Genomic DNA, 55838 nt, shown 5'->3' on the forward strand with positions numbered 1-55838 from the left:
TCGGCGATCAGCCGGGCCACGTGCTCGGCGTAGGCGTCGTGGTCGACGGAGAGGTCCTCCCGGAAGGGGAGGGTGGTGGCGACCATGATCCCGCGCCAGGGGCGGTCGGTGTTCCAGGTGGTGGTGGTCATGGCGATGACCTTTCTGTAGCGTGTGACATTTTATGGAAGGGTGAAGAAGAGGGGCCCGTGCGGGCCCCTCCCCTCAGGGGGCCCGGGGGTGCGGATCGTCCGGTTCCCCGTCGAGCGCGGCGAGCGCCGAGAGCCGGACCGGCACGGCGAACGGGCGGCGCTCGGCGGGCGGTTCGGGAGCGCCGCCGTGCGCGGCGAGACAGGAGACGGCCGTCCCGCACATTCGCCCCTGGCACCAGCCCATGCCGGCCCGGGTGAGCAGCTTGGCGGTTCTCGCGTCCCGCGCGCCGAGCTCGGTCACCGCCTCGCGGATCCGCCCGGCGGTGACCTCCTCGCAGCGGCACACGTCCGTGTCGTCGGTGAGCCAGTCCTGCCAGCCGGGGCCCGGGGCGTGCGCGGCGGACATCACCTCGGCGAAGGCGCGCAACCGGTCCCGGCGGCGCCGCAGTCCGGCGATCCGGTCCCCGTCGGCGCGGCGTCCGAGGAGTCGCGCGGCGACGGCGTGGGCGGCCAGCTCGCCCTCCGTACGGGCGAGTTCGGCGCCGCCCACTCCCCCGGTCTCGCCCGCCGCCCACAGGCCGCGCTCCGAGGTCTCCTGGAGGTCGTCCAGGGCGAGGCCCAGGGTTCCGTCGGGGAGCCGACGGGTGGCGCAGCCGAGGGCCGTGGCCAGTTCGATCTGCGGGACGAGACCGTGACCGACGGCCAAGGCGTCACAGGCGATCCGGCGGCCCGTGCCCGGCACGGGGCGCCAGTCGGCGTCGAGGCGGGTGACGGTGACGGCCTCCACCCGGTCGGTGCCGTGCACTTCGGTGACGGCGCTGCGCAGCCGGACGCGGACGCGGTGCCGGAGCAGCGCGGTCCCGTGCGACAGGGCTTCGGCCGCCTTCGCCGGGTTGGCGAGGAGGGCCAGGGGGCTGCGGACGTACCGGAGGTAGCCGGCGGCCTCGACCACGGCCGGCACCCGGGCGCCCGCGGCGGCGAGGGAGGAGGCGACGGCGAGGAGCAGGGGGCCGCTGCCGGCCACGACGACGCGGCGGCCCGGCAGCACGAGGCCGGACTTGAGCATGGCCTGTGCCCCGCCCGCGCCCACGACGCCGGGCAGGGTCCAGCCGGGCAAGGGGAGTTGACGTTCGTACGCCCCGGTGGCGAGCAACAGCGTCCGGGCCCGGATCCGTGCGGGTCGCCCGGCGGTCCCGTCGGCTCCGGTGACGGCGTGCGCGGTCCAGGACCCGTCGTCCTCCCGCACCGTGGACCACACGTGGTGCCCGGCGAGGTGGGTGACGGAGCTTCCGGCGAGGCGTCGGCGGAGGTCGGTGAAGGCGGACCAGTCGTGGTGCAGGGCCTCGGGGCGCCGGGCTCCGAGGGTGGGGGCCGGGTGCCGGTGGAACTGTCCGCCGGTCTGGGCGGAGGCGTCGAGGAGGGCGACGGCGAGCCCGAGTTCGGAGGCCGTGACGGCGGCGGCGAGGCCGGCGGAGCCCGCGCCCACGACGGCGAGGTCGTACGGCTCGCGCCGCGCCTCCGGCGCGGACGGTTCCGGCGCGGACGGTTCCGGCGCGGACGGTTCCGGCGCGGACGGTTCCGGCTCAGACGGCGAGGCGGTCATGGCCGTGTCCCTCCTGGGTGGTGATCGCGTCGCCGGGGCGGGCCGGGACCAGGCAGGCGCGCCGGTTGGGTTCGCCGTTGACGGTGGCGAGGCAGTCGTAGCACTGGCCGATGCCGCAGAAGGCGCCGCGCGGTCGGCCGCCGTCGCGGGTGGTGCGCCAGGCCAGGATGCCGGCGCCCCAGAGGGCGGCGGCGAGGGTCTGGCCGGGCAGGGCGGTGACGCGACGGCCGTCGAAGGTGATCTCGAACGGCGGATCGGGCTGCGCGCCGACGAGGTCGGCGGGGGTGCGGGCCACGGGCCCTCCTCTCGTGACGGTGGGTGCGCGCGCCTCAGGGCGCGGGGGGTGCGGGGGGTTCGGTGTCGGCGAAGCGTTCGGGCCGGAACGGGTGGATGTCGAGGGGTGGTTCGTCGCCGGTGAGGCAGGCGGCGACGATCCGTCCCGTCACGGGGGCGAGTCCGATGCCCGCCCCTTCGTGGCCGCAGGCGTGGAGGAGGCCGGGGACGCGCGGGTCGGGTCCGATGGCGGGCAGGTGGTCCGGCAGGTACGGACGGAAACCGAGGTAGGTGCGGATGGCCCGTACGCCGCCGAGGACGGGGAACAGCGCGGTGGCTCCGGCGGCGAGCCGGCGCAGGACCTCGGTGGAGAGCGTCCGGTCGAAGCCGACGCGTTCCCTGCTGGCGCCGATCAGGACCGGGCCCGCCGGGGTCCCCTCGACGACCGCGGAGGTCTGGAGCGCGGCGGAGCCGCTGGCGACGTCCGCGACGTAGTCGGCGGCGTACACCTTGTGGCGCACCACGCGCGGAAGCGGCTCGGTGACGAGGACGAAGCCCCTGCGGGGCAGCACGGGCAGGTGGACGCCCGCGAGCCGGGCGAGGGCGCCGCCCCAGGTCCCGGCGGCGTTGACCACGTACGGGGCGTGGATCTCGCCCGCGGTGGTCCGTACGCCGCGGATCTCCCCGGCCGGGCCGGTGAGGAGGCCGGTGACCTCCTCCCCCAGGCGCGGCCGGATCCGCCCGCCTCCCGTGCGCAGCAGCCGGGCCGCCGCGTGGGCGGGCATCACCTGGGCGTCCTGGGGATAGTGGAAGCCGCCCGCCAGGGTGGGCGCGAGGTGGGGCTCCAGGTCGTGGAGCCGGTCCCCGGGGACCTCCCGGCCGGTGACGCCCGCCTTCTCCTGGCGGGCCGCGAAGGCGCGCAGGGCGCGCATCCCGGGCTCGTCCGAGGCGACGACGAGGCCGCCCTTCGCCTCGTACTCGACCTGGGGCGGGAGCAGTTCGGCCAGCTCCCGCCACAACCCGGCGGAGATCAGTGCGAGTTCGAGCTCGGGCCCCGGCTCCTTGTCGGAGACCAGGAGGTTTCCCTCACCGGCTCCCGTCGTGCCGCCGGCGACGGGGCCCCGGTCGACGACGGTGACGGAGAGGCCGGCACGGGCGGCGTAGTGGGCGCAGGCCGCGCCGACGACGCCGGCGCCGACGACGATGACATCCGGGGCGTTTCTCGTGGGCACGGCAGTAATATTTCACATGGCACACGGGATGCCAAGACCCCTGGGGAGCCCGATCCTTGACGACCGCTCACGTCCCTCGTCCGGCGTCGACCTCCTCCTCGGCCGTCAGGTGACCGGGCTGCTCCGGGAAACCGGGCGCACCGTGGGCGTGCGCGCCTCGACGCCCGGGGGCGAGCGGCAGATCCCGGCCCGTCCGGCGGTCGGCGCCGACGGCGAGGAAAGGACTCGGCCGTGGCGGAGTCCGCCGGGGTGCCCACCCGGCGGCACGAGAACGCGCGCTTCGGCCACTTCGGCCACTTCGCGCACTTCCGCGGCCTTCCGCGGCCTTCCGCGGCCTTCCGCGGCCTTCCGCGGCCTTCCGCGGCGCGACGGGATCAGCCACGCCCGGTTCCTGGTGCCCGACATGGCCTGCGCGTTCCCGAACGACGACGGGATCACGGTCGTCGCGGTGCTCCCGGACGAGAAGCGGCTCCCGGACTTCCGGAAGGACCCGGAGGGAAGCTTCCTCGACCTCGTCCGGGCCCTGCCCGACGCGCCGCCCGTCGACTCCGCCGAGCACGCCACGAAGATCACCGGCACGGCCGACCGCCCCCGCACACCCGCACACCCGCACACCCGCACACCCGCACACCCGCAGGCCGACGGCACCGGGGCTCGCCCCGGTGCCGTCGGGGTCATGAACCCCCGCGGGCGGCGCGGTACAGGGCACCGGCGACGGCGAGGTCCTCCCAGGCCATGCCCACGCTCTTGAAGAACCGCGGGCGCCCGGAGGGAGCGCGGCCGTGCACGGCCTCGTGGTCCTTCCCGGCCTCCCGGCCGTTCACCAGGTCGGCGAGGGTGCCCGCGATGTGGTCCTCGCCGATCGCTCCCCGGGCCATCGGGACGAGGAGGTCCCCCGCCTCGCGGAGCGCCGCCGAGCGCGCCTCGACGTACACCGCGGAGCGGGTCACGAGCGCGGTGTCCGTCTCCCGGGCCGTCGGCTCGTGCGAACCGACGGCGACGACGGTGGCGCCCGGAGCCACCCGGGCGCCGTCGAAGAGGGGATCCCTGGCCGTGGTGCAGCAGACGACGAGATCGGCCCCGTCCACGTCGTCGGGCGTCCCGGTGCGCGCGGACACGTCGAGCGTCCGCGCGTATCCGGCGAGGGCCCGCGCGCCGATCGGATCGCGCCCGACGACGACCACCTCGGCGAGTTCGCGCGCCGCGAGGACGGCCTCCAGGTGACCGTACGCCTGGGGGCCGGCCCCGAAGAGGACGAGGCGCAGCGGCCGGTCGTCCGGTGTCAGACGGCGTACGGCCAGCGCGGAGACGGCCGGGGTGCGCAGCTCGGTGAGGGCCGCGCCGTCGAGGAGGGCGAGGGGCCGGAGGTCCGCGCCGTCGAGGAGCAGGTAGGAGCCGGTGATGCGGGGCAGGCCGCGGGCCGGGTTGCCGGGGGCCACGCCCGCGATCTTCACGCCCGCGTACGCCCCGGAGGCGGCGGGCATGAGCAGGAGCTCGCCGGCGGGGACGGGGACGGCGGTGCGGGGCGGGGCGGTCTCGGGGTCGAATCCGGAGCGCAGGACCTCGGCGAGGACGTCGGCGGCCGCCGCCGGGGTCAGGAGGCGGGCCGTGGCGGGGGCGTCGATCAGGAGCAGATCGGTCATGGCGGTGGTCACGGACACGGTACTCGTCGGGGTCACAGCAGGAATCCCGTTCCCAGGTCGTCGTGCGGGTCGAGGACGAAGGTGTGGGTGCCGGTGCGGTGGGTGGCCCCGGTGACCTCGGTGATGCCGCCGGGCAGCAGCCGGCCGGTGAAGACGGTGCCGGCCACGGACTCGTGCGTGAGGACGTCGCCGGGCCCGAGGCGCCCGTCCTCGCCGAGCAGGGCGAGCCGGGCGGAGGTGCCCGATCCGCAGGGCGAGCGGTCGACCTGGCCGTCGGCGAAGACGGTGACGTTGCGCTGGCGCGGCCCGTCGGGGGTGTCGGGCAGTTCGTCGTACAGGACGACGCCGTACACGTCGTGTTCGGGGAGCGCGGCGCGGATCTCCCGTCCGGCCCGGACGAGCGCGGGCAGGGAGGCCCTGCCGGTGTCGAGGCCGAGGGCGTGCGCGGGGACCGAGGCGTAGCGGGCGCCGGAGTCGGCGAGGTCGACCTCGACGGTGCCGGAGGCGGTGGCCACCGGGACCTTGCGGGCGAGGACGCGCGTCGGGACGTTGCGGAAGGTGACGGCGGTGGTGCGGCCGCCCGCGCGGTGCACGGTCGCGGTGACGCGCCCGGAGGGCACGTCGACGCGTACGGGCACGTCGCCGTCGTCGGGCGCGGGAACGCGGCCGGTGTCGACGGCCCAGGCGCCGAGGGCCATCGTGCCGTGGCCGCAGGCGGTGGAGTAGCCGTCCTTGTGCCAGAACAGCACGCCGAAGTGGGCGCCGTCGTCGTCGGGCGGGACGACGAACCCGCCGTACATGCCGGAGTGTCCGCGGGGTTCCCGGACCAGGAGGCGGCGCAGCTCGTCGAGCGGTCCGGGGCGGAGCGCGAGGGCGCGGCGCTCGGCGACGGTGTCACCGGGGATCGGGGGGAGGTCCTCGTCGACGATCCTGAAGGGCTCGCCGGCGGTGTGGTAGTCGGTGGTGCGGACCGGGCGCGGGGCGGTGCTCACGGAGTGCGGCCTCCAGGGGGAGTCGGGGTGCCGGGCCGGCCCTCCCCGGGGAGGGCCGGCCCGGGCGGTGGGTGGGGGTCAGCTGCGGAGGGGGCCCTCGCAGCTGTAGCTCGACGTGCCCGCGACCTTGGTGGACCAGATCTCGACGGTTCCGAAGCTGCAGTTCATGTCGGCCAGGTTGTTCGAGGCGGCGCCGGCCCGGTCGAGGAGGAAGTAGTCGACGGTCTCGGACATGTCCTTGAAGTTCTGGTCCTCGCTCGCCCAGTTCGACAGGTTCGCGGTGATCCGGCCGGTGCAGAGGAAGCGGCGCTTGCCGGGCTCGCCGTTCTCCACGCAGTCGGGGGTGTTGTACGTGGCGGTGGCGAAGGACGCCTTCACGGACGCGAGGTCCGCGTCGCGCAGCTGGGCGTTGGGCGTGTACGTGGTGTCGGGCACGTACAGCTGGTCGACCTTGGCGATCTGCGCGTCGAGGAAGCGGTCGTAGTCGCGCTGGAGGTTCGCGTCGGACCCCAGCCGGTTGCGCCAGGCGTCGTACCCCGCCACGTCGTTCGCCCGCAGGCGGGTGTACATCTCGCGGAGCAGCGAGGGCTTCTCGGTCCAGAGGAACTCGAAGAACGTGCCCGCGTAGTTGTAGAAGCGGAAGCCGTCGCCGTCGTAGGTGGCGTTGAGGATCTGGCGCAGGTTCATCCGGGGGCCGCCGCCGGCGGTGTCGTTGATGACGCCGCGGACGAGGGACTTGCGGACGGCGATGCCGTTGTCGCGGGTGGCTCCGTCGAAGAACTCGGCCGTGCCCTCGTCCATGGCGGTGGTGCGGTCGCCCTGGTACCAGGGGCCCTCGCCGAAGGAGCCGGGGACGGCCCAGCGGCCGTTGAGGTAGTGGGTGTACTCGTGGCGGAAGAGCTCTTCCAGCGTCAGCGAGGAGTCCTGGGGGACGCGCCGCTGGTACGTGTAGAAGGTGGCGCCGCGCTCGATGTAGACGCCGCCGTTGTTGGTGCCCATGCCGGTGAGGATGGGGTGGTAGTTCTCGTAGTCGGCGCGGGAGGCGTAGAGGACGATGTTGAGGGTCGTGTTGGTGTCGCCCGCGAGCGGCTGCTCGGTGCCGAGGACGCGGTGGTACTGCGCCTTGACCTGCTTGCTCGCGTAGTAGAGCTGGTCGACGGTGGCCCGGTCGAGGGCGGTGCGGACCTTGAGCGCGCCGTTGTCGTAGGTGTACGTGTACGGGAAGAGCTGCTTCTCGATGTCCTCCTTGCACACGCCGTACGGCGTGCAGGCCTCGTAGGTGTTGAGCCAGGAGACGACCTTCGCCCACGGCTCGCTGCCGCGGCCGAAGGTGCCGACGACGGTGGTGAGGGTGGCGCCGAGGTCGGCGACGACGCCGTCCCTGAGGCCGTCGATCTGGCCGAAGCGGCCGTACTCGCTCAGGGCGTCGCGGGCGACCCAGGCGTTGGCGGTGCCCTTCAGGTGGCCGTAGCCCGCGAAGGCCTTGAAGGTGGCGCGGTAGGCCGGGTCGGCGGCGACGGCCGCGTGGAAGGCGCCGTCCTGGTTGCCGGGGTAGACGCCGAGGTAGTTGACGGAGAGGCCGGCGAGCGCGGCACCCGCCCAGGCCGGGTCGAGGTTGGTGGCGGGGTGCGCGGGGTCCATGGTGGCCAGGACCCGCTCGACGAGGCCGAGTTGGTGCTGGCGGAGGCCGGGGGCACTGGCCGCGTAGAGCGCTTCGCGGAGGGTGTTCGCGTTGCTCTTGGTGGCGTCGAAGGTGCGTGCGGCGGCGGCGAAGTCGGCGACGGCCCGGCGGACCGCGTCGACCGTGGGCGCGTCGGTGGTGTCGATCTCGTCGCGCGAGTAGTCGTGGTAGGCGACGGCGTGCAGGTAGGTGAACATCTCCTCCAGGTGGGAGGTGTTCCGTCCGTCGTGCGAGGCGGAGAGGCTCGATATGCGGCGGGCGACGGCCTGGACGTGGGCGTCGGACATCACGGGGGCGAGCCGGGCGTCCCAGGTCCATATGAGGCCGCGGAGACAGCCGTCGGCGGTGACCGCCGGGTCGGCGAGGAAGTCGGCGAACCGCTCCGGGGCGAGGCCGGTGATCCCGTCGAGGGTGCAGGGGACGCCGGCGGCGGTGGTGCCGGGGACGGCCGCGGCGAGCGACCGCGCGGTGGCGGCCGGTGCCCGGCCGGGGACGCGGCCCGTGGCGTGGCCGCCGGGGGCGGGCGCGGGCCCGAAGGTGGTGCGCGGGGCGGAGGCCCGGCGCTCGACCTCGTCGAAGGGGTTGGTTCCCGGCCGCGCCTGCGGGCCCGGCGCGCCGAGCGCGGGGGCCTGGGCGGCGGGCTGGTCGTCCGCGCCGGTCGCGGAGGCACCGGCCTGGCCGGCGGAGGCGAGGAGGGTGACCGCGATGGCGGAGGCGAGCAGGGAAGAGCGCACGCGTCGGTGGAGGGACAACAGGACTCCTGTTGGTGAGGGGGGTTGGTTCGGGGATGTGCGGGCGAACTGGTCCGGTTCGCACGGCGTATGACGGACGTTCATCGAACCGTGTGCGCTGTAACATAGTAATGTGAAATTGCACTGACAAGAGGTGCGACGGCATCAGTTCCCCGCCGGGGCCGGAGAAACCGCGCACGGGGCTGTCCGTCCACCCCTCCAGCCCCCACCACGCTCCTGACTACTCATGCGTGACCCGGGTGGGGGAAAAGCACGTCGCGACTCCGCGGCCGGATCGCCGTCCCGCTGTTCGCCGCCGTCGCGTCCCTGGCCGGCGCCGCCGACGCCGGGGCCGGCTGTCTCGACCACAACGCGCTCCTGGGAGACGACGCGGTCTCCCCGGGGGTCCGCGCGTTCCTCCGCTCGAAGGGTGGACTTCAGGCCGTGGCCCGTTCGACGGCGGGCTCGGGGGCCCGTTCGCCGGGCCGGGCGGAAGCGGGCAGGGGAAGGAACGGGGGTCAGAAGCGGGCGAGGCCGGCCGTCGGGGCCTCGTGCGGCGGCCCGGCCAGGTGGTCGATCGCGCAGTGGGTGACGTCGAGTCCGACGGTGAGCAGGGTGCCCCACTGCTCGTGCGGCGGCTTGTGCGCGTCGGGCCGCATGCAGACGACGGAGTCGGCCCCGTCGTCGCCGCAGAAGGCCCGTGCCCGTTCGGCGGGCGGGAGCCCCGGCATCGCGGCCCGCACCCGGCGCAGGTGGGCGAGGCGCTCCGTCGTCATCGAGTCGGCCGGTCCGGTGTCCGCCGCCGCGAGGCCGGCGTCGAGGAAGTGGTTGGTGTGCAGCAGCCAGCCGTCCTCGGCCGCCGGGACCACCGCGAGGCCGGCGGGAGAGAGTTCCAGGCTCGCGGCGGTGGAGCCGGCGGTGACCACGGTCAGCGAGGTGGAGGCGCTGACGCGGGCCGTCGAGGCGATCTCGACGGCCCGGTCGAGGGTGTCCGCCTCGTCGAGGACGCGGCGGGCGACCGCATGCACGGGCACGCCGCCGCCGCTCGCGGAGTCGGACGCGTGGAACAGGATGTTGAAGTGCACGCCGAGACCGGCGCTGTTCACGCCGATCTTGCCGGCGGCGCCGAACTCGGTGAAGAGCTTCACCGTGCGGCCCGCGCTCGGCGTCAGTTCGTGCAGCAGCGCCTCCGGGACGAGCAGGTCGTGCCAGTCCCAGGTCTGCAGGGTCTGCGGCGCGGCCCCCGCGGGCGCGAACACCGCGGTCGAGCACTCGCCCTTCCCGGGCGTCGGGCAGCAAGCGAGGATCTCGGTGCGGGCCCCGACGGCGGCCACCGCCCAGCGCTCGACGCCGGCCGCGTCGGCACAGGCGTCCGACTCCTCGGCGAGGTTCGGCGCCCAGGCCCGGAGCGCCTCGTGGCTGCGGGTGGCGAGGGCGCGGACCCGGTCGGCGGGCAGGCCGAGGACGGCGAAGTGCTCCCGGTAGAGCTCCGCGACGCGCCGGACCTGGATACCGAACCGGGTCCCGAGCAGGGTCCCGCGCTCACGGGGGTCGGTCGTCCTGGTGGTGAGGGTGTGCAGTTCCACGGGGGTTCCTTCGAGGCTGACGGGCCGCGCCGATGGGGCGGCGGCCATCAAGCTAGGAACGTAAAACGTTTTATGCAATGCTCGGGGACTCTTCCCTCCCGTCCTCCCAGGACGTTCCAGGACAGGCGGCGCACGATGACACGGGCCCGGGGCATCACGATCAGGGACGTGGCGCGCGAGGCGGGGGTGTCCATCACCGCCGTTTCGCACGCCCTCAACGACAAGGGCACCCTCAGCACGGCCACACGCGCGCACATCCGCGCCGTCGCCGAGCAGATGGGGTACGAGGCCGACGCCCTGGCGCGCGGGCTGCGCCGCTCCCCGATGGGCGCCGTCGGTCTGGTGCTGCGCTCCCTCGACGCCCTCGGCGACTACGCGCCGGCGGGCGTGGACGTCTTCGAGCGGTTCGTGGGCGCGGCCGCCTCACAGGCCCTGGCCCGCGGCCTCAGCCTCATGCTGGTGCCGGACCTGACGAGGCCCCCGGTCCCGCCGCTCGCCTTCTCGCTGGACGGCTACATCGTCACCGACCCGCACGTGGACGACCCGGTCATCGCGCGCCTGGAGGAGCGCGGCATCCCGTACGTGACCTACGGACGCCCGCCCGGACGCCCGGAGTTCACCCACTGGGCCGCGGAGGACGACCGCGCCTCCGCCCGTCTGGTCCTGACCCACCTGGAGAGTGCGGGCGCCCGCTCCGTCGCCCTCGTGCGGGGCACCGACCCGAACGCCTGGAACCTGGGACACCAGGACACCTACCTCGGCTGGTGCGAGGAGCACGGCAGCACGCCACGGCTGTACGAGCTCCCGGAGCGCGCGGGGGTCGAGGGCGGCGCGGCCCTCGCCGGCCGGCTCGTCGACGAGGGGGTGCCGGACGCCGTCTTCTGTCTCACCGGGCGGCACGCGGCCGGGGTGCAGCAGGGGCTCGTGGCACGCGGTGTGCGGGTCCCCGAGCGGACCATGGTCGTCACCGGCTCCGACTCCGAGCACGCCCGCACCAGCCGCCCCGCCATCTCCGCGCTCGAGCTCGACCCGGTCGCCGGCTCGGCGGCCCTCCTCGACATCCTCCAGTCCCTCATCGCCGGCCGCCCCGCCGACTCCCCCCGCCTCACCCGGGCCCGCTTCCGTCCGAGGGGGTCGACCCGGCGGTAGGTCAGCGGGAAGGGAGCGGTCGGCGTCCCGGGGCGGCACGCGCGGCGGCGAGCAGCTCCTCCCTGTCGACGAGCTTCACGCGGGGGCGTCCCTGGTGCCGGCCCGCCGCCCGCTCGCTCTCGTCGATCGCCCGCCAGCCGTCGAGGCCGACGGCCCCCGGGTGCCCGCCGGACGCCGGGTCCCCGCCGGTGGGAGCGGTGAGCAGGCCTGCTTCGAGGTCGTCGAGGAGCGCGGAGACGGTCTCCTGGGCACAGGACTTGTTGGTCCCGATGAAACCCTGGGGGCCACGCTTGATCCAGCCGGCCACGTACACGCCGGGCCGGACCCTGCCCCCCTCGTGGGGCACCGTGCCGGTCGACTCGTCGAACGGGAGGCCGGGGACGGGCCGGGCGCGGTAGCCGATCGCGCGCAGGACGAGCGAGGCCTCGACGCTCTCCACGGCCCCGGCCGTCTCGACGGTGAGGCCGGTCACCCGGTCGTCGCCGAGGATCCGGGTCGGGCGGGTCCGGAAGCGCAGGACGATGCGGCGGCGGCCCGCCACGGGGGTCCGGGCGGCCAGCTCGGCGAGCACGGCGGTCTTGGGCGTGGCGTCCGGGGGCACGTCGGCCGGCCACCCCTGGACGAGGACGTCGACGCCGTCGAGCGCGGCGAGGGCGAGCAGTTCCGGCAGGGTGAACGCGGCCTCGGCCGGTCCGCGGCGCCCGAGCACGACGACCTCGCGGACGCGGCTCGTCCGCAGCGCGGCGAGCGCCCGGTCGGAGATGTCGGTGCGGGCCAGGGCGTCGGGGTCGGCGGTGAGGACGCGGGCCACGTCGAGGGCCACATTGCCGTTGCCGATGACGACGGCCCGTTCGCCGTCCAGGGCGTAGGGGGTGGCGCTGTGGTCGGGGTGGCCGTTGTACCAGGCCACGAAATCGGTGGCGGAGGCGCTGCCGGGGAGGTCCTCTCCGACGATGCCGAGCCGTCGGTCGGTGGCCGCGCCGACGGCGTAGATCACGGCGTGGTGGTCGCGGACCAGGTCCTCGTGGTGCAGGTCGCGGCCGATCTCGGTGCCGAGCCGGTACGAGAAGCCGGGCTGGCCCTCGACGGCGCGGAACAGCCGGGCGACCCGCTGGGTGTCCTGGTGGTCGGGGGCCACCCCCGCGCGGGCGAGACCGTACGGGGTGGGCAGCCGGTCGTGGACGGTGACGGTGACGCCCGGGTACCGGAGCAGCTCGTCGGCGGCGAACAGCCCGGCCGGTCCGGCGCCGACGACGGCGACCCGCAACCCGGCCGTGGAGGTGCGGCGCCGGGCGGGCACGAGGGCCATGGGCGTGCGGTCCTCGTGCGGATGGGCGTCGTAGTAGGCCCGGTTGAGTTCGAGGAACGGCAGCTCCGCCTCGGTGAGGCCGGTGTGCGGCTTGAGCGCGTCCACCGGGCAGGCCGTCGTGCAGGCGCCGCAGTCGACGCAGGTGCGGGGGTCGACGTACAGCATCTCGGTCTGCCCGAAGCCCGGTTCGCCGGGGGCGGGGTGGATGCAGTTGACCGGGCAGGCCAGGACGCAGGAGGCGTCCGCGCAGCACGACCGGGTGACGACGTAGGTCATGGGGAGTGGTTCTCCGTTCGCGGGTCCGCGGCGTGCGGATCAGGCGGCGTGCGGGGCGGGTTCGCCGCGGTGGCGGGAGGGGCGGCCGTCGATGCGCAGCGCCTTCCACACGCGCCGGGAGGCCCTGTTCATCAGGCCGATGTCCTCGGCGAGCATCCGTACGTCGGAGAAGAGGTCGCGGAGCATCTTCTCGCCGTCGGGCGACTTCCAGAAGATGTCCTTGATCACCCAGTGGGGCACGCCTATCGTCTCGGCGGTCTTCCGGTCGGGAACCATGATGACGTCGCCGAGCACCCGCATGATCACGGGGAAGGCCACCGAGAGCGCGCCCCTGCGCGCCCGGCCGTAGCCGGGGACCTTGACGCGCAGGAACTCGTGGGCGAAGGAGATGTGCCGGGCCTCCTCGGCGACGTGGATCTGCATGAGCCGGCGCATCAGCGGGTGGATGTCCTCGCCGCCGCGCAGGATGGCCTTCTGGAGGTGGTCGATGGGCTCCTCCCCGGCGAGGACGCCGGTGAAGAAGGACTCGGGGACCAGCGAGCCGGCCAGGGGCAGGAAGCGGCTGAGGACGCGGAAGGAGCGTCGCCCGCCGGGCACGTCGGCGCCCGCGCGGTTCACGAACTCCTGGAACATCTGGGTGTGGTGGCACTCCTCCGTGACCTCGTGGGTGAGGTAGCGGAACTCCGGGTTCTGGTTGCGCAGGGCGAAGAGGTAGTCCATCACCCCGCGGATCAGGACGTTCTCGAACTGCATGCCGACCTTGACGATGTTGGCGTACCGCCACAGTCCGATGCGCGTGCGGACCTCCAACGGCTGCTCCTGGTACCAGGGGTGGCCGCCCAGGGGGTCGGCCGCGGGGAGCACCCAGCGGGGGTCCGTCGGGTCGATGGCGAAGTCGGGGTGGTCCCAGTCGATGTCGGCGAACGCGTCGAAGTGGATGCGCACCGAGGCCTCGGACAGGGTCCGGAGCCTCTCGTGGTAGCTCTGCACGCTGGTCATGGTCGTCCTCGGTCTCTCGCGGTCGGCTGTCCGGAGGCGCTTTTCTGAGGGGGTTCCGGAGGGCTTTCGAGGGCCTTCCGAGGGTTTTTCCGAGGGTGTCCGGGAGGGGCGTCAGACCGCGGGGGTCCGGTCCTCCCGCTCGGCGGGGCGTCCGTCGGGGACCGCGCGGTCGAAGCGGAGCGCGGGGTCCTCGATCGGGGACCGCCGCAGCGCGCGGCGGTCGCGGTAGTAGTCGTTCCGGATCCGCCACGGGTCACGGGTGCCCTGTCGGGGCATGATCGCGTCGCCGCGGGCGATGTACCCGGAGGTCAGCGACTCGCCCATGACGGAGACGGAGGAGCGGTCGGCCTCGGTGGCGACGGGGGTGACGGCGGTGAGGCCGTGCCGGTCCATGTGGGCGACGAGCCGGCTGATGTAGGCGGAGGCGAGGTCGGCCTTGAGCGTCCAGGAGGCGTTGGTGTAGCCGATGATCATCGCCAGGTTGGGGACGCCGTCCAGCATCACGCCCTTGTGGAGGAGGTGGTCGCGGGTGACGACGGGCCTTCCGTCGACGGCGAGTTCCATGCCGCCGGCGAGCTGCATGCGCAGGCCGGTGGCCGTGACGACGATGTCGGCGGGGATCTCCTCGCCGGACCCGACCTTGACCCCGGTCTCGGTGAACGTCTCGATGTGGTCGGTGACGACGGACGCCCGGCCGCTCCTGAGCGTCGTGAAGAGGTCGCCGCCGGGCACGACGCACAGCCGCTGGTCCCAGGGCTTGTACGAGGGGGTGAAGTGGCGCATGTCCACGCTCTTGCCGAGCCGCGCCCGCACGGCGCCGAGGAGCACCTTGCGCATGAGGCGGGGGGCCTTGCGGCACAGGACGTACAGGGCGCGCTGCATCGCGATGTTCCGGGTGCGTCCGACCCGGTGGACGAGCGCGGCGGGGACGCGCAGCCGGCGCAGGAGGACGGAGAGGGGGTCGTCCGCGGGGAGCGCCAGGACGTACGTGGGCGAGCGCTGGACCATGGTGACGTGGGCGGCTTCGGGGGCCATCGCGGGGACGAGGGTGATGGCGGTGGCACCGCTGCCGATGACCACGACGCGCTTGCCCGTGTGGTCGAGGTCCTCGGGCCAGTGCTGCGGGTGCACGAGGGTGCCGCGGAAGCGCTCCTCGCCGGGGAACTCGGGGCGGTGGCCCGCGTCGTAGTCGTAGTAGCCGGTGGCGCCGACGAGGAAGCGGGCGGTCAGGACGCGGGTCTCACCGGTGGCCTCGTCGAGGGTCTCGACGGTCCAGCGGCCTTCGGCGCTCGACCAGTCCGCCCGGACGGCCCGGTGGCCGAAGCGGATGCGGTCGACGACGCCGTGCTCCTCGGCGGTGGTCCTGATGTAGCGGCGGATGTCCGGGCCCGCGGCGAGGACCTTGGTGCCGTGCCAGGCGCGGAAGCCGTAGCCGAAGGTGTACATGTCCGAGTCCGAGCGGATGCCCGGATAGCGGAACAGGTCCCAGGTGCCGCCGATCCCGGCGCGCCGTTCGGCGATCGTGTACGTGATCCCGGGGTTCCCGGCGAGCAGGTGGCAGGCGGCACTGATGCCGGACAGCCCCGCGCCGACGATCAGCACGTCGACGTGCTGGTTCTCCATGTCCGTCCCCTCCCCTGCCGGTCGCACCGGCGGGCGTTCTTCCTCAGGCCCCGGAATTTACCTGTGTCACCGCGTCCAGGATACCGGCGGTAACGTGACCTGCGCCACCCCTCTCCCCCGACCTCGTCCCCACCGCCGGGTACGATCCACGCCGTGGCCGAGGACAGACACACACGCAACGACGGGCGACCCGACGGCCGTGACACCCGCTGGACCGGCCACCGCGCCGAGCGCCGGGACCAGGTCCTCACCGCGGCCCTCGCCGTCATCGGGCGCGAGGGGACGACGGTCAGCGTGGCGGCGATCGGCGCCGAGGCCGGCATGCCCCGCTCCGTCGTCTACCGGATCTTCCGCAGCCGCGAGGACCTCGACGAACAGATCCGCGCGCGCATCACCGCCGACCTGATGACCGCCCTGTCCCCCGCGCTCGACCCCCGGGGCACGATCCGGGAGGCGATCGAGCTCGCCGCGGCCACCTACGTGGGCTGGGTGGCGCTCCACCCCCACCTCCACCGCTTCCTCGGCACCGGCTCGCCGGGGCAGCCCGCCGCAGGCTCGCGCGCGGTCGCGGGCACCCGCACCGCCGTCGCCCTCCACCTCGCCCGCCTCCTGGACACGTACGCCGAGCGGTTCCTCGACGGGGGGACGGCGCCCCAGGGCTTCAACCTCAACCTGGCGTTCGGCATGGTCGGCCTGGTGGACGGCGTGGTGAACCAGTGGGCCGCCCACCCCGAGTCGCGGAGTTCCCTCGACGACCTGACCCACTTCCTGAGCGACGCCCTCTGGGGCCTGCTGGCGGGCGTCACCCCGCGCCTGGGCATCAAGCTCGACCCCGACCAGCCGATCGGACCGGCCCCGGAACCGCCGGAGCCGGGGCCCCCGCACGGCACGGCGGACGACCGCCGCTGACCCCTCCGCCTCCCCCGGCCCCCGGCCGACCGGCCACCGCGCCTCTACGATGCCGGAGATCAACGCCGCCGCACGACGCGGCCGCATGCGGGGGACGGGACGTGGACCGGTACGACGTGCCCGTCGGGCCCGCGGCCGTGAACGGGCCGCGCCACCGCTTCCGCAACCCCGCCGGGCCCGTCCTCGTCGCCCGGTGCCCGATCGCCGCCTCGGCCCTCGCCGAGGCGTACGCCGTCCCCACCGGTCCCGCCGCCCGGCTCGCGGACGGGAACGCCGCGCTCCCGCCTCCGCGCGGGCGCCCCGTCGTGCGAGTGCCGTCGGCGGGGGCGGGGACGTGACGGGCGCCCCGGCCCGGGGCGTGCCCCGCCCGCCGCGTACCCTCACCAGCGACGGTTGCGGGACGGACGGTGGGCAGGGCAAGGACGATGGCTGAGGCGCCCGGGCAGGGTACGGAGTCGGGTGACGGCGACAGGGCGCGGACCGCGACCGTGCGCGTCTTCGTCGCGCTCGCCCCTCCCGACGACGCGAAGGACGAACTGGCGCGCGCGCTGGACCCCGCGTACGAGGCGTACCCGCGCATGCGGTGGAACCGGATCGAGGACTGGCACATCACCCTGGCGTTCCTCGGGGAGCTCCCGGTGGGGACCGTCCCCCTGCTGCGGCCGCCGCTGGCGGAGATCGCGGCGGCGCGGCGGCCCGTGGAACTGGCGCTGCGCGGTGGCGGGCACTTCGACGAGCGGGTGCTGTGGAGCGGGATCGACGGCGACCTCGACGGGCTGCACCGGCTCGCCGCCGAGGTGCGGGCCGTCGTCAAGGAGTGCGGCATCCCCTTCGAGGACCGGCCGCTGCGTCCGCATCTGACGCTCGCCCGGGCCCGCCGCGACGACCCGACGTCGGTACGGGAGGCCGCCGCCGGGCTCGCCGGCTTCACCGGCCGCCGATGGGCGGCCGAGCGCCTCCATCTCGTCGGCAGCGACTACGGCCGGGGCCCGGGGCCGATCCGTTACCGCGACATCGAGGCGTGGGAGTTCGCGCGGCCGTAGCCGGGTGTCGGCGGTCAGGCGGTGGCCGGGTGGCGGGCGGTCAGGCGGTCAGGCGGTCAGGCGGTCAGGCGGTCAGGCGGCGGTAGCCGGGCGGTCAAGCGGTCAAAGGAGCGCACCGTCAGCGGCCGTACAGGCTGCGGCAGAGGTCGGCCCCGCCCATGGGGGCCCGGATGTCCTCGGCCTGACGGCAGAGGCGGCGCATCTCGGGCGGCCGCGCGTCCGCCCGGGGCCGCGGGCGGATCGGAGCGGGCCGGTTCTCGTGCGAGGAGCGGGGTGCGGTCCCGGACCTCCCGCGCGGGGGCCTCCCGGGCCTGTCCGCCGTGGTGTGCGGGCGGTGCGGGGCGGTGTCGCGAGCGTGCGGGCGGCGGGCGGGCGGTTGCTCGGCCGCGGGGACGGCGGCCTTCCGGGCGGGGGCCCGGGCCGGACGGGAGTCGGTGGGGTCGAGGGCCTCGCGAGGGGCGGGCTCCGTGGGCGCGGGCCAGGCGGGGAGCGGGGCGGGCGGGCGGTCCGCGGCCGGTGCGATCCCGCCGGGGCGGGCCGGTGGCCCCGGTGCGGAACCGTGCGGGACGACCACGCATCCGGTGGCGAGGAGCGCGACGAGCAGCAGGAACGCGGTGTGTCGGGCGTGCATGGGGTCACGGTGCCCGAGCGTCGGAGGAAGCGGACGGCGGCTCGGGCCGAGTCCACCGTCACGAGTGAACCACCGCCGCGCGTGGACGGAGCGGTGCCGTCGTCCACGACCCGGCCGCGCGGGCGGTACCGCCCGCGCCGCGCTCGCCCTCTCCCGGACCGGCAACGCGCGTCCCCCCGCGCGCCGCACCGGGACGGCGACGCGCGAGGCTTCCGACGGGCCGTCACGACCGGCCGTCACGAGCGCTCCCGGAGCCGGTTTCCGGACCGTCGGGGCGGGGACGTGCTCCGCCCCGACGGAGCGGAGGGGTGGATGGATGGATGGATGGGTGGCGTGTCCCGGGGGCCGGACGTTCGGGGGCGTGGCCCCCGGGGGTCCTAGTCCTAGTACGGCTTCACCAGGACGTGGGCGGCTCCCGGGATGCCGATCTTCAGGAGCGCGTCCTCCTCGGCGGTCGTCGGCGCTCCCATCTCCTGCCTGAGGACCGCCCGGGACATGGCCTGCACCCACAGGGCACGGGGCCGGCGGCGCGCCTCCCAGGCCCGCAGGGCCTCGGGGACCGAGCCCTCCGCGTCCAGGGCCTCGGCGAGGACGAGGGCGTCCTCGACGGCCATCGCCGCTCCCTGCGCGAGGTGCGGGGTGGAGGCGTGGGCGGCGTCACCGGCCAGTGCCACCCGGCCCACGTGCCACGGTTCCTCGACCGTCACCTGGGAGATCCGGGAGTACACCACGGCCGCGGGGTCGGTGACCGCGCGGAGCGCCTCGGCGACGGGGCCGGAGAAGACCGCGAGCCGCTCGGCGAGCTCCTCGTGGGCGCGCCCGGGGTCCGGCCGGTGGTCCTCGGCCTCGGCGAACACGGCGCCCAGGTACATCAGTTCGTCGGTGATCGGGGTGAGCAGGGCCTTCGCCTCCTGGCCCGCCGTGGCCATGACCACGCCCCGGACGTCGGGGTGCCGGGGCACGGTCACGCGCCAGTTGGCGAATCCGGTGTACGCGGGCGCGTACCGGTCGCCGTAGAGGCGGGTCCGCAGCGGGGAGCCGATGCCGTCGAAGCCGACGACCAGGTCCCAGCGGTCGCCGGAGCCGTCGGAGAGCGCGACGGTGACGCCCGTGCCGTCGTCGTCGAGTCCGGTGACGGTCACTCCGAAGCGGACCTCGGCGCCGGCGGCGACGGCGGCGTCGCCGAGCACGCGGGCGAGGGCGGGCCGCGGAATGCCGTTGGCGGCCGGCAGGTCGCCCATGCGGGGCTGGGGTATCCGCGCCAGCGTGCTCCCCGCCGGGTCGGCGATCGTCAGGACCTCCCATGCGAATCCCGCCGCGAGGCAGGCGTCGAGCACCCCCAGCTCCCGCATGACGTGCAGGGCGTTGGACGGCTGGATGATGCCCACGCCGAGGGCGTCGAGCTCCTCGCGGATCTCGGCCACCTCCACGGTGTGGCCGCGCCGGGCCAGAGCGGTGGCGAGGGTGAGGCCGCCGATGCCTCCGCCGTGGATCAGGACGCGCAGGGATGATGCCATCTCGGTTGTCTCCAGAACGTGATCGAACAAGGCGCAGGAGTGTAACCCCCGGGTGGGAGCCGGGGGTTGTACCGCCGTGCCGTCGCTTTCCCGGGCCGGGGACGGGACCGCGCCGGATGCCCCCGACGTCGTCCGACACGGCGGGCCCGCGAGGATTCACCGGGTTCACCGGCGCGCCGACGCGCCCTCATGGCGGGGCCTCGCGATTCGATGGACCCGGGGCGGGCAGGCGTCCACAGTTCCCTGATCACCGGAGGAGGAGTACGCCATGCCGCACCCGTGGCGCCGATGGAAGTGGTGGCAGCGATGGGGGCGGGACCCGGTGGTGGTGCAGACGCTGCGCTCCACCGCGGCCGCGACGATCTCGTACGTCGTCGCGCTCCGGCTCAGTTCCGAGCCGGCGCCGCTGACCGCCCCGCTGACCGCCCTGCTCGTCGTGCAGGTGACGCTGTACTCGACGCTCACGACGAGCCTGCGGCGGGTGAACTCCGTCGTCGTCGGCGTCCTCATCGCCATCGCGTTCAGCGTGCTCGTCGGACTCACCTGGTGGAGCCTTGCCCTGATCATCCTGGCGTCGCTGGTCGTGGGCCGGTTCGTCAAGGTGGGGGAGTTCGTTCCCGAGGTGGCCATCAGCGCGATGCTGGTCCTCGGCGTCACGCAGGTGACCGACACGGCGTGGGACCGCGTCCTGGAGACGCTGATCGGCGCGGTCGTGGGCCTGCTCTTCAACGTCGTGCTCGTGCCGCCGGTCTGGGTGGACACCGCCGGGGACTCGATCGTCGACCTGGCCCGGCGGATGCGCCGGCTGCTCATGGACCTCGGCGAGGAGCTCGCGGACCCGCACGCGCGCCCCGATCCGGCGTCGATCCCGGAGGTCGTCCCTCCCGCCGCCTTCGAGCGGGCCGCGGCGCGGCTGCACGAGGCGCGGCGCCTCGACAACGACGTCGCCGACGTCGACGCGGCGCTGCGGCAGGCGGAGGACAGCCTCCGGCTGAACCCGCGGGTGAAGGAGGGGCTGCTGCACCGCATCGTGCTGCGCACGGGTCTCGACACCCTGGAGATCTGCGCGGTCGTGCTGCGCGTCCTCGCCCGTTCCCTGACCGACCTCGCGAAGGAGCGGGAGGGGGCCCCGCTCGTGCGGCGGGAGGCGGGCCTGGCCCTCCGGGAGACGCTGCGGCACCTGGCGGACACCCTGGTGAGCTTCGCCGACCTCGTCACCTCGCACTCGAGCGCCGGGGCGGAGACGGCCGAGGACCGCCTCGGCGAGGACCTCGGGGCGGCCCGCGCCGCCCGTGACCACGCCGCCGGGCTGCTGAAGGCCGAGGCGGCGCACGACCCGGAGCGCTGGCAGCTGTACGGCGCGCTGCTGGCCGAGATCGACCGGGTCCTCGACGAACTCGATCCGGGACACCGCGGCCGCCGGCTGATGGAGGAGCTGGACCGGCACACGCGCATGCGTGCGGAGCGCCGCCGCCGCGTCACCTCCCTCGCGGCCCGGGCGCGCCGTACGCCGTGACGGGCCGCAGGGCGCCCTCCTCCCGGAGGGCGTCCAGGGTCGGGTAGCCGTCGACGGCCAGGATCAGGTCGGTCTCGGCGAGGAGGGAGCGCAGGACGTGGACGATGCCGTCCTCGCCTCCGAGGGCGAGGCCGTACGCGTACGGGCGGCCGACGCCGACCGCCGTGGCGCCGAGGGCGAGGGCCTTCACGGCGTCGGCGCCGGTGCGGACCCCGGAGTCGAAGAGCACGGGCAGGCCCTCGGCCGCGGCGACCACGCCGGGGAGGGCGTCGAGCGCGGGCAGGCCGCCGTTGGCCTGGCGTCCGCCGTGGTTGGAGCAGTAGACGCCGTCGACGCCGCCGTCCCTGGCGCGGCGGACGTCCTCCGGGTGGCAGATGCCCTTGAGGAGGATCGGCAGGTCGGTCAGGGAGCGGAGCCAGGCGAGGTCGTCCCAGACGAGCGGCTTGCCGAAGATCCCCGCCCATTCCAGGACGGCGGCGCGCGGGTCCTCCTCGGGGGTCTTGGCGAGGCGTGCCCGGAAGACCGGGTCCGAGGTGTAGTTGGCCAGGCAGTGGCCGCGCAGTTGCGGGAAGTTGCCGGTGGCGAGGTCGCGGGGGCGCCAGCCGGTGATCCAGGTGTCGAGGGTGACGACGACGCCCCGGAAGCCGGCCGCCTCCGCGCGGTGCACCAGGCTCTCCGCGAGGGCGCGGTCGGTGGGGGTGTAGAGCTGGAAGAAGCCGGGGGTGTCCCCGCACGCGGCGGCGACCTCTTCCATGGGGTCGACGGTGAGCGTGGAGGCGATCATGGGGACGCCGGTACGGGCGGCGGCGCGGGCCGTCGCGAGGTCGCCGTGTCCGTCCTGGGCGCAGAGCCCGATCACGCCGACGGGTGCCATGAAGAGCGGGGACGGCAGTCTCAGGCCGAAGAGGTCGACGGACAGGTCGCGTGCGGCGGCGCCCACCATCATGCGCGGGACGAGCCCCCACTGCCGGAAGGCCGTGACGTTGGCCTCCTGGGTGTGCTCGTCGCCCGCGCCGCCGGCCACGTACGACCAGAGCGAGGGCGACAGCGCCGCACGCGCCCTCGTCTCCAGCTCGGCGAAGGTCATGGGCAGGGCGGGGGTGACGCCGAAGAGCCCGTCGAGGTAGATCTCGTTCTGGTGGTCGCCGTACTGCTGGGGCATGGGGGCGTCGTCCCTTCCGGTCCCTCGTCGGGGCGCTCGGCTCGCCCCCGGTGGTCCCCACCGTGCCCGTCACGCGCGCGCGTGACCATGGAGCGGTCTCCAGGAGTTCGTGGCCGGGTCTTGTCGCCCCGGACAAGTCCGGCGGCGGTGTACGGGCGTCAGCCGGTCGTTCCTCCGCCGCCGGTCGTGCCCCGGGGGCCGGTCGAGGCTTCGAGGTGGCGCAGGGCCCACCAGATCAGCATCGTGTCCTCGGTCCGGCCAGGGTCGAGTCCGGTGGCCCGGGTGAAGGCGCGCAGGCGGTACCGGAGCGTGTTCGGGTGGACGTACAGGGCGGTCGCGGCCGCTTCGGCGTTCGCCTCGGCCGTGAGGTAGGCGTCCAGGCTGCGGACGAGCGTCGCGCGGCGGTTTCCGCTCGTGTGGCCGAAGCAGCGGTCCACCAGCTCCTCGCCGGTGGCCGGCAGGGCGAGCACGGCGGCGTGCAGCGGGAGTTCGCCGTCGGTGACGGGGCGGCGGAGCCCGAAGGCGGCGGCGAGCTCTCCGGCCCTGCGTGCCTGGCGGTAGGACTCGTGCGCGCGGGACAGGGGCAGGGCGCGGCCGAGGCCGACCGGGACGGCCGGGGAGCCGATCCTGCCGGGCTCGACCAGCCCGGCGACACGCCCCGCCGCGAGCTCGGCCGGCCCGGCGGCACGCCCCGCCCCGGGCTCGGCCGGCCCGGCGGCACGCCCCGCCGCGGGTTCGACGAGCCGCGCCGCGACGTGCTCGCCCAGCGTCGCTCCGACGGCTGCCGCGTCGTGCCCCGGGACGACGGCCGCGTGGAAGGCGAGGTACTCCTTGCCCGGGTCCAGGCCGAGCAGCCGGACGGCCGTCGGCAGCCCGTCCGGCGGGAGTTGCCCGCTCAGCAACCGGCCGAGCAGCAGGGCTCGCCGTTCCTCTCCGTCCCGCAGCCGCTCCGTCCCGCGCCGCCGGTGGCCGTCGACCACGGCTGCCGACACGTGGTCGCAGCAGAGCCAGAAGTCCCGGGTCAGCGCGAGGGCGGCGGCGGACCCGTACGGACCGGCCGCCGCGTACAGCGCGTCGAAGGCGTGGCGGGAGGTGAGGCGGAAGGCTTCGAGGAGCGGTTCGAGGGGGACGCCCTGGTCGGCCCGGCGGGCGCCGAAGTCCGTGAACTCCGCGCGTTCCCGGTCCGAGGGCGCGCGGCCCTCCGCGAGCGCGGCGAGCGCCGTCCCCATGACGGCGAGGAGTTCCCCGACCGTCTCCTCCTCGTCCAGGCCCCGGTACGCGGGCAGCTCGCCGGCGGTGGCGGCCGCGGCCGCGGCGACCCGGTCGAGCCGCAGCCCGGCCAGGAGCTCGGCCCGCGCGGCCCGGTGGTCCCTGTCCATGGGGGCCATTCTCGCCAGCCCGGGCGGTCGGGCGGAACAGGGGTGCGGTGTGCGCCCGCTGCCGTGATCATGGGGGAATGACACGCGCCTTCGAAGATCTCGTCGCGGAAGCCTCCGCGGCCTCGGTCGACGGCTGGGACTTCTCCTGGCTCGACGGGCGGGCGAGCGAGGAGCGGCCCTCCTGGGGCTATCAGCGGCTCCTGGGCGAGCGGCTGGCGGCCGTCTCGGCCGCGCTCGACGTCCAGACGGGCGGTGGTGAGGTCCTGGGCGGGGTCCCGGTGCTGCCCCCGACGATGGCGGCGACCGAGTCGTGGCCGCCGAACGTCGCGCGGGCCACCGCGCGGCTCCATCCCCGGGGGGCGGTGGTCGTCGCCGATCCCGACGAGCCGCCGCTGCCGTTCGGCGACGCCGCCTTCGACCTCGTCACCAGTCGGCACCCGGCCACCGTGTGGTGGACGGAGATCGCGCGCGTCCTGCGGCCGGGCGGCGCCTACTTCGCCCAGCACGTGGGCCCGGCCAGCGTGTGGGAGCTGGTCGAGTGGTTCCTCGGGCCGCAGCCCGAGGCGGCCCGCCGCCGTCATCCCGACGACGAGGCGGCCGGGGCACGCGCCGCCGGGCTGGAGGTCGTGGACGTGCGCTCGGAGCGGCTGCGCATGGAGTTCCACGACGTCGGCGCCGTCGTCTGGTTCCTGCGGAAGGTCATCTGGATCGTGCCGGGGTTCACGGTGGAGGACCAGCTGCCCCGGTTGCGCGAGCTCGACGCGCGGATCCGCGCGGAGGGGCCGTTCGTGGCGCACTCCGCGCGGACCCTGATCGAGGCGAGGAAGCCCTCCGCCCCGGCCGCGTGAGCCCGTCGGCGCAGGCCCGTCAGCCCTCCGCCCCGGCCGCGCAGGCCCGTCGGCCCGCCGCGGGGTCCAGTCGCCGAGCGAGTGCGCGGTGTCCTGGACGGCGGCCCCGGCGGCCGTCGGCCGCGGCCGTTCGGTGCCGGGCCGGCCGGCGCCGGGGCCGCTGTTCCGGTAGTGGGCGAAGCGGTCGGCCCTCCAGGAGAAGCCGCCCCTGTCCCTTCACGGCGCGGCCTTGACGGTGGCGCCGGGCACGCTGTCGCGGATGGCGTACGGCTCCGGGGCCGTGGCGTGCTTCTCGAGGTCGGCGAGGTTCCGTACGGTCGCGGTCGCGCCGTCGCGTCCGCCGTACGTGCCCTTCTGGCCGAGGGCGTCGACCGACGCGAAGCCGTCGGCGGCCTCGCGCGCTCCCGCGGGCGCGGTCGTGGCGCCGGCCCGGGGCCGGGCGTCCGCGCCGAACAGGCCGAAGGCCGTCCCGTGGGCCGGGGCCCCGGCCGCCGCGAGAGCGGCCGGGAGGCCGATCGTCAGGGGCTTTCCGCGCCTGCGGTGCCTCGCCTTGCTGCGGGTCCGTCCCACGTCGTGCTTCCTTCCGTACGCGGGGGCGTGCCGCCCGCGCCGGGACGGGCGGGCACCCCGTGGTCGCCGCCGGTCCCGGGAAGGTTGCCGCCGTGCGCCTCTATCCGGTCCGTCCGGGTGCGATGACCACGATCCGGTCGTCCGGGTTCCAGTACCGGACGTGCGCTTTGGGCGGGTTGACGCGCAGGCCGTGGCCGGGGGCGGTCGTGGAGCGGTAGCCGATGGCGCAGACGCCCTGGCGGGCGGCCGATTCGGCGACGGTGGCGAAGGACGTGGCGCGTCCGGTGCGGACGTAGTGGGCCGCGGGGCGGAGGTGGAGGGTGTTGCCGTCCGGGGCGAGGAGTTCCTCGAACACGGCGGCGAGAGGGGGGTTCTGGGAGATCTGGGTCATCAGGAGTCCGATGAGCCTGCCGCTGACGACGAAGTCGGCGCCGGGGAGCCGGGGCGCGATGAGCCGGTTGCGGTCGTCGGTCATCTCGGTGACGACGGGGAGGGGCCGTCCGCTCGCCCGACGCCCGGCCCGCAGGTGGAGGAGGGTGACGAGCGTCCGGTCGTCCGGGTCGGCGTGGCCGGGCCGGTGGTCGGGACCGAGCACGATCACCGCGTCGTACCGGTCGAGGTCCGGCGCCTCCGTGGTCCCGCCCAGCGTGGGGTCGCCGGGCCGGTGGAGCACCGTCATGCGCCCGCCGACGGCTTCGGTGACGGTCCGGATGCCGGTGAGGGTGTCGGTGCGCGGTTCGGCCACGACGTCGAGGGACGAGCCGGCCGGGGTACGGCTCGCGAGCCGGGTGGCGATCCGGGGCGCCCGGCGGTTCCACCCGAGGAGGAGGACGCGCCGGGGGTGCCGTGGGGCCTCCGGCGGAGCCTGGGCGAGCGCGGTCGGGTCGTAGGGCACGGGGGTGACCGAGAGGCGGGTCGTGTGCTCGTCCTCGGCGATCACGAGGAGGGCGTCGTCGGCGAGCAGCGGGGTGGAGCGGGGCGGGTTGAGCGCGACGGTGCCGTCGCCGTGGACGATGCCGACGGCGGTCGACACCGGACAGGCGCGGGCGGCCTCGTCGAAGGTGCGGCCGGACAGCGCCGGTTCCCGGAGGGTGTGGAACTCGTGTCCGGCGAAGTCGAGGAGTTCCTGGTGGACGAGGGAGAGGCCGGGCTGTCGTACGCAGTCGACGAGGAGGCGTGCCGCGATGTCGTCCATGTCGAGGACGGTGGCGCCGGGCCCCGCGGCCAGGCGGGCGGCGCCGAGGTGGCGGTCGTCGCGCACGGCGGCGACGACGCGTACGGGGTCCGTCTCCCCCACGGCCGCCGAGAGGGACAGCAGGGTCTTGACGACCTCGGCGTCGTCCCGGGGGTCGTCGCGGGGCAGGACGAGGACGCAGTCCGCGGTCGCCGGGCTCACGCGCGCGAGGGCGGCGGGGTCGGTGGGCCGGCCGGTGCGGCAGAGGATCCTGGTGCGGCCCGTGGCGCCGACGGAGGCGCGGAGGTCCTCCTCCATGGCGGGTTTGTCGCGGTCGGCGAGGACCGCGACGATCCGGCGGCGCCGGCCGGTGCGGGCGGCGACGAGTTCGGAGAGGACGGTGGGGACCTGTTCGGACCAGCCGAGCACCACGGTGTGTCCGCTCTCCAGGATCCTGGCGTGGCCTCGGTTGAGGGCGATGAGGTGGTCGGTGAGGCCGGTGGTGATGAGGCTGACCAGGGTGGAGACGTAGATGAGCGCGATGAGGGCGAGGAGCACGGACAGGGCGACGCGCAGCGGGGGGCCGACCTCGCCGCCGAGGCGCATGGTCTGTCCGGTGTTGCGCCACACCGCGGCGATCCTGGAGCCGAGGGAGGCGGGGGTGTGCCGGTCGGTCCAGACGAGGACGGTGCTGATGGGGACGACGAGGGCGAGGCAGACGAGGGCCAGCCAGCCGCAGAGCACGGCGGTGCCACGGGTGAGGACGGTGTCGAACCGGTAGCGGAGGCGTTCTCCGGTGGAGGGGCCGCGGTGGGCGGACCGCGTCCGGCCGTCGGAGCGGCTTCGGGAGGCGGACCGGGTCCGGGAGGCCGGCCGGATCCGGTCCGCGGGTCGGCCGTCGGCGGTCCGGCGGTCCTCGGCCCGGCCGGGGCCGGCTCCCCGTGCGGCGCCCCGCTGCCGGGGTACGACCTTTTTGTCTTCTTTTCGCACGTCAGCAGGGTGCCGCCCCGCCGAGGGCGGCGGGGCGGCATCGGGGCATGTTCATCCCTTCGTGATCGGTCCGCGCCGCACGGGTGGGACGGGCCGGTCAGGCGTACGGATCGAAGGGGATGCCGGCCGGCTTCGCCTTGGCGAGGTGGGAGGCGAGGTTCCCGTCCTTGAGGCCGAAGACCGCGCTGCCGAAGTCGGCCTGGACGAGCTTCTCGCGGATGCCCGCGGGGTAGCCGTTCCAGCCGACCAGGCCGGGGAACTGCCAGGTGTGCTGGTGGTTCTCGGGCGGTTCGTCGTTGGAGTTCGCCGGGCGGAAGCAGTGGGTGCCGATGCCGTCCTTGTGGTAGACGACCTTCGGGTGGGTGCCGTCCCAGCGGATCCGGTCGCGGCCGTAGACGTCGAAGTCGCCGTGGGCGGAGGTGGAGACGTACTGGGCCTGGTCGTTCTGCACCCAGACCACGACGTGCTCCCAGTCGTGGCGGTGTCCGCCGAGGCTGGTGCCGGGCAGCGCCTGGTCCTTCTCGAAGTAGAGGCCGTAGATGATCGCGCACCAGCCGTTGTTGCACTTCGCGCGCGCGTACCCGTTGGTGTTGGTGAGGTCGGACGCGTCACGGCACTGGCCGTCGAGGGCGCCGGAGGGGTTGAGGCCGCCGTTGAGCGTCCCGTCGGGGCCGATGGCCGGGGTGGGGTAGCAGCCGTCGGTGTCGTAGTCGTAGGCCGGCTGGAAGGTCTGTTCCAGGGCGTCGGCGTCGGCGGGCAGGGCGGTGGGCGGGGCGGCGAGCGCGCTGCCCGGCAGGGCGATGATCAGCGCGAGGGCGCCGGCGAGGGCGAGCGCGCCCCTGGTGGCGTAGGCCTGTGTCTTCAACTGCGTCCCCCTGGGTCGGTGGGCAGGAACCGACCGCATCTTGGCATGGACACTCCACGGGGGCGAGGGTGCCGGAACCCTCGGGCAAGCCTTCACCGGCCGGCCGCCCCGGGTTCACCCCCGGGTCCCGCCTCCCGGATCACGCCGGGCCCTCGGGGCCCGTTCCACGGACAGGCCCTACCGCAGCGCGGCCGCCACCAGTCGGCGGACCTCCTCGGCGGGGACGGTCCCCCCGTTGACCAGGCGGTCGAAGACCAGGCCGTCCACGCAGGTGAGCAGGGTGACCGTGCGCTCGCGGGCGTCTTCGAGACCCCGGCCCGCGAGGAACTCCTCGACGGAACGCCGGGCCGCGTTGTCGCGCGGGACGAGGATCTCCCGCAACTCGGGGTGGTGCACGCCCTCCAGGGCGCACGCGTAACGCGCGAGGGAACGGCGGCGGCCTTCCCCGGCGAGCCGGAGCGCGGCGAACGCCGTGAGTCCGGCGACGAGTTCCTCGGCGTCGCGGGGCGCTCCGGCCCGCCGGCCCGCCTCCTGGATCTCGGCCTGGTCGCGCTCGACGAGGCGGCTCACGAGCGCGGTCAGGAGCGACTGCCGGGTGCGGTGGTAGGCGGAGGTCGTACCGGGCGGCAGGCCCGCGGCCCGGTCGACCGCGCGGTGGGTGAGCCCGCGCATGCCGTGTTCGGCGAGGACGTCGATGGCGGTGTCGGCGAGGAGGGCGCGTCGGGCGGCGGCGGAGGCGGGCATCCCCCCTTTCTACACCTGTAGAGGGGAGGAGTACGGTTCTTCTACAGGTGTAGAAGAACCGTGGAAGGGACATCCGGCATGGACGGCGGCAACGCGGTGGTGGTCGGCGGCGGAATCGGCGGCCTCGCGGCGGCGATCGGGCTGCGACGGATCGGCTGGGAGGTGACCGTCCTCGAACGCGCCACCGCCCTCGGGGACGCCGGCGCGGGCATCTCCCTCCACGCCAACGGCATCCGCGCCCTGGACGCGCTCGGGGTCGGCGCGGGGGTGCGCGAGGCCGCCCGGCCCCAGTACACCGGCGGCACCCGCGTCCCGGGCGGCGGCTGGCTGTCCCGGATGGACGGGGCCGCCCTGGAGCGGGCGCTCGGCACGCCGATCGTCGGGATCCCGCGCTCCGTCCTGCACCGGCTGCTGCGCGAGGCGCTCCCCGTCGAGCGCCTGGCCGTGGGGGCGGAGGCGACCGCCCTGGACCTGACCGCCCCCGACCGGGTGGGAGTGGTGACCGGGGAAGGGGTGCGGGAGGCGGATCTGGTGGTGGCCGCCGACGGGGTGAACAGCGCGCTGCGCCGGCTGCTGTTCCCCGGCCACCCGGGACCCGCGTACAGCGGGTCCACCGTCCTGCGCGCCCTCACCGAGGCCCCCGTACCACTGGCGACCGACTTCGAGCTGACCTGGGGCCGGGGCGCCGAGTTCGGGCACATCGCCTTCTCCGACGGGCGGGCCGAGTGGCACGCCGTGCTCAACTCCCCGCCGGGAGTGCGCCATCCGGACCCCCTGGCCGTCCTGCGCCACCGGTTCCGGGACTGGCACGAGCCGATCCCGGCCCTGCTCGCGGCGACCCGCCCCGAGGCCGTGCTGCACCACGACGTCCACGAACTGGCCACCCCCCTGCCGTCCTTCGCCGTCGGCCGGGTCGCCCTGCTCGGCGACGCCGCCCACGCCATGACCCCGAACCTCGGGCAGGGCGCCTGCCAGGCGCTGGAGGACGCGGTGTCACTGGCCGCCGCGCTCGCCACCGCGCCGGACGTCGGCGCGGCGCTCGCCCGGTACGACGCCGAGCGGCGTCCGCGCAGCCAGTCCGTCGCCCGGGCCGCCCGGCAGGCGGGCCGGATGGGCCAGCGGCTCTCGCATCCGGTCGCCGTCCGCGTGCGCAACACGGCCCTGCGGGCGGCACCGAACGGGGCGACCCTGCGCGCGATCCTGCGGCACGCCGACTGGACGCCGCCGGCCCTCCCCGCAAAGAAGTAGACGAGACGTATCGTCTTCCCTAGGGTGGTGGCCATGACCACCACCCCCGCACACATCGCCATGTTCTCGATCGCCGCCCACGGCCACGTGAACCCGAGCCTGGAGGTCATCCGCGAGCTCGTCGCCCGGGGCCACCGCGTCAGCTACGCCGTCCCCGCGTCCTTCGCCGAGAAGGTCGCGGAGACCGGGGCGACCCCCGTCGTCCACACCTCCACCCTGCCGACCGACGACGACCCGGACGCCTGGGGCACCGAGCTGATCGACCACCTGGAACCGTTCCTCGCCGACGCGATCCAGGCGCTGCCGCAGCTCGCCGAGGCCTTCGCCGAGGACCGGCCGGATCTGGTGCTCCACGACATCACCTCCTATCCGGCCCCCGTCCTCGCCCACGCCTGGGGCGTGCCCGCCGTCTCGCTGTGGCCGAATTCGGTGCCGTGGGAGGGGTACGAGGAAGAGGTGGCCGAACCGATGTTCGCCGAGCTCAAGGCATCGCCGCGCGGCAGGGCGTACTACGCGCGCTTCGAGCGGTGGCTCGGCGAGCACGGGATCGACACCCACCCCGACCGGTTCGTCGCCCGCCCGCGCCGCGCGATCGTCCTCGTCCCCCGGGCCCTCCAGCCGCACGCCGACCGGGTCGACGAGTCCGTCTACACCTTCGTCGGCGCCTGCCAGGGCACCCGCGCCGGACAGGGCGGGTGGCAGCGGCCGGCGGGGGCCGAGAAGGTGCTCCTCGTCTCCCTCGGCTCCTCCTTCACCAAGCAGCCCGGTTTCTACCGGGACTGCGTCGAGGCCTTCGGCGGGCTCCCGGGCTGGCACGTCGTCCTGCAGATCGGCAGGTTCGTCGATCCCGGCGAACTCGGCGAGCTGCCGCCGAACGTGGAAGTGCACTCCTGGGTCCCCCAGTTGGCGGTCCTGCGCCAGGCCGACGCGTTCATCACCCACGCGGGCGCGGGCGGCAGTCAGGAGGGACTCGCCACCGGCACGCCCATGGTGGCCGTGCCGCAGGCCGTCGACCAGTTCGGGAACGCCGACATGCTCCGGTCCCTGGGCGTGGCACGGCACCTGCCCATGGAGGAGGTCACCCCCGGCCGGCTGCGGGAGGCCGTGCTCGCGCTCGTCGACGATCCCGAAGTGGCGCGCCGGGCGCGGGAGGTCCAGGAGTCGATGGCCCGCGAGGGCGGCACGGCCCGCGCCGCCGACCTGATCGAGTCGGAGCTCGCCTGACGCCCGCGCACGCCCGGCGACCGCCCACCGGCGACCGCTCCCCGCCGGCGGCGACACGGCGGAGCCGCCGGGGCGGCGGCGCCCCCTGCCGCCGCCTTCGCGGGTACGGTGCGTCCTGAACCCGCCACGAAACGTGACCGAGGCGGTGCGGAGGGGCTGGACGCACGGAGGAGATCTCGATGGCGATTCTGGTGAGGGCCGAAATGCCGGGCGTGACGACCGCCCAGTACGACGAGCTGAACAGCAAGCTCCAGGCGTTGCCCGACAACCCCTTCCGGGGCTGCCTGTCCCACGTGTGCGTGGCGACCGGCTCGGGTCTGCTGATCCACGACCTGTGGGAGTCGGAGCAGGACATGCAGAGGTTCATGGACCGCGTGATGCCGGTGGCCGAGGAGATGGGCCTCCCCCAGGGCTCCCGGCCCGAGGTCCACCAGGTCCACAACTACTGGACGCCGTGACCGGAGGCGCCCGGGGGCCGCCCGGCGAGACGTGGGGTCGCGTCATGTCCAAGACCGAAATCGACCGGGTGACCACCGCGTTCCACGGCGCCTTCGACGACCGGGACGGCAAGGCCGCCGACGGGGACCGGATCCGGCGGCTCGTGCTGCCCCAGGGGGTCATCGTCCGCACCGCGCCCCCGTTCACCGCGTACTCCGTGGAGGAGTCCATCGCGCCGCGCGAGCGGCTGCTCTCCGACGGACGGCTCGTCGAGTTCTCCGAGGGGGAGACCTCCGAGGAGACGCGGATCGAGCGACCTCGCCTCCCGGTTCGGCGCCCACCGCAAGTCCGGGGTCTTCGACGGCGAGCCCTACGAGGGCGAGGGCGCCACGACGCTCCAGTTCGTCCGGACGCCGGACGGCCGGCGGATCGCGGCCCCCTCCTGGTTCGCCCCCTCCTGACCGGTCGGCGGCGGCCCGTCGGACCCGCGTACGGAGAAGGGAGACGGGCCGCCGCCGTCGGACCACCGCTCCGGGGCGACGGGGAGCGTCGGGAACCGTACGGGGTTCCCGACGGCCGCCCGTCGTCCCCCGAGAGGCCCCGGCCCGGACGGAGTGCGGAGTGCGGCTGAGTACGGGGGCGCGTCCGGCGGTTGAGTACGAACGCTCATGTACGGGCCGTGGGGCCCCTGGACGATGGTTCCGTCACCGTTCCGCCTCGGAGCCAGGGGGCTTCCCGTGCTCAGTCGTCTCGCCGCCCGCGTCGTCCCGTTCTTCGGGCGACTGACCGTCACCTCGGACCCCGGGGCCCGTGTCGAGCCGGGCAGCATCCTCGTCGTGAACCACACGTCGCTCGCCGACCCGGCGCTCGTGCTCGCCGCGCTCCGCGGGCGGCTGGCCGTCGAGCCCGTCCTGCTCGCCGCCTCGGGGCTCTGGCGGGTCCCGGTCCTCGGCCGGGCGCTGACCCGCGAGGGGCACGTCCCCGTGCACCGCGGCTCGGCGCACGCCGCGGCGGCCCTGGACCACGCGGCGGTCGCGCTCGCCTCGGGGCGGCACGTGATGCTGTACGCGGAGGGGCGCATCCCGCCGCGCCGGGACGCCGCCGAGAACCCGCCGGAGGCGTTCCGCACCGGTCTCGCGCGGCTCGCGCGGGCGACGGGGGCGCCGGTCGTGCCGATCGGTCAGGCCGGGGCCCGGCGGATCACCTCGGGCGGGCGGGCGAAGCAGCTCGCCGGGGTGTTGACCGCGCCGGTCCGCAGGCCGTGCCTGCACGTCCACATCGGCACGCCGCTGCGGCTGCCCGACGACGTGGCCGCCGCGACGGAACTCGCGCACGGGGCCGTGACCGAGGCCTGGCGGACGGCGGCCGGGGCCCTGGGCGAGCCCGCGGCCCTCGGCGGCGGGGCCCGGGCCGCGGGGCGGTCGGTCCGGCGCCGGAGCTGAGGCTCCGGCCCTTCGCGGGCCGGCCCCGTCCTGGACCGCCCGTCAGCCGGTCCCGCTCCCGGTCCGCGGTGGACGGGCCCCGGCCCGCGCGTTCGCTTCCTCGTCCGCGTCCGCCAGCCGGAACAGCACCGGGGAGAGGACGAGTTCGAGGGCGGCGAGGGCCAGCTGGAACCAGTGCGGCCGTCCTTCGACGGCGAGGGAGAGCAGCCTCCCGAGGGCTCCGAGCAGGAAGACGGCGGTGAGCCCCCGCACGGCCGCGGCCGGGACGGGCGACCGTCGTGCCGCCCAGAGCCAGGCGAGACCGTAGCCGGCGAAGATCGCTCCGAGGAACCGGCCGAGGCTGTCGACCGTCGGCCCGGCGGACGTGGCGCCCGGAATCGCGGCGTTGCCGAGCAGGACGTGGAAGAGGCCGATCGCCACGCAGGCGTACCCCATGGCCCGGGCGAGCCCCCGAAGCGCCTTGGCTCTGGTCATGTGCGCGGCCCCCATCCCGTAGACACGCGTCCAGGCGCGGTGCGGGGGCCAGCGTACGGCCGCCTACTGGACACATGTCAAGTAACATGGCGGGGTGCCGCCCCGCAGACGCCTCAGCCCCGCCGAACGCCGCGCCCAGCTCCTGGACGTCGCCGCACGGCTCTTCGCCGCGCTGCCGTACGACGAGGTGCGGATGGAGGAGGTCGCCGAGCGGGCCGGGGTCTCCCGGGCGCTGCTCTACCAGCACTTCCCCAACAAGCGGGACCTCTTCGCCGCGCTCTACCGGGAGGTCTCCGCCCAGCTGCTCGCGAAGACGCGGCTCGACCCCGCCGACACCCTGGTCGGACAGCTGACGCAGGGTCTGGACGCACACATCGAGTACTTCGCGGCGAACCGCAACACGGTCCTCGCGGCGAACCGCGTCCTGGCCGGCGACCTCCTCGTCCAGACGATCGTCGCCGACGAGCTGGACGCCCTGCGCGAGCGGCTGCTCGGCGTGCTGCCGCTCGCCGACGACCGGACGCGGGCGGCCGTGTCGGGCGTCCTGAAGAGCTGGCTGGTCTTCGTGCAGGTGCTGTGCGTGGACTGGCTGACCCACGAGACCTGCACGCGCACCGAGCTGCGCGACGTGTGCGTCGGCGCGGCCGTGGGGGCCCTCCGGCCCCTCCTCGACGAGGACCCGGCCCCCGACTGGCCCCGCCGTCCCCCGGAGGGACGGTCCCCCGTCAGAAGACCGACAGACCCGTGATGGTCGTGAAGCGGTCGAGCGCCGCCACTCCCGCCACCGAGTTGCCCCGGCTGTCCAGGCCCGGGCTCCAGACGCACAGGGTGCAGCGGCCCGGGACGACGGCGACGACGGCTCCGCCGACGCCGCTCTTGCCGGGGAGCCCGACGCGGTAGGCGAAGTCGCCGGCCGCGTCGTAGGTGCCGCAGGTGAGCATGACGGCGTTGACCTGCTTGGCCTGACTGCGGGTCAGCAGACGGCTGCCGTCGGCGCGGAGCCCGTGCCGGGCCAGGAAGCCGGTGGCGAGGGCCAGGTCGGCGCAGGAGGCCTCCAGGGAGCACTGGCGGAAGTACTCGCGCAGCAGCTCGGGGACGGGGCCCGTGATGTTGCCGTAGGAGGCCATGAAGTGGGCCAGGGCCGCGTTGCGGTCGCCGTGGGCGGCTTCGGAGGCGGCGACGTCGGCGTCGAAGGCGAGGTCCGGGTTGCCGCTCTCGGCGCGCAGGAAGGCGAGCAGGCTCCCGGAGGCGTCGCCGGTCAGGCGGTGCAGCCGGTCGGTGACGACGAGGGCTCCGGCGTTGATGAACGGGTTGCGCGGGATACCGTGTTCGTACTCCAGCTGGACGAGGGAGTTGAACGGGTCGCCGGAGGGTTCCCTCCCCACGTGCGCCCAGAGCGCCTCCCCCTCCCCGGCGAGGGCGAGCGCGAGGGTGAAGACCTTGGTGACGGACTGCGTGGAGAAGGGGCGGCGCCAGTCCCCCACTCCGTAGACCGTGCCGTCGAGCTCCGCCACGGCCATGCCGAAGTCGCGCGGGTCGCCCGCCGCGAGGGCCGGGATGTAGTCGGCCGGGGTGCCCCGGTCGGTGAGTTCCGCGATCTCCTCGGCGATGCGGTCGAGGACGGGCTGGAAGGAGGTGTTCGCGGTCACGCGCCGCCTCGCGCCCCGCGGCCGGCGGCCGAGGCGGCCAGGCCGAGGTCGCCGCCGGCCGGCACGGCGAAGTAGCGGGCGACGTCGGCCTCCGTGACCTCGGCGAGGGTGGCCGGGGTCCAGTGGGGGTCGCGGTCCTTGTCGACGACCTGGGCGCGGATGCCCTCGACGAGGTCGGGGGTGGTGAGGGCCGCGCAGGAGACGCGGTACTCCAGGTCGAGGACCTCTTCGAGGGTGGCGAGGGCGCGGGAGCGGCGGAGCGTGGCCAGGGTCGCCTTGAGGGCGGCCGGGGAGCGCCCGAGGAGGGTCTCGGCCGCCTCCTTGGCGGCGGGCACGCCGGTGTCGAAGAGGCGCTCGACGATCTCCTCGACGGTCGGGGCGGTGTAGCAGGCGTCGATCCACTCCCGCTGCCCGTCGAGCACGCCGGCGGGCGGCGCGACGGCGTGGCGGGCGAGTGCCTCCTCGGCCGGCAGTTCCGTCAGGTCGCGGGTCAGGGAGGGGAGTTCGGCGGAGGGTACGCAGGCGTCGGCGAGGCCCGTGAGGATCGCGTCGGCGGCGCCGACGTGGCCGCCGGTGAGGGCGAGGTGGGTGCCGAGTTCGCCGGGGGCGCGGCCGAGGAGACGGGTGCCGCCGACGTCGGGGACGAAGCCGATGCCGGTCTCGGGCATGGCGATCCGGGAGCGTTCGGTGACGACGCGGACGGAGCCGTGCGCGGAGACGCCGACGCCGCCGCCCATCACGATGCCGTCCATGAGGGCGACGTAGGGCTTCGGGTAGTGGGAGATGCGGGCGTTGAGCCGGTACTCGTCCCGCCAGAAGGCCGCGGAGGCGGAGCCGCCGGCGCGCGCGTCGTCGTGGATGGCGCGGATGTCGCCGCCGGCGCAGAGGCCCCGCTCCCCGGCGCCCTCGATGACGACGGTGGTGACGGCCGGGTCGTGCTCCCAGGCGGTGAGCGCGCCGTCGACGGCGAGGACCATGGCGTGGGTGAGCGCGTTGATGGCGCGGGGCCGGTTCAGGGTGACGAATCCGACCCGGCCCTCCGTCCGGAGGAGCACGTCGGGGGTTCCGGTCGGCACGGTCACTCGGTCCCTTCGGGTGGCACGACTTCGTTGTCACGGCCACCGTACCGGGGCGCACCGCACCCCCGGGGACGGGGTGGGGCGGAGGGGCGGGAAGGACCCATCCGCTTCTCGCGGATCCTGATTGCGCGGTGCGCGGTCCGATGGGGCCGCTACTCCGCGTCCTCACGCCGAGTCCTTCCCGTCACCTCCATGGAACCACCGGCGGGACGCGGACGCGAGCGCCGGTCAGCCGCGGGCGAGGCGGGAGCGGCGGCGTTCGACGGTGAGCTCGCCGGGGTCCGCACGATCCGGCCGGCGGAGTGCCGGGGGACGGCGGCGGTGCCGAGGAGGCCGGCGGGGAGACGGCCTTCGAGGGGCGCGGTGGACGTGTCGGCGCGGGTGAGGTCGAAATCGTCCACGAGGACCTCGGCGGCCGCGGCGGGGGCGAGGGCCGCCGCCGCGGCGGACGCGGTGGGCACGGCCGCCGGGAGGATCCGGGCGGCCGTGGCGGAGAAGGGGTGGCGCACGGTCCTGCCTCGCCGTTCACGAACGTCTTCACGCCGCGTGGTCGCGATGCCACCATGCGCCACCGGGCGCTCGTGCGCCTCCGGGCGCTTCAGGCGGGCAGCAGGTCCTGGGGGACGCGCACCTGCCGGGGGGCGGAGAGGCGCAGCTCGATGATGTCCCGGACGGTGGGCCATTCCTCGTCGAGGATCGAGTAGAAGGCCGTGTCACGGACGGCGCCGTCGAGCCCGCGGGAATGGGCGCGGCGGATGCCTTCGCAGGTCGCCCCGAGGCGTTCGATGGCGATCCTGGAGCGGGTGTTGCGGGCGTCGGCGCGCATGGTGATGCGGCGCACGCCCCAGACCTCGAAGGCGTGCCGGAGCATGAGGTACTTGGCCTCGGTGTTGATGCCGGTGCCCCGGGCGTCGCCGGCGATCCAGGTATTGCCGATCTCGGCGGCGTCCGGGACGGCGGTCAGCGGATCGCCGTGGGGCATGCCGGGCACCGGCGGCCACACCAGCGGGCCCCGCCAGTAGTCGAGTTCGAGGAAGCGGGTCGAGCCGATGACTCTCTCGTCGGCCGTACCGACCAGGGCGAAGGGCAGGCAACGGCCTGCCGCCTGATCGGCCAGGGCGCGGGCGATGTAGTCGAGGGCCGATTCGAGCCCATCGGGTACGGGGGTGAAGGCGTAGGCCGATCGGTCCGCCCCGCCGGCCCGGGCGAGGGCTTCGGCGTGCCGCATCGCCAGCGGCTCCAGGCGCACGGAGCGCCCGGTCAGGAGAACAGGTACTGGCACGGAACCTCGGGTCTTTCACGGGCAGGGACGACTCCCGCCGCGGGGAGTCCGCGGCGGCAGCAGGAGGGGGTTCTCGTCCGGTGCCGAAGGTGTCGTGAGAACGACAAATGAGCAGGTAAAACGGTTCGCCACCGGGTGCGAGGAGGAACAGTATGCAGCCACAACCGCTCCGAGAACAGAACCCCGGGAGAACCCGCGTCCACGCGAGGGTGAAGCCTGCCGTGCGCCCGGGGCGAGCGGTCTCACGGGCCGGACGGGGCCGCCCGCCAGTCGGACGGCCCGTCGGTTCAGACGCAGGTGGGATGGCCCCAGCCGTCGGAGTTCTTCGCGATGCTCTCGCCCTTGTCGTAGGCACGACCACAGCGGCAGCGGCCCGGGAATTTCGCGTTGAGGGTGCGGCCGGACGGGCGATTCCCCCGGGCGGGACCCCCACTCGAACTCCCGGAACCGGCGGAGCCCTTGCGGGGCGCGGAGGAGCGCGCCCGGGGCGTGGAGGTGCGCGCGGCGGGGTCGGCCGCGGGCAGTTCGGCCCCGTCGGCGGAGGCGAGGGGCTCCTGGGTGCGGGCGGAGTGGCTGGCCGCGCGGTCGGCGGCGTCGTTGAGGGGGTCGCCGTCGACCTGGTGCGCGGGGACGTACACGAAGTCGACGTCCCGCCCGGTGAGCAGCGCGTCGATCCGCACGACCAGGTCCTTGTTGGCGACCGGGGTGCCGGACGCGGTCTTCCAGCCCTTGCGGCGCCAGCCGGGGAGCCAGGTCGTGACGGCCTTCATGGCGTACTGCGAGTCCATGCGGACCTCCGCGGGCAGTGCGGGGTCCAGTGCCTCCAGGAGGCGCTCCAGGGCCGTGAGTTCGGCCACGTTGTTGGTCGCCCGGCCGAGGGGGCCCGCCTCCCAGCGGTCGATCGCCCCGTCGGCGCGGCCGATGACCCATGCCCAGGCCGCGGGGCCCGGGTTTCCCTTCGACGCGCCGTCGCACGCCGCGATGATCTTCTCCACCATCCCACGATCCTGACACGCCGACGGGGGCGGACGGTCCCGCCCCCCGTCGGCGCCGGGCCGGGCCGGGTCAGAAGGCCCCGTAGTTGACCTGCCAGGTGGGGAGGCCCATCCGGCGCCAGAGGGCGACGACGCGGTCGCGGTCGTCCAGGGAGACCCGGACCGCGTACCGGTGGCGCACATGGGCGTCGAAGAGCTCCGCCTTCACGAGGTCGTCGCCGCGGCCGTCGCCGGAGGCGCGCATCCACAGCTCGTCGTACGGCACCTCGTGCCGGGCGAGCCAGCTCTCGGTGAGGGCGCGGTGGTCCTCGCTGCGCCCGGAGAGGAGGACGATCCGGTCCCGCTCGGAGTGCCGGAAGGCGCGCAGGGCGTCGCGGACGGAGGGGTTGAGCAGGTCGCGGTCGCAGCGGCTGAAGTCGTACGGGCCCCGGTCGACGCGCAGCGCGAGGGTGCCGTCGATGTCGCACATGACGGCGGTGGGGAGGGTCGGGTCGGGGACGTAGGGCTCTCCGAGGGTGGGGCGGTCGTTGAGCCAGTCCGCGGTGAGGCGCCAGCCGCCCCTGGTGGCCTTGGCGTGCTTGTCGGCGAGGATGCGGATGATCTCCTCGCCGACGGGCCGCTCGCGGGCGGCGTCGCGGCGGACGCACTCGTCGACGGGCACGTCGGTGAAGTCGTGGACGGCGAAGGTGGCCAGGCCGGCGACGGCCGCCTTGAGCCGCTTGGGGACGTGCGGGGTCAGGTGCGTGTTGTCGACGACGACGTCGAAGCCGTCGTCGACGGCGGCGCGGACCGCCGCGTCCTGGATGCCGAGCACCGTCTGCTCGTGCTTGTGGGACCGGCCGCGGTCCGGCGAGGGGACGTCGAGCATGGCGCGGAGGTCGTCGAGGTTGACGCGGCGCATCCGCCCCTCGGCCGCGGCCTGGAGGGCGCGGGCGGCCGTCGTCTTCCCGGAGGCCGGGAGGCCGGTCATGAGATGGACGACAGGCACGTCAGTTCTCCTCGTCGTGGGCGAAGGGGTCGGTGGCCTCGGGGCGCAGCTGGCGCCAGACGAGGAGGTCGGTGCGGCGCCCGTCGAGGCGCAGGAAGAGGAGGGCGCGCAGGGCCCGGTCGCCGAGGTCCCCGGCGGCGCGGGCGAAGGCGGCCCGGTCGTCGGCGAGGTGCGCGAGGCGGGCGTACGCCTCGTCGACGGCCCGCTCGCGGTCCGCCGCGGCCGTCTCCAGCTTCGCGATCACCTCGCGCACCCAGGCGTCGAACTCGTCCGGGACCTGTTCGAGGAGGGCGTCGAGGGGCTTGCCGCCGGAGGCCTCGACGTCGGTGACGGCGCAGCCGAGGCCCTTGGCGAGCTCGCCGGCCGGGAGGCCGGAGAAGCGCTGGATGCCGTGGCTGCGCCAGATGTCCCGCTCGGTGACCCCGGTGAGCACCTTGTGCAGGCGCACGTACTCGCTGAGCTTGGCCTTGGCGCGCAGGCCGGAGGCGAAGCGCAGGACGAACCCCTCGGCGTCGGTGCCGGTGGCCCGGTGGCCGCCGGGAAGGGTGTTGGACTCGGTCAGGGCGACGAGCTCGGCGACGTCCATGGCGGGCCAGGTGCGGACGACGGAGCCGAGGGGCCGCCACGCCTCGGCGGCCTCGGCGAGGGGGAGCTCGGTGCCGTCCGCGCGGAAGGCGGCGAGCAGCACGAGGTCGCGGCGCTCGCCGTAGTTCACGACGATGCGGTTGCCCGGGTAGAGCATCTCGGCGAGGTAGGTGACGCCGGGGGTCAGGCCCGTGGTGTCGGCGGCGTCGAGGCGGCGCTGGGCCCAGGTGGCCTGGCCGCTGGTGAAGGAGCCCTTGGAGGCGACGTGCCAGCGGTCGGCGTAGTGGAAGACGACGGCGAGGCTGCCGTCGACCTTGTCGTACACCTCGAAGGGTTCGTCGGGCAGCGGGGGCGCGTAGGGGCGGTCGCCGGTGTGCTCGGAGAGGTTGAAGAACTTGGGGAGGGGGAGCGCGACGATCCGCCCGGTGTCGTCGGCGACGAGTCCGCGGCAGCGCGTGGTGGCCCGGTTCCAGTGCTGGGCGTACTGGCACGCGCGCGTGTACGTGTAGATCGACAGCGGCAGCTCGGGGTGGTGCTTGCGCGTGACGTGCCCGTTCGCGAGAGCGGCGGCGAGTTCGTCGGACGGCATCAGGTCGTGCAGAGTCAGGGTCGCCTGGCTCATGGGGTCCCTCCCGTGTGTTCGATGATCCATTCTGGGGCCGGACGACCGTGCGGGACACCGAATTTCGCGGTGGGACGGGCGCGCGGGGGCGCCGAGCGGGCTCCCGATCCCGGGCGTGTCGGTGGTGCCCCGTAGACTCGCCGTCTGCCCGTCGGTGACGGAACCGGCCCAGACGAAGGAAGCGAGCCCCATGAACCACGCGGACGGCACGGCACCGATCTACGCCGAGCTCATACGGGAGCGGGGGGACGTTCCCGGTGACGTCCGCCAGGTCGCCGAGGAGGTTCTGCGGGATCTGAGCCGGGTGATCCAGATGCCTCCGCAGGGGATCCCGCAGCAGGGCTCCGTCATGCACGCCGGTGCGCCGCACCCCGGTATCGGCGGTCCCATGGGCGCCGGCGGTCCCATGGGCGTCGGCGGCCCGGGGGGCGTGATGGGCCAGGCGGGCGCCGTCGTCCCGCACCGGCCGATGCGCTGACCCCACCGGGCCGTCGTCCCGCACCGGCCGACGCGCCGGCCCCACCGGGCCGTCGTCCCGGGCCGTCGCCTCCCCGTGCCGGAGGCCGCCGGGCCGGGCGTCGAGCGGGTGCCGTGCTTCCCGGACGCCCTCGAGAGCCGCGCCCCCGGGCGGCGGGTCGACCGATCGGTGGACCCCGGGGTCGGCCGTCCCGCCGCCCGGGAGGGGACGGGCGGCGGACCCGGCGGGGGCGGCCGCGGACGGAGGATCGGGGCAGGGCGCGGGCACCCCGGCGGGGCCGTCCGCGCGGCCGCCGTACCGAGGAGTCCGTCATGCCGAAGTTCCGCCGTCCGTCCCGTGGCGCCCGGGTGCTCGTGCCCGGCGCGGTGGCCGCGGTCCTGCTCGCGGGCTGCGCCCCGGGCCCCGGAGGGACGGCTTCCGCCACCGGTACGACACCCGCCGGGGCCTCCCCCACGGCCGGACCCGGCCCTTCCGTCACCGTGGCGCCCGGCCCGGCCGGACCAGCCGCCCCGGGCACCCTGCTCGTCACGGACTTCGGCGCCGACACGGTCACCTTCGTCGACCCCGCCCGGGGCGCCACCGGATCCGTGGAGGTCGGCACCGCGCCGTACGGTCTGGCCGTCGGCGAGGACGGGCGCGCCTGGGTGGCGACCGCCGAGGGGGTGGCGGTCGTGGACACGGCGAGCCGCGAACGCCTCGCGCTGATCCCGTACCGCACGGACACCGGGCCGGTGACCACGGGCGAGTACCGGGGCGGCGGCATGGGCATCGCGCTCGCCCCGGACGGGCGGCGGGTGTACGTGGGGGTCAACGTGCCCGGCGGGAACGGCGCCCTGGAGGTCGTCGACACGGCGGCGCTGAAGGTCACGGACGCCGTCCCGGTCGGCCGGCGGCCGTTCGACGTGGACGTGTCGCGGGACGGCACCGAGGTGTACGCGACGGACTACGACTCCTTCGACGTCACGGTCGTCACGGCGAGGACGCTGGAGCCGCGCCGGATCGAGGTCGCCCCGTACGGCACGGAGGGCGGGCTCGGCTCCTGGCTCAAGCCGCACCACACGGCCGTGCGGCCCTCGGACGGGAAGCTCCTGCTGCCCTTCGAGGGCGAGCGGCTCGCGGTGGTCGACCCCGGGACGGGCCGGACCACGATCGAGCCGATGACCGCGAACACCCATCAGCACGGCGCGACCGTGACCGCCGACGGAACGCTGCTGACCGTCGGCACCGGGCCGATCGACCCTGCCGTGGACCGCGGCCCCTCCCTGACGGTCCGCACGCCCGGCGGGGCCGAGCGGGTCCACCCCCTGGAGGGGCCGCACGAGGACGTGGCGGTGTCGCGCGACGGGCGCACCGCCTATGTGACGGGTGGTTTCACCCGGGACGGGTACGGGGACGGGCTGACCGTCGTCGACCTCGACACGGGCGACACCCGCCGTCTTCCGGCGGGTTCGCGGCCGCTCGGGATCGCCGTCCTCTGAGACGGTTCAGCGCCGGGGCGGCAGGACGGTGAGGACGCGCTCCACGAAGGCCTTGAAGTCGTTCATGAAGTCGGTCAGGAACTGCTGGGTCGTCGGGTCGGTGATCTCGCCGTCCTCGCCGAACAGCCCCGGGACGAACTGGATGTACGCCTCCGGGGCGTTCATCTGCGGGGAGTTGCAGAAGCTGAGCACGGACCGGAGGCTCTGCTGCGCGACGGCCGTGCCGATCTTTCCGGGCGAGGCGCCGATGACGGCGGACGGCTTGTGGGTGAAGGAGTTCGTGCCCCAGGGGCGGCTGGCCCAGTCGATGGCGTTCTTGAGGGCCCCGGGGATGGACCGGTTGTACTCCGGTGTCACGAAGAGGACCGCGTCGACGGCCGCGATGGCCTCCTTGAGTGCTTTGCCCTCGGGCGGGTAGTCGGCGTCGAAGTCGTGGTTGTAGAGCGGCAGGTCCTTGATGGGGATCTCCCGGAACTCCAGGCCGGGGGGTGCGACGCGGATCAGGGCCCGGGACAGGACCCGGTTGATGGACTTCGTCGAGAGGCTGCCGACGAAGTAGCCGACCTGGTAGGAGCTCATGCGCGTGGTGCCTGCCTTCCGCTGGGAGACGTTCCGGAGGCCCTCCACGGGGCCTTCACCGACCCTTCCGGGGAACCTTCCGCAACGTAACCCGATGAGCGATAAGCCACCAATCACGATAAAAAGGGTTACCCATGACTCAGAGGGAAAGGCGGACAGCGTGACTCGACCGAGGATTCTCGTGGTGGGCGCCGGCTTCGCCGGGGTGGGCTGCGTGCGGCGGCTCGAACGGCGCCTCACCGAACGGGAGGCGGTGATCACGCTCCTCTCTCCGTTCTCGTACCAGCTGTACCTGCCGCTGCTTCCCCAGGTGGCCGCAGGCGTGCTGACCCCGCAGTCGGTCGCGCTGTCCCTGCGGCGCAGCCAGCGGCACCGGACCCGGATCGTCCCGGGCGGTGTGGTCGGCATCGACACGGCGGCGAAGGTCTGCGTGGTGCGGACGATCTCCGGCGAGTTCGTGACCGAGGAGTACGACCACCTCGTCCTGGCGCCCGGCAGCGTGACCCGCACCTTCGACATCCCGGGGCTCGCCGAGCACGCACGCGGGATGAAGACCCTCGCGGAGGCCGTCTACATCCGCGACCACGTCATCGCCCAGCTGGACCTGGCGGACGCGAGCGACGACGAGCAGGAGCGGGCCGCGCGGCTGCGGTTCGTCGTGGTCGGCGGCGGGTACGCGGGGACGGAGACGGCGGCCTGCCTCCAACTGCTCACGCACAACGCGGTCAAGCGGTACCCCCGGCTCGACCCCTCCCTCATCAAGTGGCACCTGGTGGACATCGCCCCGAAGCTGATGCCCGAGCTGGGCGACAAGCTGGGCGCCGCCGCCCTGGACATCCTGACGAAGCGCGGCATCGAGGTGTCCCTCGGCGTGTCGGTGGCCTCGGTGGACGAGAAGACGGTGACGCTCACCGACGGGCGGGTGCTGCCGAGCCGGACGCTGATCTGGACGGCCGGCGTGGCCGCGAGTCCGCTGATCGGCACGCTCGGCTCGGAGACCCTCCGGGGCCGGCTCGTCGTCTCGGCCGAGATGGACGTGCCGGGCCTCGACGGGGTGTGGGCACTGGGCGACGCCGCGGCCGTCCCCGATCTCGCCAAGGGCGAGGCGGGCGCGATCTGCCCGCCGACCGCGCAGCACGCGATGCGGCAGGGCAAGGCCGTCGCCGACAACCTGGTCGCGAAGCTCCGGGGCGAGCGGACCCGTCCCTACACCCACAAGGACCTGGGGCTCGTGGTGGACCTGGGCGGCCTGGACGGGGTGTCGAAGCCGCTCGGCGTGGAACTGCACGGGGCGCCCGCCCAGGCCGTGGCCCGCGGCTACCACTGGGCGGCGCTGCGGACCAACGTGGCCAAGACCCGGGTGATGACGAACTGGCTGCTCAACGCCGTCGCGGGCGACGACTACGTACGGACCGGATTCCTGGCCTCGAAGGCGGGAACGCTGCGGGACTTCGAGTACACCGACGCGTACCTGACGCCGGAGCAGGTCCGCGAGCACACGGGCTCGTTCCGCGGGGCGGTGGGCTCGGGCGGCGGGCACTGACCCCGCGCGGCGATCGGCCGGGCGGCCGGAGCCGGGCTCCGCGCGGCGGGCGGGGCGGGCCGCCGGGACCGGCTCCGCGCGGCGGGCGGGGCGGGCCGCCGGGACCGGCTCCGCGCGGCGCCGGGAGACCCCTCCCGGCGCCGCGGTGCGTCACCGCGCGAGTGCGGACGCCGGTCCCATGACGACGACGGGTTCCGCGGCCGGGTCGAGGGCGCGCAGGAGTGCGCGCAGCGCCTCCCGTTCCAGGGCGACGCAGGCCTGGGTGGGGCCGCCGTGGTCGACGTGGATCCAGACGCCCCCGCCCCTCCCGTCGCCGAGGGGGCGTTCCCTGTCGAGCGGGGTACGGCCGGGCACCCGGTTGTAGTCGATGGCGATCACGTGGTCGAAGGACCCTTCCAGCGGTTCGCCCAGGAATCCGGTGCCGCTGATGTCGAACTGCTCGTCCTCGTCGTACGGGAGCCGGGCGCCGGGGTCGGGCAGCCGCCCGCCCGCGTCTCCGATCCGGAAGACCCCGATGGGGGAGCGCAGATCGCCGGCCGTGTGCTCGGCGGTCCAGCCCCGAAGGGCGTTGCGGGCGGGCCACGGCCCGGCGGCCGCGATCCAGCCGCGCGCCGGGTCGAGCCGGTAGAGGGTGGCGGTGGCCGTGTCGGAGTCGGCGGTGGCACCGGTGACGACGAAGGCCTGGGTCGTGCCGTCGGGCACGTGGGCCTGGGTGGCCGGGCCGACGCCGGGGATCCGGGGTGCGGGGACCGGGGCGGAGGCGAGGTCGTTGGCGGCCACGGCCGGCGGGCCCGGGGCGGGGCGGCTGTCGCCCGAGGTGGACGCGGACGTCGGGGAGGTCGGGGCGGGCGCGGACGGGGCGGGGCTCGCGCAGGCGGTGAGCAACAGGGCCGCGCACAGCGTGCCGGCGCTCAGCAGCGCGGGGGCGCCCTTGCGGACGGGCATGGGACGGCATCCTCCTGGCCGGGGGCAATGCAGCGATCCGTACCCGTTCGACGGGCGGCGCTGCCCCCACGACCGCGCCCTCACCCGTACGGCCGCTTCCACGGCGGCCCGCCCCGTCGAGCCCGCGTCCGGAGGGCCGTGTCACGCGGGCGGGCACCGACGGTCCGACCGGTCGCGTGCCACGGGGAGCGGTCGGCCCGCCGACGGGGCCTCACGGCACCGGGCCAATCCCTTCGGATCGGCCCTGCGGACGCCCTGGCGACCCGCCTACCCTGAGGCCATGCATCCCACGCTCGCCGCCGACCTCGCCCTGCTGCCCGAACTCCTCCAATCCGCAAGCGACTTCGCGGCCCACGGGCTTTCCGGGGTCGACGAGCGGCCCGTCGCCTCCCCCGCGGAGGCCCCCGAGCCCGACCCGCTGCCGACGGCAGGCGTCGGCGCGCGCGGTGCGCTGGACCGGTTCGCACGGCGCTGGGAGCCCGGGTTCTCCGGCTCGACGGGCCCGCGCTACCTCGGCTTCGTGACCGGCGGCGCCACCCCCGCCGCCCTGGTCGGCGACTGGCTCACCGGGGCCTACGACCAGAACGGCGCCGCCGGCGGCGGCTCGACCGTGGACGCCCTGGAGCGCGAGACGGTGGGCTGGCTGCGGGAGCTCTTCGGGCTGAGCGGGGCGCACGGGGGTGCGTTCGTCAGCGGTGCCACGATGTCCAACACCGTGGGGCTCGCCGTCGCCCGGGAGTGGCTGGGCGAGCGGCTGGGCGTGTCGGTGTCCCGTGCCGGGGCCGCCGCGCTCGGCCCGGTCCACGTGCTGTCCGGCAGCCCGCACTCCAGCATCGCCAAGGCGCTGTCCGTGCTCGGCATCGGGCGGGACCGGCTGCGGCCGGTGCCGCTGCTCGGCGGGGAGCGCGAGGCCGTGGACGTGGCCGCGCTGGCCGGGGCGCTGGAGTCGCTGGGCGGCCGGCCCGCCGTCGTGGTCGCGAACGCCGGGACGGTGAACACGGTCGACTTCGACGACCTGCGGGCGATCGCCGCGCTCAAGGAGCGGTACGCCTTCTGGCTGCACGTCGACGCCGCGTTCGGCGCGTTCGCCGCGCTCTCTCCCGCCCGTGCCGGGCTCGTCGACGGGCTGGACGCGGCCGACTCGATCTGCGTGGACCTGCACAAGTGGCTGAACGTCCCGTACGACGCCGCCGTCCAGTTCACCCGCCGCCAGGACCTCCAGGTGCGGGTCTTCCACAACGAGTCGTCGTATCTCGGCCTTCCCGACGGGACGCCCGACTTCCTCCATCTGACGCCGGAGAACTCCCGGCGGCTGCGCGCCCTGGCCGCCTGGTTCTCGCTGACCGCGTACGGGCGCGAGGGGCACGCCGAGATCGTCGAGCGCTGTGCCGCGCTGGCCGACCGCCTCGGTGAGGGGATCTCGGCGGTGCCCGGTCTGCGGCTCCTCGCGCCGGTGCGCCTGAACGTCGTCTGCTTCACCCTCGCCGAGCGCCCGACGGCGGAGCGGCTCGCCGCCGTGGCGCGGGCGGTCGCCGGTTCCGGCGAGGCGTTCCTGACTCCCACGGTCCTGCGCGGCACGCCCGCGCTGCGCGCCGCGTTCAGCAACTGGCGCACGACGGAGGCGGACGCGGACCGGGTCCGGGACGCGCTGGCCCGGGCGGTCGAGGGGCTCTCCGCGGCGGGGGACGCGTGATCACGGACCGTCGCGACCTCGTGGGCCCCGCCGGAAGCGGTGGGGCCGCCGAGTCCGGTGGCGGCCCAGGGGCCGGCGCCCTGGTAGGCGCGGTCGGCGAGGATCGGGACGCCCTGACCCTCGCAGGTCCGGATGATGCGGTGGGTGCGGGCTGCGGTCAGGTCGTGGGTGCGGCCCGACAGCGCGGGCGAGGTCCACAGGACCTCACCGGCGGGGCCGGTGACGACCTGGACGTTCACGCCGTGCCGGCGGTGCTTGGCTGAGCAGTCGGCCCGGCTGTCGCCGACGCGGTCGCACTCCGTGAGGGTCCCGTCCAGCAGGACGAACTCCGGATCACGCTCGCGCAGGAGTCTTGAGCAGGCCCGGTGCCCGGTCGGCGAGCAGGCCGGGCACGGCGGTGACGTACGCGTGGGCGGTGCCGACGGATACGCCGAAGCCGGACGCGATTCGGATGAGGGTGCCGTGGCGGCGTGGGTACACCAGAGCGACGAGCGCCCGCTGGTGCGGCGGGAGTTTGCACCGTCGGTCGCCCTCACGGGTGACGATGAGCATCGTGACCCGCTCGACGAGGGCGTGCGGGAGGCCGAGTGCGGCAGGACGGGGAACCGGCGAGGCTCCTGTGCCGATGGGCTGAGACTTCGAACACCTCCCTGAACGGCACAGGGGCTCTGCGCGCTGCGGCCCCCGCCTCGACCTCATCGGCGTCACCCGATCAGTAGCCATGCTGAAAACGCTCACTCAGGCGTGCCCGCGGGGGCAGCTGCGTCTCGAATCACCCGGCGCGTGAAGTGGAGGCCCAGAGCGAGCGCGGGCACCAGCAGAGACAGCGGGAGAAGCGCCCACCACCCGAACCCGATCGCGAACATGGCGACGGAGATGATGCCGAACACCGACGTGGCGACCACGGTGACACCGAGGTTGGACAGGTTCTGTTCACGTGGCCGGGCTAGTTCCGCCTCCACGTTACGGCGCGCCCGTTCCAGGGCGGACTGGCGCATGTACTCGTGCTGCACGAGCACATTCCAGTTCTCGGGACTGACGCCCTCCATGTACTCGGGCATGAAAAGGGTGTCACGCGGCGCAGACCGCCGACGCCATGGGTTCCACCGTGCCATCGAATACCTGCCTCTTACCCCAGTGCGTACGCAGACGCGAGGATGTCAGCCAGTGACTCCATGAGCGTGACGTGGTGATCGATGAAGTCGACGTAGAGCGGAGCGTCTACCGAGAGTACTCCGATCTCCGTGGTCCCGTAGATGACGGGAACGGCGATCACAGCCTCGTAGCCCGTACCGGGGGGAACGAGGTACGAGTGCGTTTCGTGAACGCCGTCGATTCTGAACGTCTTGCCCCCTCCGCCGAGGATCTCGTTCTTCATGTGGGCTGCACCGACGGGGTCGATGACAGTCCGGGGAGGGCGGGCCCCGGGAAACGTGCCCTCGAGTCTGAAGCCTCCCGTGGCCGCGTCGTACAGGTAGAAGCTGCATCGTGCGCGCGGAAGGAAGCCTGGGCCGATCGGCGGGGCGGTGAGGGCGACTGCTCCCCTCAGCACGCCGTCCAGGACTTCTTTGCGCTTCTGCTGAAGGTCGGAGACCGTCTGTACGGGAGCCGACAACGGCAACGGCGCTGCGGTCGCATAGAGCGTGGCCAGTTCCTTGACCTTGTCGCTCAAGGGGCGAAGCGTCGTCGAGTACAGCATCGTCATGTCCGCCTCGGCTCGGACGGCGCGATCCTCTGCCCGCTTCTTCCCTTTCTCCACCAGGCGCTTCTCGAAGTGGGTGATGAGAACGACACCGAAGGCGGATATACCGGCTATGAGGGCCCACATCTTCTTGTCGGCCCCTTGCGCCCCGTCCGCCCACACGGAGACGACCGCAACCGCCACACCCAGGACCGCGGAGAAAAGGAGAAAAAGATAGTGAACGCCCCGTTCGGCCAACCATTGCTTCATCTTTACGTGTAGCTCCACGCTCGACAGTGGCCTGCTCCCGCAGACTCCCACACCGCAGCCTCGGAGCGCTCGGCGTCGGCGATCTCCGCGACACCGGATCCTGCCTCGACGTGGGGCGTTCACACCAAAAGCGGCGCAAAGCACACGGCAAAGGCGGGCACGTCTTTCTGACGCCACCCTGCTTCGCGAGATCAAAGTCGACCGCGCATCGCCGGTCCCCGATCCGGTCGCGGGCCGGTGTCCGGGGTCGGCCGCACAAGAAGATCCCGCATCGCCTCGACGACGCCGGCCCGCGCGAGCCGCGGCGTGGCGAGAGCGCGGTCGCCGAAAACGCTCACGGTTTCCCGCGCGGGGCCCGTCCGGTCCGGCGGACATCATTTCTGACGGTACGTCAGAAAGTTGCGTCGCGGGTCTGGGAACCTCCGGGGCCCGGCGCTACCCTCCGCGCATGATTCGGACGGTGGTGTGGGGTACCGGGAACGTGGGGCGCGCGGCCATTCGGGCCGTGGACGCCCACCCGGGTCTCGAGCTCGCGGCCGTGCTCGTGTCCGACCCGGCCAAGGTGGGCCGTGACGCGGGCCGGCTCGCGGGGCTCGGGCGCGATCTCGGGGTGGCGGCCGTCGACGACGTCGGCGCCGTGCTGGACGGGCGGCCGGGGGCGGTGGTGTACGCGGCCTCCGGCGACACCCGGCCCGACGGGGCGCTCGCCGATGTGGCGCGGGCCGTGGCGGCGGGCGCGGTGGTGGTGACGCCCGCCCTGTACCCGCTGTACGACCAGCGCAACGCCCCGCCCGAGTTCCGGGATCCGGTGCTCGCCGCGGTCGCCGAGGGCGGCGGTTCGCTCTTCGTGTCGGGCGTCGACCCGGGCTGGGGCAACGACGTGCTGCCGCTCCTGGTGAGCGGGCTCGCCGCCGCGGTGGACGTGATCCGCTGCCAGGAGATCTTCGACTACTCGACGTACGAGCAGGAGGAGTCGGTCCGGGAGCTGGTGGGCATGGGCCGGCCGATGGAGTACGAGCCGCCCATGCTGTGGCCCTCGGTGCCCACCATGATCTGGGGCGGGCAGGTGCGGCTGATGGCCCGCGCGCTCGGGGCCGAGCTCGACGGGATCCGCGAGACGCTGGAGCGGCGCCCGCTGGAGTCCACGGTGAGGACGCGGACGATGGGCGTCTTCGAGGCGGGGACGCAGGGCGCGGTCCGCTTCGAGGTGCAGGGGATCGTCGGCGGGGAGCCCCGCATCGTGATCGAGCACGTCACCCGGATCCATCCCTCGTGCGCGCCGGACTGGCCGGTGCCGCCGGACGGCGCCGGCGCGCACCGGGTGATCGTCGAGGGAAGTCCCCGGATCGAGGTGACGGTGGCGGCGACCGACGAGGGCGAGAACCGTTCGGCGGGCGGGAACGCCACGGCGGTGGGGCGGCTCGTCGGGGCGATCGAGTGGCTGGTGGCGGCGGAGCCGGGACTGTACGACGCGCTGGACGTGCCGCTGCGGCCGGCGGTCGGCAAGCTGGGAAGGAGACCACGGTGATCATCGACATTCCCGAGGGCCAGGAGCCGATCGGGTACGTGTGGGGCGACATGGTCCCGGAGATCGGGACGGCGGCGGCGAACTTCTCGCTGTCCGTGTACGCCCACACGACCCTGGGGCTGCGCGAGTTCGAGGCGGCGCGGCTGCGGATCGCGCAGATCAACGGCTGCGGCTTCTGTCTGGACTGGCGCACCGACCGGGACGGGGTGAGGGTCGAGGAGGGGTTCGGCGAGCTGGTGGCGGCGTGGCGGGAGACGGAGGTCTCGGAGGCCTTCGACGAGCGGACGCGGCTCGCGGCCGAGTACGCGGAGCGGTACGCGCTCGACCACCACGGCCTCGACGGGGAGTTCTGGGCGCGGATGACGGCGCGGTACAGCCAGGCGGAGATCGTGGAGCTGACGATGAGCCTGGGGTCGTGGCTGGCGTTCGGGCGGCTCAACCGGGTGCTCGGCCTCGACACGGTGTGCGCGCTGCCGACGCGCTGAGGACGGCCGAGAGGGGCCGGCCGGGGTTCCGGCCGGCCCCTCTCCCCCGTGCCGGCGGTCAGAAGTCCTCGGCGACGATCCGTTCGATGTTGCGTTCGGCGAGGGCCGTGATGGTGACGAACGGGTTGACGCTGGTGTTGCCGGGGATCAGGGAGCCGTCGATGGCGTAGAGGCCGGAGTAGCCGTGGAGCCGGCCGTAGTTGTCGGTCGCCCGGCCGAGGACCGCACCGCCGAGGGGGTGGTAGGTGAGGTGGTCGCCCCAGATCTTGTACGCGCCGAAGAGGTCGGTGCGGTAGATCGTCCCCTCCTTGCTGTTGATCCTGTCGAAGATGGACCTGGCCATGTCGATGGACGTCTGCTTCCAGGCCCGGTCCCAGCTCAGGTCGACCGTGCCGGTGGCCGGGTTCCAGCTGAACTCGGCGCGGCGCGGGGTGCGGGTGATGGAGAGGTAGAAGGAGGCGTAGGTCTCGATGCCGGTGGGCAGCGGGGCCACTTCCGCGAAGGCCCCGCCGGCGTCCCAGTTGTCGATGCCCGCGGTGGGCATGGAGGACTGGAGGCTGCCGGTGGGGTCCCACATGTGGTTGGCGCGCCCGCACATGACGTTGCCGTTGTCGCCCCAGCCCTTGCCGATCTGGTCGTTGAGGGCGGGCAGGGATCCGGTGGCCTTGAGGCGGGTGAGGAGCTTGCTGGTGCCGACGCTGCCGGCGGCGAAGAAGACCCGGTCGGCGCGGACGGTCTTGGTGGCGAGGACGGCGCCGGTGGTGTCGATCTGGTCGATGACGACGGCGTAGCCGCCCGCGGCGGCGGGGCTGACGGAGGTCACCCGGTGGAGCGGGGAGACGCTCACGCGGCCGGTGGCGGCGGCCTGGGCGAGATAGGTCTTCTGGAGGCTCTTCTTGCCGACGTTGTTGCCGTAGATGACCTCGCCCGCCAGGGCGGACTTCTGGACGGATCCGGCGGCCTCCTGCTTCATGTAGTCCCAGTCGTAGACGTTGGGCACGAAGACGAAGGGGAAGCCGGAGCGCTGGGCGTGCTTGCGGCCGACGCGCGCGTACTGGTAGCAGTCCGCGTCCTCCCACCAGTTCACGTCCACCGGCGTGACGCCCAGGCCGGCGTTGGCGCGCGGGTAGTAGGTGGAGTACATCTCGGCCGGGTCGACGGTGGGGAGGATCGCCGGGAAGCGCTCCCGGAGCGGGGTGACGGCCATGCCGCCGTTGACGAGGGACCCGCCGCCGACGCCGCGCCCCTGGTAGACGGTGATGCCGGCGAAGTCCTCGGCGTCGAGGATGCCGGTGTGCACGGGCACGTCCTTGTCGAGCGGGAAGCCGAGGAACTGGCTCAGCGGCTGCTTGGTGCGGGTGCGCAGCCAGAAGGAGCGGTAGTCCGGCTTGGTGGTGTTGGCGAAGACCTTGCCGTCGGGGCCCGGGGCGTCCCAGGCCATGCCCATCTCGATCATGTGGACGTCGACACCGGCGCGGGCGAGCCGCAGGGCGGCGACCGAGCCGCCGTAGCCGGTGCCGATGACGAGGGCGCGCACCTGGGAGCCGTCGGGGATGGGGGCGCAGTTCAGGCCGGGGACCTCGGCGCGGGCGGGGGTCGTGATCGCCCCGGCGAGGGCGGCCGCGCCGAGAACAGAACCTGTTCCCGCGAGAAAGCGGCGGCGGCTGACTCCGTGATCTCCCCGGTCGGGCAGGGCGTGTTCACTCATGTGGTCTTCCTCACTCGCGAGTGAATGGGAACACGTTCTACGACCGCCCGTCGAGGAAGTCACGAGAAACTGCCGGGTAACTTGGGCCGGAAAGGCACTCCCGCCCGTCAGAGGACGGCGGGGCCCGGAGCGCCCGTGAGGCGCTCGGGGGTGAGGAGTTCGGCGAGGCGTCGGGCGGGCAGCAGGCCCTTCTCCACCGTGAGCTCGACGACTCCCCTGCCGGTGGCGAGCGCCTCCTGGGCGATGGCCGTGGCGGCGGTGTAGCCGAGGTGCGGGTTGAGCGCCGTGGCCAGGCCGATGGAGTTCTCCACGGCCGCCCGCAGCGCCTCGGTGTTGGCGGTGATGCCGGTGACGCAGCGGTCGGCGAGGGTGAGGCAGGCGGCGCGCAGCGAGAGCAGGCTCTTCGAGAGGGCGTGGAAGATCACCGGCTCGAAGGCGTTGAGCTGGAGCTGCCCCGCCTCGGCCGCCATGGTGATGGTGATGTCGTTGCCGATCACCTCGAAGGCGACCTGGTTGACGACCTCGGGGATCACCGGGTTGACCTTGCCGGGCATGATGCTGGAACCGGCCTGCACCGGAGGCAGGTTGATCTCGCCGAGGCCCGCGCGCGGTCCCGAGGAGAGCAGCCGCAGGTCGTTGCAGGTCTTGGAGAGCTTGACCGCGATCCGCTTGAGGACTCCGGAGAGCTGGACGAAGGCGCCGCAGTCCTGGGTGGCCTCGATGAGGTTGGCGGAGGTCACCAGCGGCAGGCCGGTCAGTTCGGCGAGCTCGCGCCGGGCGGTCTCGGCGTAGCCGGGGGCGGCGTTGAGGCCGGTGCCGATGGCGGTGGCGCCGAGGTTGATCTCGTGGATGAGCTCGATCGCCTCGGCGAGCCGGCAGCGGTCCTCCTCCAGCATCACGGCGTACGTGGAGAACTCCTGGCCCAGCGTCATGGGCACCGCGTCCTGGAGCTGGGTGCGGCCCATCTTCACGACCTCGCGGAACTCCAGGGCCTTGGCGGCGAAGGCGTCCTGGAGGACCGCCATGGCCTTCAGGAGCTCGCGGGCGGCGCCGATCGCCGCGATGCGGATCGCGGTCGGGTAGACGTCGTTGGTGGACTGGCCGAGGTTGACGTCCTCATTGGGGTGCAGCCGGGCGTAGTCGCCCTTGGCGTGGCCGAGGAGCTCCAGGGCACGGTTGGCGACGACCTCGTTGGCGTTCATGTTGGTGGAGGTGCCCGCGCCGCCCTGGACGACGTCCACGACGAACTGGTCGTGCAGGTGTCCCGTACGGATCTCCCGGCAGGCCCCGGCGATGGCGTCGGCCTTGTCGGGGGCCAGCAGGCCGAGCTCCTCGTTGGCGCGGGCGGCGGCCTCCTTGACGGCGGCCAGCGCGTCGATCAGCAGCGGGTAGACCGAGATGGGCGTACCGGTGATGGCGAAGTTCTCGGTGGCGCGCAGGGTGTGGACGCCCCAGTAGGCGTCGGCGGGGACGTCCCGGTCGCCGAGCAGGTCGTGCTCGCGGCGGACGGGGGCGTCGTGCGGGGCCGGTGCGGGAACCATGAGGAGCCGTCCTTGGGGAGAGGAGGGGGTGGGGTGCGGAGGGGCGCGCCCGGTGTGTCCACGCGTGCGCGTACGGCCCCCGTGGCCGTTTCCGGGCACGGCGGAGCCGCCGGGGGACCCGGCGGGCGCGGTGCGCCGGTGGGGGAGGTTGATTCCGGCTCGCGGGCGGGCGGGGGGATGCGCCGTCCGCGAGCCGGGGCTGTGGGGTGTGCGTCGGCCGGGCGCCGGTCCGGGGGACGGGCGCCGCGGGCGGGCTCTACGCGCGGGCGGCGACCGCCGAGGCGGAGCGGGAGTGGCCGGTGGCGAGGACCGGCTCGGCGCGGACCGGCCCTTCGAGGAGGCGGCGCAGGAGGGCGGTGCCGCGGGCGGGGTCGCCCGCGGCGGTGGTGCCTTCGGCGAGCAGCGTGGAGAGGAGGGCGATCCGCGCCTGGCCGGCCCGCAGGGTGCCGGTGAGGAGGGCGCCGGCGGCGACGAGGTCGACCGCGCCGCCGCCGGTGTATATCTCGGCCAGCGGTCCCGCGGGGACGCGGGTGGTCACGGCGACCAGGACGCCCCGGGCGACCGCCTCCGCGACGGCGGCGGCGATCTCGGGCGTGGCGTTGCCCGCGCCGGTGGCGACGAGGACGATGCCCCGGGCGCCGGCGGAGACGGCCGCGTTCAGGAGGAACGGGTCGCCGTCTGAGTGGTGCGTGATGATGTCGACGCGGGGCAGCGGGACGGCGTCGGCCGCCCCCGGCGCCGCGGTCCGCGCGGCGGCCGGCAGGGGCAGCGGGGCGGGGCGCTCCGGCTGCCGCTCGATGTCGACGCGGGAGAACCCGACGCGGCCGAGGCGCTCGGCGGAGGGGTCGGAGAAGGCGTCGGCGGCGAGGGTCTGGGTCTTCACGGTGCCGCGCGCCGCGTGGACGCGCCCGTCGAAGACGACGAGGACGCCGAGGTCGCGGACGGAGGCGGCGACCTGGAGCGCGTCGTAGAGGTTGCCGGGGCCGTCGCCGTCGCCGGTGCCGAAGGGGCGCTGGGCGCCGGTGAGGACGACCGGGCGGGAGTCGGCGTGGTGGAGGTCCAGGAGGAAGGCCGTCTCCTCCAGGGTGTCGGTGCCGTGGGTGACGACGATGCCGTCGACGCCCGGGTCGGCGAAGGTCTCGTGGACGGTGCGCAGGAGGGCGAGCTGGTGGGCCGAGGTCATGCGGGAGCTGTTCACGTTGAACAGGTCGACGACCTCGACGGTGACGCCCTCGGGGAGGGGCGCGGTGGCCAGGACGTCGTCGCCGGAGGCGTCGGCCGCGTAGCCGGTGCCCTGCCAGCGGCTG

The 55838-nt window shown here is 74.5% G+C and carries 51 protein-coding genes and 2 pseudogenes (1 of these 53 running past the window's edge); 18 read left to right on the top strand and 35 right to left on the bottom strand.

What is annotated here, in order from left to right; translation table 11 throughout:
• The 8 genes and pseudogenes from IE180_RS16920 to IE180_RS16955 form a co-directional block, all read right to left on the bottom strand.
• Positions 1 to 131, bottom strand: a pseudogene (locus IE180_RS16920) (dihydrodipicolinate synthase family protein); the annotation flags it as partial.
• Between the two features lie 73 nt (positions 132 to 204).
• Positions 205 to 1734, bottom strand: coding sequence for an NAD(P)/FAD-dependent oxidoreductase (locus IE180_RS16925; protein WP_190157710.1), 1530 nt, complete (start codon positions 1732 to 1734; stop codon positions 205 to 207).
• Positions 1715 to 2029: a (2Fe-2S)-binding protein gene (locus tag IE180_RS16930; protein WP_030693809.1), complete on the bottom strand. Its 315-nt coding sequence runs from the start codon at positions 2027 to 2029 to the stop codon at positions 1715 to 1717. Before IE180_RS16930 ends, IE180_RS16925 begins: the two co-directional genes overlap by 20 nt.
• Before the next feature lie 34 nt (positions 2030 to 2063).
• The gene (locus IE180_RS16935) at positions 2064 to 3239 is read right to left on the bottom strand and encodes an NAD(P)/FAD-dependent oxidoreductase (protein WP_190157711.1); all 1176 of its coding nucleotides are present in this window, start codon (positions 3237 to 3239) and stop codon (positions 2064 to 2066) included.
• 674 nt (positions 3240 to 3913) lie between these two features.
• A complete protein-coding gene (locus IE180_RS16940) occupies positions 3914 to 4882 on the bottom strand; it encodes an ornithine cyclodeaminase family protein (RefSeq protein ID WP_190157977.1) in 969 nt (322 codons plus the stop codon).
• 32 nt (positions 4883 to 4914) lie between these two features.
• Positions 4915 to 5874, bottom strand: a complete 960-nt coding sequence (locus IE180_RS16945; protein WP_190157712.1) for a proline racemase family protein — start codon at positions 5872 to 5874, stop codon at positions 4915 to 4917.
• 78 nt (positions 5875 to 5952) lie between these two features.
• Positions 5953 to 8307: a collagenase gene (locus IE180_RS16950; RefSeq protein ID WP_190157713.1), complete on the bottom strand. Its 2355-nt coding sequence runs from the start codon at positions 8305 to 8307 to the stop codon at positions 5953 to 5955.
• 497 nt (positions 8308 to 8804) lie between these two features.
• Entirely contained in the window at positions 8805 to 9872 is a 1068-nt protein-coding gene (locus tag IE180_RS16955) for a C45 family autoproteolytic acyltransferase/hydrolase (RefSeq protein ID WP_190157714.1), read from the bottom strand.
• A gap of 135 nt (positions 9873 to 10007) precedes the next feature.
• Here IE180_RS16955 and IE180_RS16960 point away from each other — a divergent pair, with 135 nt between their 5' ends.
• The gene (locus IE180_RS16960) at positions 10008 to 11021 is read left to right on the top strand and encodes a LacI family DNA-binding transcriptional regulator (protein WP_190157715.1); all 1014 of its coding nucleotides are present in this window, start codon (positions 10008 to 10010) and stop codon (positions 11019 to 11021) included.
• Between the two features lies 1 nt (position 11022).
• Here the strand turns inward: IE180_RS16960 and IE180_RS16965 are convergent, their stop codons facing one another.
• From IE180_RS16965 to IE180_RS16975, 3 genes are all read right to left on the bottom strand, one after another.
• Positions 11023 to 12606 (bottom strand): FAD-dependent oxidoreductase, encoded by a 1584-nt coding sequence (locus IE180_RS16965; RefSeq protein WP_190157716.1) that lies wholly within the window; start codon positions 12604 to 12606, stop codon positions 11023 to 11025.
• 39 nt (positions 12607 to 12645) lie between these two features.
• Positions 12646 to 13605, bottom strand: coding sequence for an AurF N-oxygenase family protein (locus tag IE180_RS16970; RefSeq protein ID WP_190157717.1), 960 nt, complete (start codon positions 13603 to 13605; stop codon positions 12646 to 12648).
• Between the two features lie 111 nt (positions 13606 to 13716).
• Positions 13717 to 15228, bottom strand: coding sequence for a flavin-containing monooxygenase (locus tag IE180_RS16975; RefSeq protein ID WP_190157718.1), 1512 nt, complete (start codon positions 15226 to 15228; stop codon positions 13717 to 13719).
• A gap of 153 nt (positions 15229 to 15381) precedes the next feature.
• Here IE180_RS16975 and IE180_RS16980 point away from each other — a divergent pair, with 153 nt between their 5' ends.
• The 3 genes from IE180_RS16980 (at position 15382) to thpR (ending at position 17180) form a co-directional block, all read left to right on the top strand.
• Positions 15382 to 16137: a TetR/AcrR family transcriptional regulator gene (locus IE180_RS16980; protein ID WP_190157719.1), complete on the top strand. Its 756-nt coding sequence runs from the start codon at positions 15382 to 15384 to the stop codon at positions 16135 to 16137.
• Between the two features lie 101 nt (positions 16138 to 16238).
• Positions 16239 to 16475: a hypothetical protein gene (locus tag IE180_RS16985; protein WP_190157720.1), complete on the top strand. Its 237-nt coding sequence runs from the start codon at positions 16239 to 16241 to the stop codon at positions 16473 to 16475.
• 87 nt (positions 16476 to 16562) lie between these two features.
• Positions 16563 to 17180, top strand: coding sequence for an RNA 2',3'-cyclic phosphodiesterase (thpR, locus tag IE180_RS16990; RefSeq protein ID WP_190157721.1), 618 nt, complete (start codon positions 16563 to 16565; stop codon positions 17178 to 17180).
• Positions 17181 to 17298: 118 nt separating this feature from the next.
• Here thpR and IE180_RS16995 read toward each other — a convergent pair whose 3' ends face one another.
• Complete coding sequence (locus tag IE180_RS16995) at positions 17299 to 17811, bottom strand: hypothetical protein (RefSeq protein ID WP_190157722.1); 513 nt, start codon at positions 17809 to 17811, stop codon at positions 17299 to 17301.
• A gap of 383 nt (positions 17812 to 18194) precedes the next feature.
• Complete coding sequence (locus tag IE180_RS17000) at positions 18195 to 19328, bottom strand: FAD-dependent monooxygenase (RefSeq protein ID WP_190157723.1); 1134 nt, start codon at positions 19326 to 19328, stop codon at positions 18195 to 18197.
• A 268-nt stretch (positions 19329 to 19596) separates the two neighbouring features.
• Between IE180_RS17000 and IE180_RS17005 the strand changes: the two genes are divergently transcribed.
• Complete coding sequence (locus tag IE180_RS17005; RefSeq protein ID WP_190157724.1) at positions 19597 to 20844, top strand: FUSC family protein; 1248 nt, start codon at positions 19597 to 19599, stop codon at positions 20842 to 20844.
• Here IE180_RS17005 and IE180_RS17010 read toward each other — a convergent pair.
• The gene (locus IE180_RS17010) at positions 20807 to 22006 is read right to left on the bottom strand and encodes an alpha-hydroxy-acid oxidizing protein (RefSeq protein WP_190157725.1); all 1200 of its coding nucleotides are present in this window, start codon (positions 22004 to 22006) and stop codon (positions 20807 to 20809) included. The two genes, IE180_RS17005 and IE180_RS17010, sit on opposite strands and share 38 nt — an antisense overlap.
• Before the next feature lie 158 nt (positions 22007 to 22164).
• Positions 22165 to 23385: an RsbRD N-terminal domain-containing protein gene (locus IE180_RS17015; RefSeq protein WP_190157726.1), complete on the bottom strand. Its 1221-nt coding sequence runs from the start codon at positions 23383 to 23385 to the stop codon at positions 22165 to 22167.
• 77 nt (positions 23386 to 23462) lie between these two features.
• Here IE180_RS17015 and IE180_RS17020 point away from each other — a divergent pair, with 77 nt between their 5' ends.
• Positions 23463 to 24233 carry a class I SAM-dependent methyltransferase gene (locus IE180_RS17020; RefSeq protein ID WP_190157727.1) on the top strand — a complete coding sequence of 257 codons (771 nt, stop codon included), beginning with the start codon at positions 23463 to 23465 and terminating at the stop codon, positions 24231 to 24233.
• Positions 24234 to 24449: 216 nt separating this feature from the next.
• Here IE180_RS17020 and IE180_RS17025 read toward each other — a convergent pair whose 3' ends face one another.
• From IE180_RS17025 to IE180_RS17040, 4 genes are all read right to left on the bottom strand, one after another.
• On the bottom strand, positions 24450 to 24803 hold the full coding sequence (locus IE180_RS17025) for a hypothetical protein (RefSeq protein ID WP_308434408.1): 354 nt from the start codon (positions 24801 to 24803) through the stop codon (positions 24450 to 24452).
• 100 nt (positions 24804 to 24903) lie between these two features.
• A complete protein-coding gene (locus tag IE180_RS17030; protein ID WP_229860529.1) occupies positions 24904 to 26967 on the bottom strand; it encodes a CASTOR/POLLUX-related putative ion channel in 2064 nt (687 codons plus the stop codon).
• A 97-nt stretch (positions 26968 to 27064) separates the two neighbouring features.
• Positions 27065 to 27832 carry an NPP1 family protein gene (locus tag IE180_RS17035; RefSeq protein ID WP_229860530.1) on the bottom strand — a complete coding sequence of 256 codons (768 nt, stop codon included), beginning with the start codon at positions 27830 to 27832 and terminating at the stop codon, positions 27065 to 27067.
• A 177-nt stretch (positions 27833 to 28009) separates the two neighbouring features.
• Positions 28010 to 28576, bottom strand: a complete 567-nt coding sequence (locus IE180_RS17040) for a TetR/AcrR family transcriptional regulator (RefSeq protein ID WP_190157729.1) — start codon at positions 28574 to 28576, stop codon at positions 28010 to 28012.
• A gap of 78 nt (positions 28577 to 28654) precedes the next feature.
• Here IE180_RS17040 and IE180_RS17045 point away from each other — a divergent pair, with 78 nt between their 5' ends.
• The 5 genes from IE180_RS17045 to IE180_RS17065 all read left to right on the top strand — a co-directional run bounded on the left by IE180_RS17045 (position 28655) and on the right by IE180_RS17065 (position 32928).
• Entirely contained in the window at positions 28655 to 29824 is a 1170-nt protein-coding gene (locus IE180_RS17045; protein WP_190157979.1) for an FAD-dependent monooxygenase, read from the top strand.
• 33 nt (positions 29825 to 29857) lie between these two features.
• Positions 29858 to 31048 (top strand): macrolide-inactivating glycosyltransferase, encoded by a 1191-nt coding sequence (mgt, locus tag IE180_RS17050; protein ID WP_190157730.1) that lies wholly within the window; start codon positions 29858 to 29860, stop codon positions 31046 to 31048.
• 179 nt (positions 31049 to 31227) lie between these two features.
• A complete protein-coding gene (locus IE180_RS17055) occupies positions 31228 to 31506 on the top strand; it encodes a hypothetical protein (RefSeq protein WP_190157731.1) in 279 nt (92 codons plus the stop codon).
• Between the two features lie 44 nt (positions 31507 to 31550).
• Positions 31551 to 32117, top strand: coding sequence for a hypothetical protein (locus tag IE180_RS17060; protein ID WP_229860531.1), 567 nt, complete (start codon positions 31551 to 31553; stop codon positions 32115 to 32117).
• A gap of 106 nt (positions 32118 to 32223) precedes the next feature.
• Positions 32224 to 32928 (top strand): lysophospholipid acyltransferase family protein, encoded by a 705-nt coding sequence (locus tag IE180_RS17065; RefSeq protein WP_190157732.1) that lies wholly within the window; start codon positions 32224 to 32226, stop codon positions 32926 to 32928.
• Positions 32929 to 32970: 42 nt separating this feature from the next.
• Here IE180_RS17065 and IE180_RS17070 read toward each other — a convergent pair whose 3' ends face one another.
• Positions 32971 to 33402 carry a DUF4345 domain-containing protein gene (locus IE180_RS17070; protein WP_190157733.1) on the bottom strand — a complete coding sequence of 144 codons (432 nt, stop codon included), beginning with the start codon at positions 33400 to 33402 and terminating at the stop codon, positions 32971 to 32973.
• Between the two features lie 94 nt (positions 33403 to 33496).
• On the opposite strand from IE180_RS17070, the gene IE180_RS17075 reads away from it, so the two are divergent.
• Positions 33497 to 34150 carry a TetR/AcrR family transcriptional regulator gene (locus tag IE180_RS17075; RefSeq protein ID WP_190157734.1) on the top strand — a complete coding sequence of 218 codons (654 nt, stop codon included), beginning with the start codon at positions 33497 to 33499 and terminating at the stop codon, positions 34148 to 34150.
• On the opposite strand, the gene IE180_RS17080 is transcribed toward IE180_RS17075, so the two are convergent.
• From IE180_RS17080 to IE180_RS17110, 7 genes are all read right to left on the bottom strand, one after another.
• Complete coding sequence (locus IE180_RS17080) at positions 34128 to 35051, bottom strand: glutaminase (RefSeq protein ID WP_190157735.1); 924 nt, start codon at positions 35049 to 35051, stop codon at positions 34128 to 34130. The genes IE180_RS17075 and IE180_RS17080 overlap by 23 nt on opposite strands.
• Complete coding sequence (locus tag IE180_RS17085; protein ID WP_190157736.1) at positions 35048 to 36133, bottom strand: enoyl-CoA hydratase/isomerase family protein; 1086 nt, start codon at positions 36131 to 36133, stop codon at positions 35048 to 35050. Before IE180_RS17085 ends, IE180_RS17080 begins: the two co-directional genes overlap by 4 nt.
• A gap of 149 nt (positions 36134 to 36282) precedes the next feature.
• A complete protein-coding gene (locus IE180_RS17090; RefSeq protein WP_190157737.1) occupies positions 36283 to 36639 on the bottom strand; it encodes a hypothetical protein in 357 nt (118 codons plus the stop codon).
• A gap of 89 nt (positions 36640 to 36728) precedes the next feature.
• On the bottom strand, positions 36729 to 37412 hold the full coding sequence (locus tag IE180_RS17095) for a GNAT family N-acetyltransferase (protein WP_190157738.1): 684 nt from the start codon (positions 37410 to 37412) through the stop codon (positions 36729 to 36731).
• A 287-nt stretch (positions 37413 to 37699) separates the two neighbouring features.
• Positions 37700 to 38410, bottom strand: a complete 711-nt coding sequence (locus tag IE180_RS17100; RefSeq protein ID WP_190157739.1) for a ribonuclease H family protein — start codon at positions 38408 to 38410, stop codon at positions 37700 to 37702.
• 67 nt (positions 38411 to 38477) lie between these two features.
• Complete coding sequence (locus IE180_RS17105; RefSeq protein WP_190157740.1) at positions 38478 to 39395, bottom strand: phosphatase domain-containing protein; 918 nt, start codon at positions 39393 to 39395, stop codon at positions 38478 to 38480.
• 1 nt (position 39396) lies between these two features.
• Positions 39397 to 40602, bottom strand: coding sequence for an RNA ligase (locus tag IE180_RS17110; RefSeq protein ID WP_190157741.1), 1206 nt, complete (start codon positions 40600 to 40602; stop codon positions 39397 to 39399).
• Between the two features lie 190 nt (positions 40603 to 40792).
• Here IE180_RS17110 and IE180_RS17115 point away from each other — a divergent pair, with 190 nt between their 5' ends.
• Together IE180_RS17115 and IE180_RS17120 are read left to right on the top strand one after the other, a co-directional pair.
• Positions 40793 to 41080 carry a hypothetical protein gene (locus IE180_RS17115; protein WP_190158001.1) on the top strand — a complete coding sequence of 96 codons (288 nt, stop codon included), beginning with the start codon at positions 40793 to 40795 and terminating at the stop codon, positions 41078 to 41080.
• A 311-nt stretch (positions 41081 to 41391) separates the two neighbouring features.
• A complete protein-coding gene (locus IE180_RS17120) occupies positions 41392 to 42558 on the top strand; it encodes a YncE family protein (protein ID WP_190157742.1) in 1167 nt (388 codons plus the stop codon).
• Positions 42559 to 42564: 6 nt separating this feature from the next.
• Here the strand turns inward: IE180_RS17120 and IE180_RS17125 are convergent, their stop codons facing one another.
• Positions 42565 to 43137 carry an NADPH-dependent FMN reductase gene (locus IE180_RS17125; RefSeq protein WP_190157743.1) on the bottom strand — a complete coding sequence of 191 codons (573 nt, stop codon included), beginning with the start codon at positions 43135 to 43137 and terminating at the stop codon, positions 42565 to 42567.
• Positions 43138 to 43297: 160 nt separating this feature from the next.
• Between IE180_RS17125 and IE180_RS17130 the strand changes: the two genes are divergently transcribed.
• A complete protein-coding gene (locus IE180_RS17130; RefSeq protein ID WP_190157744.1) occupies positions 43298 to 44680 on the top strand; it encodes an NAD(P)/FAD-dependent oxidoreductase in 1383 nt (460 codons plus the stop codon).
• Positions 44681 to 44830: 150 nt separating this feature from the next.
• Here the strand turns inward: IE180_RS17130 and IE180_RS17135 are convergent, their stop codons facing one another.
• Positions 44831 to 45625, bottom strand: coding sequence for a L,D-transpeptidase family protein (locus tag IE180_RS17135; RefSeq protein ID WP_190157745.1), 795 nt, complete (start codon positions 45623 to 45625; stop codon positions 44831 to 44833).
• Between the two features lie 280 nt (positions 45626 to 45905).
• Between IE180_RS17135 and IE180_RS17140 the strand changes: the two genes are divergently transcribed.
• Entirely contained in the window at positions 45906 to 47318 is a 1413-nt protein-coding gene (locus tag IE180_RS17140) for a pyridoxal phosphate-dependent decarboxylase family protein (protein ID WP_190157746.1), read from the top strand.
• Here IE180_RS17140 and IE180_RS17145 read toward each other — a convergent pair.
• The 3 genes and pseudogenes from IE180_RS17145 to IE180_RS17155 all read right to left on the bottom strand — a co-directional run.
• Positions 47291 to 47870: pseudogene (locus IE180_RS17145) on the bottom strand (transposase); the annotation flags it as partial. The gene IE180_RS17140 and the pseudogene IE180_RS17145 overlap by 28 nt on opposite strands.
• A gap of 182 nt (positions 47871 to 48052) precedes the next feature.
• Entirely contained in the window at positions 48053 to 48379 is a 327-nt protein-coding gene (locus IE180_RS17150) for a hypothetical protein (RefSeq protein WP_190157747.1), read from the bottom strand.
• Between the two features lie 68 nt (positions 48380 to 48447).
• Positions 48448 to 49287 carry a GAF domain-containing protein gene (locus IE180_RS17155; protein ID WP_190157748.1) on the bottom strand — a complete coding sequence of 280 codons (840 nt, stop codon included), beginning with the start codon at positions 49285 to 49287 and terminating at the stop codon, positions 48448 to 48450.
• A gap of 430 nt (positions 49288 to 49717) precedes the next feature.
• Between IE180_RS17155 and IE180_RS17165 the strand changes: the two genes are divergently transcribed.
• Entirely contained in the window at positions 49718 to 50797 is a 1080-nt protein-coding gene (locus IE180_RS17165; RefSeq protein WP_190157749.1) for an NAD(P)H-dependent amine dehydrogenase family protein, read from the top strand.
• The gene (locus IE180_RS17170; protein ID WP_190157750.1) at positions 50794 to 51282 is read left to right on the top strand and encodes a carboxymuconolactone decarboxylase family protein; all 489 of its coding nucleotides are present in this window, start codon (positions 50794 to 50796) and stop codon (positions 51280 to 51282) included. Before IE180_RS17165 ends, IE180_RS17170 begins: the two co-directional genes overlap by 4 nt.
• A gap of 58 nt (positions 51283 to 51340) precedes the next feature.
• On the opposite strand, the gene IE180_RS17175 is transcribed toward IE180_RS17170, so the two are convergent.
• From IE180_RS17175 to IE180_RS17185, 3 genes are all read right to left on the bottom strand, one after another.
• A complete protein-coding gene (locus IE180_RS17175) occupies positions 51341 to 52990 on the bottom strand; it encodes a GMC oxidoreductase (RefSeq protein WP_190157751.1) in 1650 nt (549 codons plus the stop codon).
• A 107-nt stretch (positions 52991 to 53097) separates the two neighbouring features.
• Positions 53098 to 54531, bottom strand: coding sequence for an aspartate ammonia-lyase (locus IE180_RS17180; protein ID WP_190157752.1), 1434 nt, complete (start codon positions 54529 to 54531; stop codon positions 53098 to 53100).
• Between the two features lie 256 nt (positions 54532 to 54787).
• A protein-coding gene (locus IE180_RS17185) for an asparaginase (RefSeq protein WP_190157753.1) crosses the window boundary here: on the bottom strand, positions 54788 to 55838 show its 3' portion. 65 nt of this gene lie beyond the right edge of the window; only the last 1051 of its 1116 coding nucleotides appear in the window; its start codon lies off the right edge, out of view; the stop codon is at positions 54788 to 54790.

The sequence above is a fragment of the Streptomyces litmocidini genome, from assembly GCF_014649755.1.
Lineage (GTDB): Bacteria > Actinomycetota > Actinomycetes > Streptomycetales > Streptomycetaceae > Streptomyces > Streptomyces litmocidini.

What these genes read in the sequence shown, in the direction of transcription:
- IE180_RS17070 (WP_190157733.1), bottom strand. Translation starts at nt 33,402, where the DNA reads ATGACCAGAGCCAAGGCGCTTCGGGGGCTCGCCCGGGCCATGGGGTAC.
- IE180_RS17125 (WP_190157743.1), bottom strand. Translation starts at nt 43,137, where the DNA reads ATGAGCTCCTACCAGGTCGGCTACTTCGTCGGCAGCCTCTCGACGAAG.
- IE180_RS16940 (WP_190157977.1), bottom strand. Translation starts at nt 4,882, where the DNA reads ATGACCGATCTGCTCCTGATCGACGCCCCCGCCACGGCCCGCCTCCTG.
- IE180_RS17100 (WP_190157739.1), bottom strand. Translation starts at nt 38,410, where the DNA reads ATGGTGGAGAAGATCATCGCGGCGTGCGACGGCGCGTCGAAGGGAAAC.
- IE180_RS17055 (WP_190157731.1), top strand. Translation starts at nt 31,228, where the DNA reads ATGGCGATTCTGGTGAGGGCCGAAATGCCGGGCGTGACGACCGCCCAG.
- IE180_RS17180 (WP_190157752.1), bottom strand. Translation starts at nt 54,531, where the DNA reads ATGGTTCCCGCACCGGCCCCGCACGACGCCCCCGTCCGCCGCGAGCAC.
- IE180_RS17005 (WP_190157724.1), top strand. Translation starts at nt 19,597, where the DNA reads ATGCCGCACCCGTGGCGCCGATGGAAGTGGTGGCAGCGATGGGGGCGG.
- IE180_RS17140 (WP_190157746.1), top strand. Translation starts at nt 45,906, where the DNA reads ATGCATCCCACGCTCGCCGCCGACCTCGCCCTGCTGCCCGAACTCCTC.
- IE180_RS17165 (WP_190157749.1), top strand. Translation starts at nt 49,718, where the DNA reads ATGATTCGGACGGTGGTGTGGGGTACCGGGAACGTGGGGCGCGCGGCC.
- IE180_RS17000 (WP_190157723.1), bottom strand. Translation starts at nt 19,328, where the DNA reads ATGGCATCATCCCTGCGCGTCCTGATCCACGGCGGAGGCATCGGCGGC.
- thpR (WP_190157721.1), top strand. Translation starts at nt 16,563, where the DNA reads ATGGCTGAGGCGCCCGGGCAGGGTACGGAGTCGGGTGACGGCGACAGG.
- IE180_RS16965 (WP_190157716.1), bottom strand. Translation starts at nt 12,606, where the DNA reads ATGACCTACGTCGTCACCCGGTCGTGCTGCGCGGACGCCTCCTGCGTC.
- IE180_RS16995 (WP_190157722.1), bottom strand. Translation starts at nt 17,811, where the DNA reads ATGCACGCCCGACACACCGCGTTCCTGCTGCTCGTCGCGCTCCTCGCC.
- IE180_RS17150 (WP_190157747.1), bottom strand. Translation starts at nt 48,379, where the DNA reads ATGCCCGAGTACATGGAGGGCGTCAGTCCCGAGAACTGGAATGTGCTC.
- IE180_RS17010 (WP_190157725.1), bottom strand. Translation starts at nt 22,006, where the DNA reads ATGCCCCAGCAGTACGGCGACCACCAGAACGAGATCTACCTCGACGGG.
- IE180_RS17060 (WP_229860531.1), top strand. Translation starts at nt 31,551, where the DNA reads ATGTCCAAGACCGAAATCGACCGGGTGACCACCGCGTTCCACGGCGCC.
- IE180_RS17115 (WP_190158001.1), top strand. Translation starts at nt 40,793, where the DNA reads ATGAACCACGCGGACGGCACGGCACCGATCTACGCCGAGCTCATACGG.
- IE180_RS16925 (WP_190157710.1), bottom strand. Translation starts at nt 1,734, where the DNA reads ATGACCGCCTCGCCGTCTGAGCCGGAACCGTCCGCGCCGGAACCGTCC.
- mgt (WP_190157730.1), top strand. Translation starts at nt 29,858, where the DNA reads ATGACCACCACCCCCGCACACATCGCCATGTTCTCGATCGCCGCCCAC.
- IE180_RS17135 (WP_190157745.1), bottom strand. Translation starts at nt 45,625, where the DNA reads ATGCCCGTCCGCAAGGGCGCCCCCGCGCTGCTGAGCGCCGGCACGCTG.
- IE180_RS17015 (WP_190157726.1), bottom strand. Translation starts at nt 23,385, where the DNA reads ATGGACAGGGACCACCGGGCCGCGCGGGCCGAGCTCCTGGCCGGGCTG.
- IE180_RS16960 (WP_190157715.1), top strand. Translation starts at nt 10,008, where the DNA reads ATGACACGGGCCCGGGGCATCACGATCAGGGACGTGGCGCGCGAGGCG.
- IE180_RS17120 (WP_190157742.1), top strand. Translation starts at nt 41,392, where the DNA reads ATGCCGAAGTTCCGCCGTCCGTCCCGTGGCGCCCGGGTGCTCGTGCCC.
- IE180_RS17045 (WP_190157979.1), top strand. Translation starts at nt 28,655, where the DNA reads ATGGACGGCGGCAACGCGGTGGTGGTCGGCGGCGGAATCGGCGGCCTC.
- IE180_RS17020 (WP_190157727.1), top strand. Translation starts at nt 23,463, where the DNA reads ATGACACGCGCCTTCGAAGATCTCGTCGCGGAAGCCTCCGCGGCCTCG.
- IE180_RS16975 (WP_190157718.1), bottom strand. Translation starts at nt 15,228, where the DNA reads ATGGAGAACCAGCACGTCGACGTGCTGATCGTCGGCGCGGGGCTGTCC.
- IE180_RS17175 (WP_190157751.1), bottom strand. Translation starts at nt 52,990, where the DNA reads ATGAGTGAACACGCCCTGCCCGACCGGGGAGATCACGGAGTCAGCCGC.
- IE180_RS16970 (WP_190157717.1), bottom strand. Translation starts at nt 13,605, where the DNA reads ATGACCAGCGTGCAGAGCTACCACGAGAGGCTCCGGACCCTGTCCGAG.
- IE180_RS17110 (WP_190157741.1), bottom strand. Translation starts at nt 40,602, where the DNA reads ATGAGCCAGGCGACCCTGACTCTGCACGACCTGATGCCGTCCGACGAA.
- IE180_RS17040 (WP_190157729.1), bottom strand. Translation starts at nt 28,576, where the DNA reads ATGCCCGCCTCCGCCGCCGCCCGACGCGCCCTCCTCGCCGACACCGCC.